The organism is Mesorhizobium sp. B2-4-3 (assembly GCF_006442815.1).
Taxonomy (GTDB): domain Bacteria; phylum Pseudomonadota; class Alphaproteobacteria; order Rhizobiales; family Rhizobiaceae; genus Mesorhizobium.
Genome location: NZ_VFVL01000041.1, coordinates 1 through 44,149 on the forward strand (window position 1 = coordinate 1; position 44,149 = coordinate 44,149).

Genomic DNA, 44,149 nt, shown 5'->3' on the forward strand with positions numbered 1-44,149 from the left:
AGCGCCGTGCGGTCGTTCGTCGTCGAGGCCAGACCGTCGGCGTCCTGCCACTTGGTGCCCGAGATCGAGCCGAGCTGGAAATTTCCGAAGTCGTTGTTGTGGCTGGCCTGGCCTGCCGCCAACGTGATGGTGTACTCGCCCTGTTGGTTGTTTGGCGCGTCTTGCGACCATCCCGCTTGCTGCACCTCGCGGATCGTATACGTGCCGGGTGTGACGGTGAATTTATAATACCCGGTCGCGTCAGTGACCGCGAACGGCTCGCCCGCATCCAGCTGGTTGTTGTTGTTGGCATCGAGATAGATCGTCCAGCCGCTGAGAGCCGGCTCCCCGGCCTCCCAAACGTGGTCGGTGTTCAAGTCGTTGAACTTGTGGCCATCGATCACCTGGCCGATCTGGCGATTCCACTCCTCGAAGCCGGAATCGGCGGTCCAGGCGCTCTGTGCCGTTTCCGTCTGACCTTGATAGACGCCGTCCTGGTAGCCGAACGCGGAATAGAGATAGATGTAGGGCTTGCTCGGATCGAAGCTGCTGACGGGAACCAGGAACGACATATCAGTGGTATTGCCGCTGCCCGGCTGGAGCTCACCGTTCAACCCGACAAACGTGTCGCCGCCGTCGTCCATGTCGTAGATCTTCGTAGCGTTGTCGCCAGCCGGAAAGCCGCCGGTGCCTTGAGCAGGTGTTATTCCGGGTGCGTAATTACTCAAATTGCCGACACTGGCTTGCCAGATCTGGAGCGAATCCAGGGAAAGGTTCTGTTCAGAGGCGGTGTTGGACTCGTTGATGTCGAGATCAAATCGATAATAGCCGACACCATTTATGAATTGAATCGGAATATCGGCAATGTTCACTGAGTGAACATACTGACCACCACCCTTCGTGGTATCATCGAGCACGACAGTATTGGCGTCGGTGTTGTACCCTTGCTCCGACGTGTTGTTTCCTGTAGTCGAAATTCGAACGAAGGGGTCAAGCAGACCGGTTCCCGCACCGGTGATGACATCCGAGGAAGAAAAGATTGCGCCGTTGATCGTTACAGTGTGTGCAAAGGTCAGATCATAGGGTGGCGGGTTCAGCGGCGGCGGCGGCTTCGGCGCATCGGTGAAGTTCGCCGTTGCCGAGGCGCCGGTCGTCGCGTCAGATGCGGTGAGCACGAATGCCTGTCCCGCCGCGTCACTGTTGACGTACCAGGACGTCTGGATCGAGCCGTTGGCAGCGCCGTCAAGGTCGCCGGCACCGCCATCGGTGACGGTCCAGGGCGTGCCGGTGCCGGTAAGATCGTAGGTGAGCACATCGTCCGCGGTGCCGAGGACGCCGTCGGCGCCGGCGCTGAGGTGGGCAACCTGGAAGGTAAATGTGCCTCCGTCCGCGATGTTGGTGGTCGTGATCCCCACCGTCTCGCCGGGCGCGTAATCCGCATCCGCCTGGTCGAGCGAGAGTACAGGCGACGTAACGGGATCGGTGCTTCCGGTCGTGGTGGGATCGGATGTAGCGAGCGGATCACCTGTCAGATTGTCGGTAATGTCGGCCATGACGTTTCCCCTTGAATTTGACTGCGGTTGCGTTTCGTGTCTGCTGTTTCCCCCGCTCAGGGCGGGCTCATTGTCTGAAGGCGCGTGTGATCTGGTCCTGCAACGGCTTCACCAAGTAGGACATCACCGAACGGTCTTCGGTCTTGATGAAGGATTCCACCGGCATGCCGGGCACCAGCTTGACCTCGCCGAGACGCGCGACCTCGGCGGCGGTCGCCTTGATGCGCACGGTATAGTAGCTGGCGCCGGTGCGCTGATCGGTGGTGATGTCGGGCGAGGTTCGCTCGACCACGCCGTCGATCTGCGGCGTGGTGCGCGTGTTGAATGCCGAAAAGCGCAGCGAGGCCGACTGGCCGACCCACAGCTTGTCGATGTCGCTGGGCACGATCCTGGCTTCCACGGCAAGGCTGTCATTGTCCGGCACGACCTGCATGATCGTCTCGCCTGGTTTCACCACGCCGCCGATCGTATAGGCGATCGACTGCTGCAGGACGCCGTCCTGCGGCGCGCGGATGTCGACCCGCTTCAGTTGGTCCTCGGCGGCGACCTTGCGCTCCAGAAGCTCGCCCATCTGGCCGTCGACGTCGCGCAGGTCCTTGTTCACTTCGGTGCTCAGGTCGAGATCGATCTGGATGATCTGCAGCTTGATCTCGGCGATCTTCCCCTCGGCCTGCGCCTGGGCGGCAACGAGCTGGCCGCGTTCGCCGTCGAGGCGCGTGGCTTCGCGCTCGGTCTGGGTCAGCCGGTCAATGGAGATGAGCTTCTTGGCCCAAAGCGCGCGCACAGACGCGAGTTCCTTTTGCTCCAGCTCGATCTCCTTGCTGTTGGCCTCCGCCTGCGCGACGTCGCCGGCGATCTCCTTCTCGAGCTGGGCGATGCGTTCCCCGAGCTGGCTTTTCTGACCGGCGCGGGAGATGCGCCGGGTCTCGAAATGCTGCTTCTCGCCAGCCACCGCCTCGGCGACGTCGGGATCGGCGACGCGATCCAGAAGTCCATTCGGGAAGATGATGGCGTCGCTGCCGCGGCGCTCCGAATCCAGACGGGCCTTGCGCGCCGTGAGCTGGTCGAGAGCCTTGCTCACCACGCCAAGGTTGGCGGCCGGCACGGTGCGGTCGAGACGCAGCAAAAGGTCGCCGGCTTTCACCTTGTCGCCGTCGCGGGCATCGATCTCGGCAACGATGCCGCCGGTCGCATGCTGCACATTCTTGACGTGGGAATCGACGACGAGCGTGCCGGGGGCGATGACCGCGCCGGCAATCTCGGTAACCGAAGCCCAGCCGCCGACGCCTCCGCCAAGCAGCAGCACGGCTCCGAGCCCAAGCCTTGTGTAGAAGCGGATCGACGCATGGGAGGCGCCCGGAGCGACCATGTCAGTTCCCTCCCTCGGTTCCGTTGGCGAGAGCCGGGGCGCCGGATTCCGCGGCCACCCTCAGCTGTGGACTGGTTGCCGGGACCGGCCGCAGCGTCGGGAACATCTTGGCGAAAACCTCGTCCTTCGGCCCGAAGTCATGGATGCGCCCCTGGTTCATCGCCAGGACGAAATCGACGGCGGTCAGCACGTTCGGACGATGAGCGACGATGACAACCACGCCGCCGCGCTCGCGAACGCCGAGCATCGCGCGGATCAATGCCTGCTCGCCATCCATGTCGAGATTGGAATTCGGCTCGTCGAGCACCACGAGGAATGGATCGCGATAGAGCGCTCGGGCGAGCGCAATGCGCTGGCGCTGGCCGGCCGAAAGCGCCTCGCCATGCTCGCCGATCTCGGTCTCGTAGCCCTGGCGGAAACCCACGATCAGTTCGTGCGCGCCCGCGGCCTTGGCCGCGGCGATGATTGCGTCCGCGTCGGCGTCCGGCTCGAAGCGGGCGATGTTTTCGGCGACCGTGCCGGCAAACAGCTCCACATCCTGCGGCAGGTAGCCGATGTGGCGGCCATGCTCTTGTGACGACCACTGGTCGAGATCGGCGCCGTCAAGCTTGACGCGACCGCTTACGGGCTGCCAGGCCCCGACGAGAGCCCGCACCAGGGTCGACTTTCCCGAGCCGCTCGGGCCGATGATTCCCAACCCGTGACCGGCTTCCATGGCGAAGCTGGCATCCTGGACCAGCAGCCGTTGCAACCCTGGAGCCGCGATGGCGGCATTCTGCATCACGACATTGGCGCTGGGCGCCGGTAGCAGCATAGGCTCGGTCTCGGCAGGGATGGCCGCCAGCACCCTGGTCAACCGTTGCCAGCCCTGGCGCGCGCTCACGAAACCTTTCCAGTTGGCGATCGCGAGATCGACCGGCGCCAGCGCGCGGCCGCTGAGGATGGAAGCAGCGATGATGACGCCTGCCGTAGCCTCCTGTTCGATAACCAACCAGGCGCCGATGCCGAGCATGGACGATTGCAGCAGCATGCGCAGCACTTTCGATACCGCGCCGAAGCTGCCGGCAACGTCGCTCACCTTGCGCTGGTCGGCAATGAATTCGAGGTTGGCATCTTCCCAGCGCGACGCCAGCCCGCCAGCCATGCCCATGGCGGCAACGACTTCCGCATTGCGAGTGCCGGCAGCGATAAGACCGCCGCGCCGGTTCCCGCTCAAAGTGGCGGCTGATACCGGTTTTCGCGTCAACCGCTCGGCAAGCACGGTCAGCACGACCAGAACGATCGCCCCGAACAGCGCCGTTACGCCAAGCACCCAGTGAAACATGAAGATGATGATCAGATAGATCGGCATCCATGGCAGGTCGAACAGCGCCGTTGGACCCATGCCGGACAGGAAGCCGCGCACGCTGTCGAGATCGCGCATCGGCTGCAGGCTGTCGCCCTCGCGCCTGGCCTTCAGCGGCAATCTCAGCATCGATGTGTACACGCGGTGACCGAGAGCCTCGTCGAGGGCGCCGCCGATCCTGACCAGAACCCGCGCGCGCACGAAATCGAGAAAGCCCTGCCCGCAATAAAGGATGACGAGCAGTATCGAAATGCCGACGAGCGTTGGCAGGCTGCGGCTTGGCAGCACGCGATCATAGACCTCGAGCATGTAGAGCGAGCCCGCAAGCATCAGCACATTGAGCATGCCGCTGAACAGTCCGACCGCGAGGAAGGCCGACCGGCAACTGGCAAGCGCTGCGGAGAGCTCCGAGCGAACGGAGCCGGCCGGCCGCCGGCCAGTTGCTCTTGCCGACGACTTGCTACGTGTCACGGTGCGAGAGGGTGCGGCGTCGGCGGCACTTTGCGCCACGCCTTGCGCCACGTCGCCGCGGGCGCGGAACATGGCCAGGCAACCGAAACCGCCCATCGCCACCGCGATAAGCATCGGGCCTATCGACGCATGCCGGCCGGAGCCGAAGAGGAAAAACATCGCAACGCAAGCGACGAGGATCAGGCCGACAAGCCTCACCTTCGCCTGCACCGAACCAAAGGTTGTGCCCATCAACCTGAGCGACGCGTTACTGAACCCCACAGCCACGACACGCCTTTCAAATCCCCGAACGCGTCAGCCGCCGCGGCAGGCGTATCGGCCGCGCGAGGCGGCTACCCCATGCCGAAAGCGTTCGCGCCCAATTTCGCGGGAGCAGAAAGATCACAATGCCATGCAACCAGGCACGCCCCGAACAAGCCGGCCCATGAACAGCCGGCCCAATGGCGGCTCACGGACAGGCGGTGACGCGGTGGTGATGGCTAAGGCGACTGTAGAAGCCGCCCAACGTCCTCCCTACCCCAGTAGCGCTGTAACTCGTTGTTGCCGGTCGGGAGATTATTTGCGCTACCTTATATTAGGAGATTATTAACTCTACCGGCGCGTGCGTCAACGGGAAATTCAATGAAGAGTTAGTGACAAGCCGCAAACTTATGCAGGGCCGGGGCCGGTCAGCATAAAGAATACTTCGCGTTATTCTTAGGTCCAGCTTAACCAAAGACCTTTGCGCCGACCATTCAGACTTCGGTTGTCGGACCTTCGGTGGCCATCGCATGCGCCTGAAGCGATGCGGCTGAAGGAGGCTCTCAGACCACCTTCTTCTTGCCCCGCCTGCCGCCATGCGCTTCCACGGCCTTCTCGACGGCGCGCTTCAATTCGTCCTTGATCTCGACCGTCTCGGCCATCAGCGTCTCGATCTTGAGGAATTCGAGCACGCGGTATTTCGAGACATTCGGCCGGATCAGAATGTTCGGCGGGTGCTGCCTGAGCTTGTTGGCGATGATCGACTGCATCATCAGCTGGGTGGCGCCATACATCAGGTCGACGGTGGTCGGGTGCCTGCGCTCGGCCTCGCTCGGCGCGCCGACGACATCGACGGCGATGATGATGTCGGCGTCCTTCTCGATGAGGTCGAAAGGCACGGGGTTGTAGATACCGCCATCGATCAGCACGCGGCCCTCGCGCGTCACCGGGCGGAAGACCGCCGGGATGGCCGCCGATGCGGCAAGCGCCGAATGCAGGTCGCCTTCGGCGAACACCGCAAGGCTGTGGCCGAAATAGTCGGTCGCGGTAACCTTGAGCGGCACCTTCAGCGCCTCGAACGTCCGCGGGATCGCCTCGGGCAGGAAAGCCTTCAGAATGCGCTCGATGTTGAACTGGCTGACGCGGATGCCGCCCTGCATGGCCTCAGCGATCGTGCCCGGCCGCGAGCGCCACATGCGCGCCGCCACCTCGGCCCGGCTGCCGAGGATCGATCGGGCATAATCGTGAATCTCGGCACCCTTCATACCCGACGCCATGCCGGCGCCCATGATGGCGCCGATCGACGAGCCGGCAATCGCCACCGGCTTGATGCCAAGCTCGTCGAGGGCCTCGATGATATGGATATGCGCGAGACCGCGTGCACCGCCGCCGCCGAAGGCCACCCCGAAGGTCGGGCTCATCCCTTGCCGCCTCCCGCCACCTGAACCAGCGGCGGCCCGATGACCATCACCGCGGGGTCGGTCGACAGGAGCTTCTTCGCCGCCGCCTTCACGTCGGCCAGCGTCACCGCGTTGATAAGAGCCGCGCGCCGCTTGATATAATCGATGCCGAGATCATCGATCTGCAGCTCCACCAGCGTCGCGGCGATGGAGCTGGACGAATCCAGATTGCTGATGGCGTAGGCGCCGACCATGTATTTCTTGGTCGCCGCGAGCTCCTCCTCGGTGGGGCCGTTCTCGGCCATGTCCTTCACCACCTGGCGCACGATCGAAAGCGTTTCGGCGGCGCGATCGGAACGTGTCGCCGTCGTCACGAGCAGCGCGTTGGAATGCTCGTGATCGACGAGATCGGAGCTGACGCTATAGGCAAGGCCGCGTTTCTCGCGCACCTGCTCGTAAAGGCGCGACGTGAATGTCGAGCCGCCGAGAATCTCGTTCATCAGCACGGCGGCGTAGAAATCGGGATCGCTCCGCTTCACGCCAGGCCAGGCAAGCTGCAGGGAGGTCTGCGGCAAGTCGTAATTCACTTCGAGCTGCTGGCCGAGCTTGGGCGTGATGTCTGCAACCGGCGCCAGCGTCTGCTTGTCCGGCAGGTCGCCGAACACCTCGTCAAGCCTGCCGCTCAACGTGGCGGCGTCGATATCGCCCACCACCGCCACGTGCAGGCCGCCACGGGCGAAGTTCGCCTTGTGGAAGGCCCTGAGGTCGCCGGCGGTGATGGTGGCGAGGCTGTCTTTGTTGCCCTCGTCCGGCCTTGCGTAGGGATGCTGGCCATAAATCGCGCGCAGCCAGCGCTGCTGGGCGATCGTATTGGGGTCCCGCTCATTGGCGAGGATGCCGGAGAGTGTCTGGGCGCGGATGCGGTCGATCGGCGCCTGATCGAAGCGCGGGCTGTTCACCGCCAGCTTCAGCAGGCCAAAAGCCTCGTCCTTCTGGTCGGACAGCATGCGCATCGAGCCATAGGTACCATCGCGCGCCGCCTGAAAACTCATCTCGGCGCCGGCATCGTCGAGCTTCAACTGGAAGGCCTCGCTGTCGAGGTCGCCGGCGCCCTCGTCGAACAGGCCGGTCATCAGGTTGACCAGGCCTTCCTTGCCGGCGGGGTCCTGCGCCGTGCCGCCGTCGAAGACGAAACGGATCGCAACCAGCGGGATCGAATGGTCTTCCACCAGCCAGGCGGTGACGCCCTTCTTCGACTTCACCTCCTGGATGTTCATTTCGGCGCGCGCGGCAAGCACCGGCAAAAGCAGGAAGAACAGGGCGAAGCAAAGGGTGGCAACGGCGCGATAGACGCGCCCCCCTTCTCCCCTTGTGGGATCGGCGCGCAGCGCCGAGACGGTTGAGAGGTGCTGGAAGGATTGCCGTCCTTGCCAAGCTGGAACACCCCTCATCCGACCTCGCTCCGCGAGGCCCCCAACCGGGGGCGAGCCACGGGTCTCGCCCCGTCCTTCGGACCCCACAAGGGGAGAAGGGAAGCACGCACGACGCATGCGCATCAGACCAGAGTTCATCATCAATTCCCCGCCTGCTGCTGTGGCAAGAGGTAGCCGCTGGTTGAGCGATCGAGCACCAGGTAGCGGGCGGCGGCCGCCTTGACCTCATCGGCGGTCACCTTGCGGATGCGGTCCGGCCATTCCTGGACGTCCTTGACATTGCCGCCCGTGGCAAGCGTCGAGCCATACATGTTGGCCATGTCGTCCTGCTTGTCGCGCGCGAAGATCATGGAGCGCACATAGCGGGTCTTGGCCCGCTCCAGCTCATCGTCGCTCACGCCCTCCTTGACGATGCGGGCGATCTCGGCATCGACCGCCGCCTCGATATCGACAAGTTTGGCGTCGCCGCGCGGGGCGCCATAGACGGTGAAGTTGGTGGCGTCGAGCATGGTGCCCTGGAAATAGGCGCCGGCCTCGGAAGCAATACCCTGCTTGACGACGAGCTGCTGGTACAACCTGCTGCGGTTGTCGCCGCCGAGGATCTCGGCAAGCAGGTCGAGCGCCTCGGCTTCGCCGGGCTTGGCCGTGTGATAGGATGGCACCACCCATTGCGTCGAAAAGCTCGGCACCGAGACGCGCGCGTCGGTGAGCGTCACCGTACGCTTGGTGTTCTGCTCGGGTTCGACAGGACGGATGCGCGGCCGCAAGTCCGGGCCGCGCGCGACCTTGCCATAAGTCCTTTCGGCCATCGCCTTCACCGCGTTGGGATCGACGTCGCCCACCACCACCAGCACGGCGTTGTTCGGCCGATAGTAGGCGTCGTAGAAGGCTTTCGCGTCCGGACGGTTCAACTGCTCCATCTCCTGCATCCAGCCGATCACCGGAATGCGGTAGGGCTGGTTCTGCCAGAGCGTCGCGTCGACCTCCTCGTCGAGCACCGCCTGCGGATTGCTGTCGATGCGCGAACGGCGCTCCTCCAGGATCACGTCGCGCTCGGTCTTAATGACATCGTCGGTCAGGATGAGGTTGCGCATGCGATCGGCCTCGAAGCCCATCATCTGCTCGAGCGCCGAAGGCGGCACCGTCTCGTGGAAGGCGGTGTAGTCGTAGGAGGTGAAGGCATTGTTGGAGCCGCCGATCTCGGACACGGCGCGGTCGAACTCGCCGGCGGCGTGGTTGGCCGTGGCCTTGAACATCAGGTGCTCGAAGAAATGCGCGATGCCGGATTTGCCGGGAGGCTCGTCCGCGCTGCCGATCTTGTACCAGACCATGTGCGTGACGATCGGGGCGCGGTGGTCCGGGATGACGACCACTTCCATGCCGTTGTCGAGCAGGAAATCCTTGACCTCGCCGTCATCGGCCGCGCGGGCCGGAGCGGCCGCCGCAAGCGCCAGCGCGCTGGCCAGAAGCGCTGCGCGCAGCCCAAATCCTGTTCGTCTCATCAAGTTCTCCGGTCGCGGTTGCGCGACGATAGGCAAGGTTGTTGGCGAGGCAAAGTGAATTGTGAGTCATTTTCGAGGCGGCGCTAACCAACCTCGATGAAGCGAATGACCGTCTCGCCATAGCTCCGCTCGTCCACCACGGAAAAACCCGGGCCTGCCTCGAACGGCGCCGAGGCCGCCTCCTCGACCACGAACAACGCGCCGGGCAACAGCCAGCCGCCGGCCTTGGCCGAACGCAGCGCGCGCTCGCCGAGCCCTTTGCCATAGGGCGGATCGGCAAAGATCAGGCCGAAGGGCGAGAGGGTGCCAGCCTCACCCAAATGAGCGGCGTCGCGACGAAAAATCTTGGTGCGGCCGGTGAGCCCATAGGCCTCGACGTTCTCGCGGATCAGGCCTCGCCCCTCCGTCGATTCTTCTATGAAGACGCAGTAGGCGGCTCCGCGCGACAGGGCCTCAAGTCCGAGCGCCCCCGTGCCGGCGAAAAGATCGAGCACGCGGCCGCCTTCGAGCTTTTCGGCATAGCGATGCGCGAGCACGTTGAACACCGCCTCGCGGGTGCGGTCGGTGGTCGGGCGGATGGCATTGCTTTTCGGCGTCGCCAGCGGACGCCCGCGGAATTCACCGCCGACGATCCGCATTGCCGCCCCTCTTCGGACCGCGCGGCCTGTCGCCGCCATCGCCTTCAGGACGCTCGCCGCGGGGCTTGCCGAATGGCTTTGCGCCCGACTTGCCCTTGCCGCCCGGTTTGTAGGATGCCTTGCGTGCCTTCGCCTCGGCGGCCCTGGCGGCGTCGGCTTCCGCCCTGCCCTTGCCGATCGGCCGGGCGCCCGGCGCCATCCAGACATTGGCCTTGCGCTGGCCCGGCGGCTCGATCGGCCGCTGCTCGCGCTCGGATTTCTTACCGCCGAAACGGGGCTTGTCGCCGAACCCGCCCCGCGGCTTGTCGCCGAAACCGCGGTCGGATTTCGGGCCGCGCTCGCCGAACGCCCGGTCCGGCCCAAATGCCCTGTCCGGCTTTGTCGAGAGTTTGCTCAGCGCCTCGTCGCGGCTGCCTTCACGGCGCTTGCGCGCCTTGATCAGCCCGCCCTCGCCGATCGGCCGGTGGTCGCCGTCGCGCGTGAATTTCGGCCGGTCGACCTCTTCACGGCGAGGCCCGCCGCCGCGCACCGGCTTGTTGGAAAACGGCTTTTGGATATCGGCATCGAAATTGGCGCCGGATTCCTCGATCAGCCGTTCGCCGAGCTGTTCGCGCAGCACGCGACCCTTGATCTCCAGCACATGGCCCTCGGGAAGATCCTCGAGTTGGAACGGCCCATAGGAGATGCGGATCAGCCGCGTCACGTCGAGGCCAAGCGCGCCGAGGATGTTCTTCACCTCGCGGTTCTTGCCTTCGCGCAGGCCCAGGGTCAGCCACGCATTCGTGCCCTGCTCGCGATCGAGCGAAGCTTCGATCGAGCCATAGAAGGCGCCGTCGACAGCGATGCCTTCGCGCAGGCCGGCGAGCGCGCTCTCCTCGACCTTGCCGTGGACGCGCGCACGATAGCGCCGCAGCCAGCCGGTGGCGGGCAATTCGAGCACGCGCGACAGCCCGCCGTCATTGGTCAAAAGCAGCAGGCCCTCGGTGTTGATGTCGAGCCGGCCGATCGTCATCAGCCGCGGCAGGTCGGACGGCAACACATCGAAGACGGTCTTGCGGCCTTCCGGATCGCGGTTGGTCGTGACGACGCCCGCCGGCTTGTGGAACAGAAAGAGGCGCGTGCGCTCGATCGGCGGGATCTCGGTGCCGTCGAGATGGATGACGTCGTTGGCGCCGACATTGAAGGCTGGCGAGTCCAGCACCTTGCCGTTGACCTTGACGCGGCCGGCCGCGATCAGTTCCTCAGCGTCGCGGCGCGAAGCGATGCCGGCGCGCGCCAGCCGCTTGGCGATGCGCTCGCCGCTTTCCGGCACGGCTTCCGAGGGACGCGGCCGTGGCTTGAAGCCGCCTTCCGGTTTTCTTGCGGTGCTGTCGCGCTGCGGACGATCGCTGAAGTCTCGCTTCGGCCGGTCGGCGAAATCGCGTTTGGGACGGTCGTCGAACACGCGCTTGGGGCGGTCGAAACGTCGTTCGCCCCGATCGCCTTCGGCAGCCGCCGGCCGGTCGCCACGCGGTGCGTAAGGCTTGCGGCCCTCACGCTTCTCGAAGGGCTTGCCGTCGCGCGGCGGACCTTTGCGGAACGGCCTGTCGCCACGCTCCGCGCCTTCACCCATTTCGCGCGGCTTGTAGCTGCGCTTGAAATCGCGCGCAGGCCGCTCACCCTCCGCGGCCATCGGCCGGTCGCCGCGCGGTGTGTAAGGCTTGCGGCCATCGCGCTTCTCGAAGGGCTTGCCATCGCGCGGCGGACCTTTGCGGAACGGCTTTTCGGCGCGCCCAGCGCCGTCGCCCGTCTCGCGTGGCTTATAGCTGCGCTTGAAGTCGCGGCGTCCGCCGTCGACATCGCGGCGCTCGCCTTCGGCAGCCATCGGTCGCTCGCGCTTGGCGAACGGCTTCTTGGCGCCGTGGGCCGGTTTTCCGTCACGCTCGCCCGCCGGTCTGGAGTGGCCCTTGCGCGGCCCGCGTGGAGATTTCTTGTCGTCGTCCATTACATTGCTCGTCTTCACCTGCTACAGCGCCGCGCGCCCTTGCGGACGCCCAACGCAGGCAGTGTCATCTTGATTATGCGCATCCAGCGGCGCGGCAAAAACCGATTCCGGTTTTCAGGGTCTCGCGCTAAATAACAGGATCACTCTCGGGTGGCGAGAAGTAATCGGAATGGAAACCGCTTGAAACGACCGGATTTCATGGCCCTGGCGCTTGAAGAGGCCGAAGCGGCCGCCGGCCGCGGCGAAGTGCCGGTCGGCGCTGTTATCGCCAATGGCGGCACGGTGGTCTCGAAAGCCGGCAACCGCACGCGCGAGCTCTCGGACCCGACCGCGCATGCCGAGATGCTGGCGATCCGCGAAGCCTGCAGGAAGCTCGCCAGCGAACGTCTCACCGGCCATGATCTCTATGTGACGCTGGAGCCCTGCGCGATGTGCGCCGGCGCGATCTCCTTCGCCCGGCTGCGGCGGCTCTATTTCGGCGCCGCCGACGAGAAAGGCGGCGCGGTGGTCAACGGCGTGCGCTTCTTCGCCTCACCCACCTGCCACCACACGCCGGACGTCTATCCGGGGATCGGCGAGAGCGACGCCGCCCTCATCCTCAAGGACTTTTTTCGCGAGAGACGGGATGGCGGGTGAAGTGAGTAGTGGTTAGTGAGTAGCGAGTAGCGAGTAGCGAGTAGGTACTGACTACTTACAGCCCCAGCCAGTCGAACCAGCCGCCCTTCTTGCCTTCGGCCTGCGCCTTGAGGCGGCGCTCCTTCTTGTATTCGTCCTCGCCGAGCTCGTTCTGCGGCGCGGTGCCGGCAGCTTGGCGATAGGCGAGCGGCGGCTCGCTCAGATATTTGCGAACGGTCGGATCGCCCTGCTTCTGTTCGGCAAGGCTGCGCTGAATCTGCGCACGGCGGGCGGCCGAGTTGTCATCCGGCGACCAGCGCGGCGGATGGCTGGAGCCCGATTCGGCCAATGCCTTCTTCACCGCCTCGGGATCGGTCTGGATATCCTCGACGGCTTCCGGCTGGTAATTCGGATCGTTCTGGTGCGCGGTGGCATCGGCGCGGATGCGGGCACGGCGCGCCTCCGGCGATTCGGGCCAGTCGGCGCTCGCCGTCTCGATGCTCTGCTGCGGCGGCGGCAGGCTTTCCTTCTGACCGGGAGCGGGCTTCACCAGTTCCGGACGCGGCTTGTAGTCGATCGGATCCTTGCGCTTCGGCGTGATCGAAGCAGCCGCGGAGACATCGTCGAAGAGCTGCGCGGCTGCTGTCTTGTCGGTTCCGTAGGTCGGCGAACCCACGCAGCCCGACAGGGCGATGGCCGATACCACAAGCGGCGCCATCAGCGCGGCGCGCGCGAACGTTCTGTCGGTCATGCCAAAAAGTCCCACTCTAACAGCCTTTCAGTCGCCACCGGCCAAGGGCACGGTCCCCTTCTTCCCCGCATTTGCGATGGAAATCCGGCGACAATTTGTCTGCCGGAGTGTCGCGTGTTTACCTCAACCACTTCTTAAGGGCAACGCGCGGGCGGTTTCAGGCCGCCCGGCGTGGCATTTGTGCACCGGCTTATGGACAGGACTACAGCCGCCCAAGGGCCTTCAGCTCATGCAACACGGCGGCATCGCGGGCCGAGACATCCGGAAATTCCGGATCCTGCCCGACATCGGCGGTGTAGCGCCAGGAGCGCGCGCATTTGACTAGGCCGCGATCCTCGGCTTTCTCCACCACCACGGCAACGCCTTTGACGTCGTCGAGCGTGAAGGCGCCTTCCGGGGCCTTGCCCTGCTTGACGACAAGATCGCTGGTGATCGCCATCTCGGCCATATCGACATCGGCGATCGCGGCCTCCAGCACCGCGTCGTCGAGCGTCACCACCGGCACCGCCTCGAGCGAAGAGCCAATCAGCTTCTCGGCGCGCGCGATCTCCAGCGCGCCGGTGACGACACGGCGCACCTGCCTCACCTTGCGCCATTTCTCGGCCAGCGCCTCGTTGCGCCAGTCCTGCGGGATCGCGGGGAATTGGCCGAGATGCACCGACACGGCTTGCGGATGGCGGTCGAGCCACGCTTCTTCCGTGGTGAAGGGCAGCATCGGCGCCAGCCACTTCACCAGACATTCGAAGAGGTGGCGCACCACCTGCACGGCCGCCCTGCGGCGCAGGCTCGACGGCCCGTCGCAGTAAAGCGCGTCCTTGCGGATGTCGAAATAGAAGGCCGAAAGCTCCACCACCATGAAGTCAAGCAGCGTGCGGGTGATGCGCTTGAACTCGAAGGCGTCGTAGCCCTGGCGCACCATTTCGTCCAACTCGGACAACCGGTGCAGCATCAGCCGCTCCAGTTCCGGCATCGTCTCGACCGGCACGTGCTGGCCGTCGTCATGGGCGAGCGTGCCCAGCATCCAGCGGATGGTGTTCCTGAGCTTGCGGTAGGCGTCGATATTGGTCTGCAGCACGTTCTTGCCGAGCCGCTGGTCTTCCCAATAATCGGTCGTGACCACCCAGAGCCGCAGGATATCGGCGCCGGACTGCTTGATGACGTCCTGCGGCACGACGGTGTTGCCGAGCGACTTCGACATCTTGCGGCCTTCCTCGTCCATGGTGAAGCCATGGGTGATGACCGTGTCGTAAGGCGCCCTGCCCCTGGTGCCGCAGCTTTCGAGCAGCGAGGAATGGAACCAGCCGCGATGCTGGTCCGAGCCTTCGAGATAGACGTCGGCCGGCCATTTGAGGTCCGGACGGTCTTCCAGCGTGAAGACATGCGTCGAACCGGAATCGAACCAGACGTCGAGGATGTCCATCACCTGGTGCCATTTCGAGGCGTCGTGATTGCCGAGGAAGCGCGTCTTGGCGCCCTCGGCGAACCAAGCGTCGGCGCCTTCCTTCTCGAAAGCGTCCATGATGCGCTGGTTGACGGCCTCGTCCTTCAGCACATTGCCGTCCTCGTCGGCGAAGACCGCGATCGGCACGCCCCAGGCGCGCTGGCGCGACAGCACCCAGTCGGGGCGCTCCTCGATCATGGCGCGAATGCGGTTCTGGCCCGCCGCCGGAACGAAACGGGTGTCGTCGATCGCCTTCAGCGCGCGGCTGCGCAACGTCGTGCCATCGCCGAGGTCCTTGTCCATATAGACGAACCATTGCGGCGTGTTGCGGAAGATGACCGGCTTCTTGGAGCGCCAGGAGTGCGGATAGCTATGCTTCAGCCGGCCGCGCGCGAAGAGCGCGTTGCGCTTGATCAGCTCGTCGATGACGGCCTGATTGGCGTTGCCCTTCTTGCCGTTGTCGTCGATGACGCGTGCCGCACCGCCCTCGCGCCCCGGGCCGAAGCCCGGCGCATCCTTGGTGAAGAAGCCGGCATCGTCGACCGTGAAGGGGATCGTGGTATCGACGCCGCGCCCCCGCAGCTCGCTCGCGGCCTCCATCCAGGCGTCGAAGTCCTCGCGGCCATGGCCGGGCGCGGTGTGCACGAAGCCGGTGCCGGCATCGTCGGTGACATGCTCGCCGGCAACCATCGGTACTGGGAATTCATAGCCGCCGCCGAGCCCCTTGAAAGGATGCGAAAGCGTAAGCTTCCCAAGCTGTTCGGCCGAGACGCTGTGAAGCCGGTTCAGTGCGACCTTGGCCTTGGCGGCACAGTCCTCGGCCAGCGCGTCGGCAAAGATCAGCTTCTCGCCGGGCTGCGGGCCGAAGGCGTTCTCGGCCGCCGTGACCTCATAGAGGCCATAGGCGATGCGCGGCGAATAGCTCACGGCGCGGTTGCCGGGGATGGTCCAGGGCGTGGTCGTCCAGATGACGACATGCGCCTCGACCAGATCGAGCGCTGCCTCGTCCAGCGCAGGCGCAGCGCCGGCGACCGGCTGGGCGAGGCTCGCGACCGGAAACTTCACCCAGATCGTGTCGCTCTCATAGTCCTGATACTCGACCTCGGCCTCGGCGAGCGCGGTACGCTCGACCACGCTCCACATCACCGGCTTCGAGCCGCGGTAGAGCTGGCCGGACAAGGCGAATTTCAACAGTTCGCCGGCGATGCGCGACTCGGCATGGTACGCCATGGTCGTATAGGGATTGTCGAAATCGCCGATGACGCCGAGGCGCTGAAACTCGTCGCCCTGCACCTTGATCCAATGCTGGGCGAAATCGCGGCATTCCCTGCGGAACTCGTTGACCGGCACCTCGTCCTTGTTCTTGCCCTTGGCGCGGTACTGCTCCTCGATCTTCCATTCGATCGGCAGGCCGTGGCAGTCCCAACCCGGCACGTAGTTGGCGTCATAGCCGCGCATCTGGAAGGAGCGGTTGATGACGTCCTTGAGGATCTTGTTCAGCGCATGGCCGATATGGATGTTGCCGTTGGCGTAAGGCGGCCCGTCATGCAGCACGAATTTCTCGCGGCCGGCGGCCTCCTCGCGCAGCTTCCTGTAAAGGTCCATGTCCTGCCAGCGCTTGACCAGGCTAGGTTCCTTCTCGGGCAGGCCGGCACGCATCGGGAAGTCCGTCTGCGGCAAATAGAGCGTTTTGGAATAGTCGATCGTTTCAGCAGCGTCGGTCATTGGGGTGTCGGTCATTGATCTGCCATCTGCGTTGCCCGGCGGCGGAAAGCCCGGGCGTTGAACTAGCATTTTCTTGAAAAAGCGCGAGGGGCGCGCGCGAAAACTCCCGGCGGCTCCAGCGGCGCTCAGGCCGCCCGGAACACCGGGCTCGTAATTCGTATCGTGATCGCGAAAAGGCGCGAAAAGCTCGTCATGGCGTGGCTTTTAGACGAGGCGCGGCGGCTTGAAAAGCCTGAACTCCACGGCATTTCCCCGCTAGCAGCCTTCTGGCGTCAGTTTTCTGTCACCAGTTTTCTTGCGGCGTGGGCCATTTGCGCCTATATTCATGGGCAAATGACAACGGGACCAAAATCATGTCCAGCTCGCATATCAGCGCTCAGACAAAGGCCGCCGCGACGTTGTCCGCAGCGGTAACAGACCGGTTTCTCGTCTCAGTGGCCAGGGTCGAAGGCCTTCGTCAGCGAGGCTTCAGTAATGACGAAATCTACAGGATAGTTAGTCCGCGACGCACGTTGGCCCGCCGCAAAGAGCGAAACGAAGCACTGACAGTTGCCGAATCCGATCGGGTTGTGCGGCTAGAGCGGATCTCTGCGATGGCAGATCGGGTATTCGGTAGCCACGAAAAAGCCCAACGTTGGCTCCGCAAGCACAGCAAGGTGCTCGGCGAGACACCTATCAGCCTGCTCCAGTCCGAGACAGGCGCCGTACTGGTGGAGGAAGAACTTCATCGCATTGACTATGGCATTTTTGCCTGAGAATGCGGCTCTGGCGTATCTCCAACTATGCCGACCTGTCTGGCATCGGCGGCACGCTGGGCGCTGGCCGCTGGCATTCCTTGGGAACACCCATCGTCTATTGCGCTGATCATCCGGCGACGGCGCTTCTTGAGATACTGGTGCATCTCGACGCGGAAGACCTGCCTCAGACCTATCAGCTTCTGGAAATCGAAGTGCCGGACGGCGTGGCGATTGCGTCCGCCAACCTGCCAGCAGATTGGAAGAACAATCTGGCTATGACGCAGCAGCTCGGAACGAACTTTGTCACCGCCGCCACGCATGCGGTCATGGAGGTTCCCAGTGTCATCGTCCCGTTCACCAAGAACTTTCTTCTCAGCCCCAGCCTCCTGGCTCGCGACGGCATCCACATCGCCAGCGTCACCCAGCACCCGGTCGACACACGATTGCTGGGGTAAGACCTACATCGTGAAATTGAAGCGGTAAGTGGTCGACACGCCGAACATCCACTGGTTGCGGTCGCCACGCTCCTTGACCAGGCTGGAATCGGCTGCCGGCCCCATCAAGCGCGAATACTCGGTGAAGACGCTCGCCGTCATCGGCTCGGTCACTTTCCAGGTGATCGCGCCACCGAGGCCTGTCGACTTCACACCGCCGCCTGGATGATATTCGCTGAGCCCCGATGCCACCGCCTCGGTGGCGTTGACGCCGTAATAGGCATCAAAATAGTTGGACGAGGCGAAGGACACGCGCGGCCCGCCCGAGATGCGCACCGTCGGCGTGATGTCGTAAAAAGCGTCTGCCGCGATGTCTGCGACGAAGCCGTTGTGGGAGCGGATGCCATGCCGCAACTCGGCGCGAGCGCGCAGCCAGTCCAGCGGATAGAACTCGAAGAAGCCGCCCACCTCACCGCCGAAGCGCACCGGGTCGAGGCCTTGAAGTTCGTCCTTGCTGGTGCGATGGAACAGGAACTTGCCGGTCAGACCGGCGCGCACGGAGCCGTCGTCGATCAGCGCCAGCGAGATGTTGTCGTTGCGCGAGGTGAAGCGCGCCTCTGGGCCGACCTTGCCCAGCGAGATGATCGGCTGGGCGCTGAACATATATTTCTTGCCGCCCTCGAAATTCGGCGCGACCAGGCCGGTGGCGCCGAGCGTCAGGTACCAATCGCCGGATATCCAGCTGCCCTCACCCGCGTGGGCGGCGGACAGGGTGAAAAGGCCTATGGCGACGGCCAGCGGAATCTTCCTGACAATACGCATCGTCACCCCTTACGCGAAACGCGCCGGCGGCACCACCTGCCAGCGCTCAAGCCATGCCGTGCATTCGGTAAAATTTGATTTAAAATCGGCAACATCGGAACCGACAGGCGAACTAAAGCGCGTCGCGCCGAAGCGGATTCAGGCGACGCGCTTTAGGCCTTGTTTTCATGCATGTCGTTATCCGCAAAACCGCTGCACACTTTTGCGCGACATGCATTAGCCGACACGCCGGTTGCGGCGCAACGTCTCTATCAGGTCGCAGGCTGCTTCCAATCCGCCGGTAAGCGGATTGGACGCACCGTAGGCAAGAGCCGCCTCGCGCCATTGGTCCCGGACCACCGGGTCGCCGGCTTTCAGGATTGCCTGTCGCCAGATTTCGGGGTCGTCGCGATTGGCCACAACCAGTCCCGCCCCGCTGGCTCCGACATATTTTGCATATCCGCAGGCGTCCGATACGATGACCGGCAGGCCGTTTGCGAGCGCCTCGAGAATAACCGTGCCCGTATTTTCCAGGCGAGCCGGGTGCAGCATGAAGTCGCTCGCGACCACGATCGCCGGGATGTCCTCCTGGATGCCCAGCAGAGTGACCCTTTTCGATATGCCGGCTTTGGCAATCAGGCCGAGAAGCCGCTTTTCCTCCTCGCTGTTCTTTCGAAGGCCGGCGACTAGCCAATGGATCTCCGGGAACGGCTGAAGCGCTTTTATCGCCCGGTCGAGACCCTTCACCTTCAACCTGTTGGCGATGGTCAAGGCGATGACCGTTTCGCGCGGAAGCCCAAAACGATCGCGGATCTCATTGCGGTCGACAGTCAGCAGCTCCGGCCTGCGGCGCTTCGGATCGAGCGTCGGGCCGACGACGTGAATGCGGGATTCCTCCGACCGCCAGAAGTCGCGGTAAAGCGTTGCCTGGTGTTCGCTGAGCGCAATGATCTGCACGGCGTGGCCAGGGGCAAAGATCATCGATTCGAGCTTCTGCTGGCGCATGAAACGGGGCGAAAACGGCCGCCACCACCCGAGCTTCGACGCAAAATAGGGCGGGTCGCCGGCATAGTAGATATCCAGGCCCGCCATCTTGTTGAAACCGACCACGCAGTCGAAGTCCCGCCTGGCCGTCAGCACGGTCCTGCCCAGCGCATATTCGGTGCCAGGGTTCGAGAGAACCCGTGCCGGCTGGATTTTTATCGCAGCCGAACTCTCGACATGACCGACCTGGCGGGTCGTCAGGATCGTCACGCTATGGCCCCGCCGGACCAGTCGGTCGCTGATGTTGAGACAATCCCTTTGCAGCCCCCCATTCATGAAGAGGGCAGAGATTGCGCAGCAGATTCTCATCTCATTTTCCGGAGCGCCGCCCCACCCCCAAGTCAGATCGGAGAGAGACCCCGGGTGCGCCCCAGACTTCCCCATTCAAACAAACACGGCCGGGCGCTCAAATGTTGGCCGTGTTGAAACCACGCATATGCTGTATATAGCCGGTTATCAAGAGACTTGGATGCTGTTGCATTCGAGCTTTTTAAAAAAACTCAACTGGAGCGCGCTCATGAAAATTCCACGGGGCGATCGTGGCTGCCAAGCCGGGCTCGACTGAAAGTCGCGACAGCCGTGCCAAAGTCCCTGCGCGAATATGACTTGCGGCAATGGCTGAGGCTTCAGCCGCTGCTGCATGCCGTCAAGACTGCCCGTTACCGGAAAATCGACCGGAGGTTTCTGCGTCAGCCGCTCAAGGATGGCGACATCCAGGGCATCCGTGCCGCCGCCCGGGGTCGCCATGTCCTGCTTACCGTTGCTTTCGGCGATGCTCAGTGCCTGGATCTGCAGTTGCGGCTGACGAGACGACTTGTTCGCCATGATCTCCACATCGTTGCCGACAACAGCATCGGCGAAGCGTCCGCGGGCAAGAACAGGCAGGTATGCGCGGTTCACGGCGCCGCCTATGTCAGGCTACCGGCCAATCCGTGGACCGTAAGGAACCCGAGCCGGTCCCACGGCGCGGCGCTCAATTGGATGTGGCACAATATCCTGAAGCCTGGCGCGCCGGCCGCGTTCGGATTCCTCGACCAGGATCTTTTCCCGACGAAGCCATGCGACCCCTTCGAACCTCTTGAAGACGCGCCATTTCACGGCGATCTCCGCTGGGCAGGCTCGCGATGGTATTTGTGGGCGGGCTATTGTTTTTTTCGATTCGACGCCGTCAGCCGCCAGCCTCTCGATTTCGGACTCGACTGGTTCGCCGGCCTCGACACCGGCGGAGCCAACTGGGAGGCGCTCTATCGGGATGTGGATCCGAACACTGTGCCGCAAAGGCCGATAACCGCATTCGCGGCCTTGCCTGGGGTTGAGCTCAGACAGGCCTATTGCGAATGGCGGGGAAGCTGGCTTCATGAAGTCGGCCTCGATGGCGACCTTTCTTTGAAGGCTGGAAAGCGCGAGGCGGTCCTGCGACTGCTCGCTCCCGCGCTTGAGATCGCGCTCGGATCGGCCGGACAAAGAGATTGACAGTCGACAGACCGACGAAACTTTGGAATTGGAATTTTGAAACCAGGCCGCCGACATTCGACAATTCAGCGGCCATTCGGTCACGACCGATTATAGCAAGGAAAGTTCCATTGCCGACAGTGAGCGTGATCATTCCGGTGCGAGACGGCGCGCAATATGTCGGCGAGGCCCTGCAAAGCATCCTGGACCAGGATCTGGCGGATATCGAAGTCATCGTCGTCGACGATGGATCTCGCGACGACAGCGCCGCGATCGCGACGTCGATCAGTGACCGCGACAGCCGCGTCAGGCTTGTCGCCAACCGCGGCAAGGGGATCGTCGATGCGCTGAACATGGGGCTTTCGCTCGCGCAGGCCCCTCTTGTGGCGCGCATGGATTGTGACGATGTCTCGCTGCCCGGCAGGTTGCGCCTGCAGGTGGCGTGTTTCGACGCGGATGCCGATCTGCAGCTGCTCGGTACGGCGGGATTGCAGATCGACCGGGACGGAAACCCGTTAAGGCCGCTCGACGTTCCCGCCGGCGGCGACCCGTTGCGCGACGCGCTTGCCAGGTACAATCCCATGCTTCATCCGACAGTGATGTTCCGGACCGAGGCCGTCCGGCGCGCGGGAGGCTACCGCCGCGCGTTCACCTATGCGGAAGACTACGATCTATGGCTGCGGCTTTCCGAAACGGGAAAACTGGCCAACATGGAAGTGCCACTCGTGAAGCTGAGATCGCATCCGGGACAGGTATCGCGCATGAAGGAAGATCAGCAAAAGGCAGCCGCTGCATTGGCCAGGCAGTCGGCGCTGCTGCGTCGCCATCGCGCCGAGCCGTTCGACGCGAACGGCCAACCCGCGCAGGCCGTCGCAAGCTTTCTGGCGTCGCGCGCCGCCACGGGGGTTGGCATCTCCAGCCCGGAAAGACGCGACATCGAGTTGCTGCTGCGAACAGCGGACATACCCCTGGCCCTCACGCTAAAGCTGCTGCTCCTCGCGGCTGTCGGCGCGCCCTCCTTCAGGACGCTCGCGCTGGGACCTCGACTGGCCTGGCGCAGGATGATTGCGCGCACGCCAAGAATGCGGCTCAACTGATGCGGCCCGAATGATGCGTCTCGTCGTCGATCTCTCGAGCATGGTGCGTTGGCTCGGCCCTCCGGTCGGCATGGTCCGCGTGCAACGCCACTACGCGGCCGCGGCGGCGGCATTCAAGGCTTCCGATGTGGCGTTCACCGTGTTCGACCCGATCGAGCGGGTGCTTAGACAGGTTTCGCCTGGTATGGCGGCGGAAATCATCGCCGGCGACATTTCGTGCGACATGAGCTTTTACCCGGACCCAGCACGCATCAAGATTAGGTTTTACGATCGCTGGCCGAAATGGGCGCGGCGATTGCTGATGACGATCATAAGACCGCGCCGGATGCTGATAACGGAAATCGGCGCGTTCGGCCGGCGCCATCCCGACAGCCCTTTTCTTCGTTTCCTCGAGCGGATCGAAAGCCGGCTGATGAAGGAAAACGAGCGGCGGCAGGTCGCTCGCGAGGGTGGTTCACGCGCTCGTATCGTGCCGCTCAGGACCGTGGCCGGCGACAAACACGATCTTTCGCCCGGCGACCATCTGCTGTTGATGAACAGCGACTGGGCGCATACCGATATCGAGGTCATTTCGCGCGAGGCGCGCTCCGCCGGCGCAAAGCTCATCGTGCTCTTGAACGACATCATTCCGATCCAATTTCCCGAATGGTACAAGCCGCATGACGTCAGGAGATTCACGGACTATGTGAATTTGGCGATGAGGCTGGCAGACCGCTTCATCCTGACGTCGAGGCGCGTCACCACCGATGTCGAGGACTATGCCGCCAAGCTCGGCATCCACCTGCCGCAGCTGAAGCAGGTTCCTCTCGGCTGCGACAGCGCCCGCAAACCGAAGGCGGACGGCCGCCTGCCGGACGGGATCGAGACCGATCGCTATATCCTGTTCGTTTCCACCATCGAACCGCGCAAGAACCATTCGCTGCTCATGGATGTCTGGAGGCGCATCGTCCTAGACGGAACGGTCGCGCGCAGCGGCATGAAGCTGGTTTTCGTCGGCCGCAGCGGCTGGATGGTCGACGGGGTCCTGGCGAGCCTTCACAGCCATCCCGACTACGGCAAGAGCCTTGTCCATCTCGACAACGTCGACGACGCGACGTTGTCCCGCCTTTACCGCAACAGTGCGTTCTGCGTGTACCCATCGTTCTACGAAGGATATGGGCTGCCGCCCGTGGAGGCGCTGGCCTATGGGAAGGCGCTGATCGCCTCCACGGGCGGAGCCATCGCCGAAGTGGTCGGCTCGTCGGGACTCTGCCTTGATCCGCTCGACGTCGAAGGTTGGGAAAACGCCATGCGGGAGTGGATCACCTCGCCCGCGGCCCGTGCTCCATACGAAGCGAAGGCCGCAGAATTCGTGGCGCGAGGCTGGGAGCAGGCCGGCCGGGAGACACTGGAGGCGACGCTTGCGCCGTTCCCGGACGAAGTCCGGCCGGCGCGACAATAGCCGCCTTTATGGTTGCCGGGATACGCGGCTTGCCTTCGGGGTATTCCGGAACCGGCTCAGGGTTTCGTCGACGATGTAGCGACCGATCTCACCCCGGCGCTTGAAGGAAAGCGCATACCCGCCCGGTGGCTAACAAATCGTCGCGATTCATGAGCGCGGTGGAAGGTCATGGACAGCCGGCCGCCCGCGGGTTCGGCCCGTGTTGCTGGACGGACAATGCCATTGGGTTTAGCTTCCTTTCGCCGCACGACCGGTGGTGAATTTCGAGGGAGATGAAACCATGACTTTGCCAAGCGACGCCCTGAAGGACACGATCGGCCAGACGCGGGACAAATGGGGATGGTTCGTGGCGCTCGGCGTGCTGCTGCTGGTCTTCGGCGGCATCGCCTTCGGCAATCTGTTCATCGCCACCGTCGCCTCGGTCTATGTCGTCGGCTGGCTGATGCTGATGGCAGGTGTCATCGAGATCATCCACGCCTTCGGGGTCAAGACCTGGGGACGTTTCTTCTACTGGCTGCTGAGCGGCCTGCTCTATGCCGTCGCCGGGTTCTTCGCCTTCGACAATCCGCTGCTCGCCTCGGCGGTGCTGACGCTGCTGTTGGCCATCGCGCTGGTCGCTTCGGGGCTTCTGCGGTCCTGGGTGGCCTTCAATCACCGGCCGCAGCAAGGCTGGGGATGGCTGCTCGCGGCCGGCATCATCACCATTCTGCTCGGCCTGATGATCGCCATGGGCTGGCCGGTGAACAGCCTTTGGGTGCTGGGCATATTCCTGGCGATCGACCTGGTGTTCCAGGGCTGGAGCTTCATCGCCATCGGGCTGGCGCTGAAGCGATAGGCCTCCGTCAGTCGACGTTGAGAAGCGCGACCGCGACGAGTGCCAGCGCAATGCCCAGATATTGCGCTCTGGAAACTTCTTCCTTGAAGACGAGCGCGCCGACCAGGACCGCGCCGGCCACCACGATCGTATTGACCAGCGCACCGGTGACGGCAAGATTCAGCCGCGTGTTGATGAAAGCAAACGCGAAATAGCCGACCGGCGACAGAAGCACGACGATGGCCAGGCTACGGCCGCTGCCGGTCTTGCCCCAATGCGCGCTAAGTCCATCGCACAGAATGAACAGCGCCGCGCAGAGCAGGACAACGGCCCACACCATCAGATCTATCTTCATTAGCGCTTTCTGCACAATCAAGCGCCCGCATTCGGTGAAATGCTTCACCATGCGGGTCGGCCTTTTGATTGAGCGGCAGACCGAAGACGATCTAAAGCGCGTCACGCTGAAGCGGATTCAGGCGACGCGCTTTAGGCCGTTGTTTTCATGCATGTCGTTATCGCAAAACCGCTGCACACTTTTGCGCGACATGCATTAGAACGCGATCTCGGCGTCCAGTGGCGAGAGCGGGCGCACGCCCCTGAGCAGCGCCCTCGCCTCGGCCTCGTCCTTTTTCATCTGCGCCACCAGCGCGTCGAGGCCGTCGAATTTGAGCTCCGGCCGCAGGAAGCCGAAGAACGACACCTGGCAGGTCTGGCCATAGAGATCGCCGGAAAAATCGAAGACATAGGTTTCGAGCAGCGGCGCGCCATTGTCGTCGACGGTGGGACGCCGGCCGAAGCTGGCGACGCCATCATGGAGCGTGCCGTCGGCGCGACGGAAGCGGACGGCATAAATCCCTTCCTTCAAGGCCGCTTCCGGCGAAAGCCGCATGTTGGCGGTCGGGAAGCCGAGGGTGCGGCCAAGCTGCTGGCCGCCGATCACCTCGGCTTCGACGGTGAAACGGTAGCCGAGCAGGCCGGCGGCCTCCTCCACCTTACCCTCGGCGAGCAGTCCCCGGATGCGACTCGATGAAACCACCTCCGCGCCCTCATCGCGGAAGGCATCGACCAGCGTCACGCCGAAGCCATGCCGTTCTCCGGCAGCCATCAGAAAGGCCGGGCCACCCTGGCGGTCCTTGCCGAAATGAAAGTCGAAACCGGTGATGGCGTGGCGGATGCCGAGGTTCTTCTCCAGCACATCGGTCACGAAAGCCTCGGGCGACAGCGAGGCGAAATCGCGCGTGAACGGCTGCTCGACCAAAGCGGCAAAGCCAAGCCCGGCAAGCAGCCGTGCCTTCATCGGTGGCGGCGTCAGCACGAAGAGCGGCACCTGTGGCCGGAAGACCTTGCGCGGATGCGGCTCGAAAGTGAGCACCAAAGCGGGCACGCCGTTGCGGCGGGCTTCGGTCATCGCGCGCTCCAGGACGGATTGGTGGCCGCGATGGACACCGTCGAAATTACCGATCGCCACGACGCCGCCGCGCAGATGCGCGGGCAGTGGCGCGACCGCGGAAAGACGTTCGAAGGCTTGCTTCATATCGAGGTGTCCGTCATGGCCAGACCACCAACCTATTGCAGACGCGCAATGACGGCGACCGGCCGGTAGCCGTGCTTTTCAAGGAAGCCAGCCAACCTTTCAGGGTCGGGGCGGAGCGGATCGCCATAGTCGCGAGCGTGGATGCCGCCCGAGACGTAGAGCACGTCGAAGCCGTTGTCGGCCGCGCCCTTGACATCCGTCATCATGCCGTCGCCGATGGCGAGAACCTCTGAGCGCTCGACGGCGCGGCCAAGAAGGCCGGCGACCTCCTTCATGGCCACATCGTAGATCGGCGCGAAGGGCTTGCCGGCAATCAGCGTGCGCCCGCCCAATTGCGCGTAATCCCGCGCGAGCGCGCCGGCACACCAGATGGTGCGCTCGCCGCGCTCCACCAGGATATCCGGATTGGCGCAGATGAACGGCAGATTGCGGGCGCGCAGCCGCTGCAGCATTTGCGTATAGTCGGCGGGCTTCTCGACCTCGTCGTCATAGAGCCCGGTGCAGACGATGCCAGAGGCCTCGAATTCCTCGACGATGTCGATATCAAGTCCGTCATAGAGTGTGAAATCGCGCTCGGGTCCGATATGGAAGATCTTCCTCGGGCCATCGGCGATCAGGTCGCGGGTCACGTCGCCTGATGTGACGACCCGGTCAAAGGCGTCGGCCGGCACGCCGATGACCTTCATCTGGGCGACGACGTCGGCGCTGCGGCGCGGCGAATTGGTGATGAGCACGACAGGCACATTGGCCGCGCGCGCCCTTGCAAGCGCCGCCGCGGCGTCCGGAAAGTGCCATTCGCCATTATGCACGACGCCCCATACGTCGCACAGTATGGCGGCGTAACGCCCCGCTAGATCGTCGAGCGAAGCGATGATGCCAGGCGAATCCGCCATGCCGTGTCCCTGATCTCGATCCCTGACAAGACCGCGACAGCCACTCTTCAGTTCAGAGGACGCCACGGCCGGTCCCGCATAACCGAAGCGCTTCATCCTGTCACCAGCTTTCCGGCACCGGCCTTCGACGGCGCGTCGGCGCACAGGGTTAATACCCTGTCAAATGACCGTGCGACCTTGACGCTTTCGAGAGAGCTAAAATTTAACGATTCATGATCATGCTAAACGAGAAACTATTGGATCCTGGCGGGGGCTAAGGGCATTGATCCGCAAATTCCTACACGACAGACGGGGCAACTATGCCTTGATGACGGCCATCACCATGATACCGCTGATGGGCGGCGTGGCGCTGGCGGTCGACTATACCGAGCTCATAAGGGAGCGGCAGGAGACGCTGAACGCGCTGGATGCCGCCGGCATCGCGACGGCACAGCAGATCGTGGCCGGCGCCACCGACGCCGAAGCCAAAGCCTATGCCCAGACATTCTTCGAGGCCAATCTCAGGCACGTTCTTCCGGCGAACACGACGCTGACGGTCACCTTGCCCAACAACAATGCCGGCGGCGGCACGCTGGTTCTCGAGGCGGCCTTGAAGTACCAACCCTATTTCCTGCCGGCTGCGGTCGCATTGCTTGGCGGAACGCCGGGCCAGACGAACATCAGCTTCTCGGCCAAATCCGAAATCCGCCTCAAGAACACGCTGGAAGTGTCGCTGGTGCTCGACAATTCGGGCTCGATGAACGATATCAGCGTCTCGAACAAGGTGCGGTTCGATCTGCTCAAGAGTGCCGCCAAGCAGCTCGTCGACCAGTTGGCCGGCCAGGCGCAGTTGATGAAGCAGGTTTCCAAGCCAGTCCAGTTCAGCCTGGTGCCCTTCGCCGCCTCGGTCAATGTCGGCCCCACCTACCAGGGTGCGGCATGGCTTGATCCGTTTGGTATTTCACCCATCCAGCATGAGAATTTCAACTGGGCGACCATGACCAAGGCGCTCAACGCCAACAGGTGGGCGGAGCAGGTTGGCGGCGTTTGGTATGCGCGCGGTTCGCAATGGGGAACACAGCAGGATCAGGCGCTGACGCGCTTTTCAGTCTTTGATCAGATGACGCGGGTGACCGCATGCAGTTTAAAGGATTTGAGCGGCAACTGCCTGCCTAACGCGACATTCACCTACGGCAAAGTCGCGAGCTGGGGAGGATGTGTCGAGGCGCGACCTTATCCCTACAATATCAACGATGCCCCCGCCACGTCGGCAACACCGGCCACGATGTTCGTGCCGATGTTCGCACCGGATGAGCCTGGCAACCAGTGGACGCTTTCAAACGGTTACGTCAAAACCTTCGGCATGATCAACAGCTGGTGGGATGACAAGGATGCGACCACCTCCACCGGCCAAGCCGCACAATTGGCCAGGCAGAAGAACATGACGAAGTACTTCGCCCCGGCCCCGCTCAACAAAGCTCCCTTGCCTGCGCCAATCGACGGCGGACCGAACTATAGCTGCACCACAAAGGCGATCACCCCGCTCACGGACGTATCGAACGCCACCGGCTCGACCACTGTCAAAAACGCCATCGACGCCATGGTCGCAGTCGGCGCTACCAATGTACCCGAAGGCATGGCCTGGGGTTGGAGAACCCTGTCCAGCACGGCTCCCTTTACCGGAGGCCGACCCGAAACGGAAAAAGGCAACGACAAGGTCGTGATCGTGCTCACCGACGGGGCCAACACCTATTACACACCCAGTTATTTCCGCGCCAACGACTATCCGCTGAACAGGTCGAGCTATTCCGCTTATGGCTACACGGGCGTCGGCTACAGCGGCACCAGCACTACCCGCCTGTATATGAACGCCGATGCAAACTTCGATAGGACGACATACACGGAAACGAACTACACCAAGGCCATGAGCGAGCATCTGGCAACGCTGTGCGACAACGCCAAGGTGGCCAACATCATCGTCATGACCATCGCGCTCGACCTCGATTCAAGGAACACGGCCGAGGCGGCGCAGATGGCAGCCTTGAAAACCTGTTCGTCGGACTCGCGCTTCGCTAAGGATCCAGCCGACCCGACTGGCAAGACGCCGAAGAAACTGTTCTGGAACTCGACCGGTGCCACGCTGTCGGACGACTTCAAGGCGATCGGCAACGAATTGTCGAACCTGCGCATCGTCGGTTGATCGGCACGACAAACGATCGATGACGCCCGTCGTAAGGCGGGCGTTTCTCGTCGTACGCGATGCCGCCGCAATTGGTTTGGTTAGCGCCTGGTGAAACCGTCGTTAAGCAATCGAGCGGTTTGGCAAACCGGTCCTTCAGCGTTTTGTGGAAGTGTGGCCCGACAGAGAATCCGCCGGCGGGGGGCCGCTCAAGAAAAATGCGCAAATTCTGGCATCAATTCTGCCGTGACCGCCGCGGCAACTATGCGCTTATGACAGCTATCGCCATGGTGCCATTGATGGGCGCAGTAGCCATGGGTGTCGATTTCGGTGAGCTCAACCGCGAAAAGCAGATGGTGCTGAACGCGCTCGACGCTGCCAATTTCGCCGCCGCGGTGCGGCTTTCGCAAGGGGCGACCGACGACCAGATCAGGACCTACGCGGCCGGCTTCTTCAATTCCAACCTCAATGGTATCGAGCCCGGCAACCTTTCGCTCGATGTCACGCTGCCGAGCAGCCAGACCGGCGGCGGCCTGATGAAGCTTTGCGCGACGCTCACCTATCATCCCTATTTCTACCCAGCCGCCGCGCTGCTCGATGGCGCATCGGATGGCGATGCGCATAAGCCGATCCAGCTCGAGATGTGCTCCCAGGTGCGGCTGAAGAACACGCTGGAAGTGGCGATGGTGCTCGACAATTCGGGCTCCATGACAACGCCCGGCACAGGCACGGGACAGAAGCGCATCGACCTGCTCAAGCAGGCCGCCAAGCAGCTCGTCGACACGCTGGCCCAGCAGGCGTCGCAGATCAAGCAGATCGACAAGCCGGTCCAGTTCAGCCTCGTGCCGTTCGCGGCATCGGTCAATGTGGGGCCCGACAACGACAACGCCCCCTGGATGGACACCTACGGGCTGTCGCCGATAGCGAATGAGAATTTCGACTGGTCGACGCTGAACGCGCCCGACAAATACGCCCAGAAGATCAACGGCATCTGGTACAAGAAAGGCGCCGGCTGGGGCAACGAGGAGGACCAGGTCCTCAGCCGCTTCGAACTCTACCAGGACATGAAGGTGGTGACCAGCCACGAGCGCGTCGTCGGCAGCGCGCGGACCGTCTGCGACACATATCGTTGGAACCACACCTGTTCGCACAGCCATACGGAATATGACTACAACGACACCTACGGGCCATTCGCCAGTTGGCAGGGCTGTGTCGAGGTCCGCCCCTACCCTTACAATGTCGAGGATACGCCGGCCTCGGGCGGCCCCAACAACACCGGTATCGGCGTCGGCGATCCCGCGACCATGTTCGTGCCGATGTTCGCGCCGGACGAGCCAGGCAATCATTGGAAGGTGACCCAGAACCCGCTTGAACCGGACCCGACGACCTATGGCGCGGCGAACAGCTGGTGGAACGACGATCCGTTGAGCACCACCGGTAAGACCAGGCAGTCCAACATGGCCAAATATTTTCAGCCGCGGCCGATCGATGCTCCGACCCTCAGTTCGGGCGTCGGCCCGAATTACAGTTGCACGACGACGCCGATCACGCCGCTCACCGACGTCACCCAAACGGATGGGCTCGCGGCCATCAAGGCGGCGATCGACCTGATGAAGCCCAACGGCAACACCAATGTGCCCGAAGGCATGGCCTGGGGCTGGCGCACCGTGTCGAGCGCCGAACCCTTCACGGGAGGCCGTCCGGAATCCGAGCGCGGCAACGACAAGGTCGTCATCGTGCTCACCGACGGCGAGAACACCTATTCGACGGTCAGTCCCGACCCGGCCGGCAACAAGTCGACCTATGCCGCCTATGGCTATACCGGCGTCGGCTATAACGGCACCTCGGTCACCCGCCTGTTCGGCGGCACGTCGAGCGCCATCGGCCAGTTCAACTATTCGTCGAGCAACTACACCGCGGCGATGAACGAGCAGATGGCAAAGCTGTGCGACAACGCCAAGGCGGCCAACATCATGGTGATGACGGTCGCGCTCGACATGTCGTCGACCAGCTCGAGCGACCAGAAGGCGATGGCCGCGCTGAAGGCCTGCTCTTCCGATTCCCGCTTCCGCAAGGATCCGACCGATCCCAGCAAACCGGCCAAGCTGTTCTGGAACGCCACCGGCGCAACGCTCTCCGACAACTTCAAGGAGATTGCCAACGAGTTGTCGAATTTGCGCGTGGTCGGGTAGGCGCACTTAGCGTCGGTGGAAGAGCGCCGGCGCGAAAGCTTCTAATCTCCCCCGCAAGGGGGGAGATCAGCAGCTCAGCTGCTTTCGCCAGTTTTCGAGTACTGGCGCAAAAGCTCCCGCGATCATGCCCTTGCGGCCGGCGAGCGGCCGTGATGACTGTTTGCGCTCTTGGAGACTCCGATGCCCGACGCCGCCAACCATCTCACCTTCGCGCTGATCTGCCTCGGCATGGTGCTCACGCCAGGCCCGAACATGATCTACCTGATCTCGCGCTCGCTGTCGCAAGGGCCGAAAGCCGGGCTGATCTCGCTCGGCGGCGTGGCGCTGGGCTTCCTGTTCTACGTGGTGTCGGCGGCCTTAGGCATCACCGCGCTCATCTTCGCCGTGCCTTACGCCTACGACGCGCTTCGCTTCGCCGGCGCGCTCTATCTGTTGTGGCTCGCCTGGCAGGCGCTGAAGCCCGGCGGGCGCTCGCCCTTTCAGGTCCGCGAGTTGCCGAGGGACAGGCCGCGCAAGCTCTTCGTCATGGGGCTGATGACCAACCTGCTCAATCCGAAGGTGGCCGTGCTCTACCTGTCGTTGCTGCCGCAGTTCATCAATCCGGCCAAGGGCCATGTCCTGTCGCAGCTTCTGGTGCTCGGCGTGACGCAGATCTCGATCAGCCTCACCGTCAACGCCATCATCGCGGTGACGGCCGGCTCGATCGCGAATTTCCTCGCCGGACGGCCGTTCTGGCTGGTCGTGCAGCGCTGGATGATGGGCACGGTGCTGACGGCGCTGGCCTTGAGAATGGCGACCGAGGCGCAAAGATAGCCGTCAGCCCGAGAACGCGCGGCCGTCCTACATCGGCCGGCGTGCAGGCCGGATCTGCTCCGGCTCGACCACCTTGCGGTAGAGATGCCAGGTCGCGTGGCCGAGGATCGGCATGACGACGGCAAGCCCGGCAAACAGCGGTATCGAGCCGACCACCAGCAACACGGCGACGGTCAGGCCCCAAAGCGCCATCGTTAGCGGGTTTGCCATCACCGCCCGGGCCGAGGTTTCGATCGCCGAGACGGCGCCGACATCGCGGTCGAGCAGCAGCGGAAAGGCAATGACCGTGGTGGCCAAAACGACGACGGCGAAAACGAAGCCGACGGCGTTGCCGACGAGGATCAGCGTCCAGCCCTTGCCGGTCGTCAGCACGTCGCGCACGAAAGCACCGACCGAGGCGGGCGGCGCGGCGCCGAACAGGCTGGTGTACAGCGACTGCGCGGTGAACAGCCACAAGAGGAACAGCGCGAAGAGCAGGATGCCGATGACCGCGATCGACGGCAGCGCCGGCGAATGGCGGACATCGAGCGCATGCCGCCAGTGGGTGTCCATGCCGAGCTCGCGCCGGCGGCTGATCTCATAAAGGCCGATGGCCGCGAACGGGCCGATCAGGGCGAAACCCGACATCAGCGGATAGACGAGCTGGATGGCGTTCGAGCCCGAGGTCCATCGCGTCAGGATCAGCCCGACGATCGGATAGACCAGGCATAGGAATACATAATGCGAGGGCTTGGCCCAGAAATCCTCGGCGCCGAGCTTCAGCGCATCCCAGAGGTCCGAGGTGGAGATGTGGCGCACCGTAGGCTGCGCATGCATCCCGTACGCGTCCGCCATGACATGAAAACCGGCCATAACCGTCCTCCGTTTGTCAGTGCATGAGCCCGAAAACCAGGAGGTTCTCGCCAAGCAATCATGCGCCAGATCAACGCGGGTCGGTCACCGCCTGCGGTGGCCGCCCGTGGCTGCCACTTCAAGAACGACCGCATCATAATCGATCTTCCGGGAAAAGTCGCCGCTTCACGCGATTTTCATCGGATAATAGGGCCTTCAGCCCGTTTACGGGAAGAAGGTGCCTGAAGGGGCGGATGAGGGGCAGCGCCGACCTTTGAAATTGTGGGTGTCAATCGCCGTGGTTCGGCGCTACCCCCTCCTCGCGACGCGTCTAGCGCCGAGTGTAAGAGTCCGGGAAGGCAGCAACGGCTTGGTCAAGAGTCATGGGCTTGCACGTCTGATAAAGCAGGCGCTCGGGCCTGATCGGGATGTTCAATCGAGCCTCTAGCTGCTTAGGTCGCAGATCATAGCCCTGCGGCGGAGCGCAAATGGTCATAAATTTCAGAACCTCAGCCCGCATTGGAACCTTCACAGTCGCTGGCGCATCAGACTTGCCCATCGGCAGACGCGCTACCGTTAGATCGCTTCCCGTGAAGCTAAGAATGCCGGTGCTTACCGCCACCGTTTCCATTGGGGGCTGATCTGCCCAATAGTAGAAGTCGCGCAACTGCAATGGGGAACAATTGCCGATGCCTGGTAATTCGCTTCCACTAATATTCACTCCCACCATGGTAAAGCTTGCGCAAACGTCTCCACCAACGAAGCTGCCGGTAATGTCGGACCATCGGATGATCGTACCTCTCGTGCCGGCTATAACCGATCGAAAGATCACCGAGTTGATTATCGTGGTTTGATCAAGAACCGCGTCCAGATTCACATCCTGCATGGCAAAACGGAGCAAAAGATTGCCAGAAAAATCGACCTTTCCAACTTGCTCCATACCCACGGTGCCCGCGCGATGGGTCATGGCGATGTCGGCGAAGATCGCGCGCATGTAACAGTGGTCGCTCCTCGTCTCCCCAACGCCGTCGCACGAGAGGTCGAACTCGGAGAACGATTGTCCATGCTGGAAGAGAAGGTTGAAATCTTCACCCTTTCCGGTTTCACCAGATCTGGCCAGTTTCAGTTCTGCAAGACGCGCTTTGGTGGGATCCGGAGGATCGTAAACGGTGGCAACTATCCCGACAGGAACAACAAGCGATATCGCGAAGCTGATAATCCTACCCGCTGCGCGGAAGCGTGGATTGTCATCGTTCACAAAGCTAATAGTAGCTGCATCCGCAAAGAACAGGACGTAGCCTGCTACAGCAGCGCCAGAGAGTAAAATCGAAATCGCGACAAGCCACCAAGTGCCAGTCATGGCACATCAAGCCCCGTTGCCCTGTCTCAATATGATCGTTCCGTCGCACCGATTCAATATGCCATCCGTGCTTAAGTAAGATTTCATTAACCAGCCCACGTACCGTAGCCATCCGGCGGCAGCATAAATCGCAATTGGACACGGTGCGGAAAAATGAGGCTCCATCGGCGGGCAAGGTTGTCGAATCGCCGGCCTGGCGATTTTCACCGCCCTGCCCGGCAAAAGCCATGATCGCCGGTATCAGAGGCCGGATGAGCATCGCCATCACAGCCCTCCCCGACCTGAACCGCCGTTTTCTGCTCAAGGCCGCCGGCCTTGCAGCGCTTACCGGCATCGCGGCCTGCAGCACCGTCACGGTGCCGACAGGCGAAGGCGCCGGCGTCTCTTCGTCCGCCACGGCGACGCTGGCCAGTATCCGCAGCACCGCTGGGCTGCCGGCGCTGGCCCCTGACACGCAGCTCGAGCAGGCGGCATTGCAGCAGGCCGGCTACATGGCGTCGCGCGAGCGCATGAGCCACACCACCGGCTGGGGCAAGGATTTCGCCTCGCGCATGAAGGACAATGGCGTGCGTGGCGCCGCGGCCGAGAACATCGCCGAGGGCCGTTTCGACCTTGAGAAGCTGTTCGACATCTGGATGCATTCGGCCGGCCACCGCCGCAACATGCTCGATACGGACTTCAGCCGCTTCGGGCTGGCTTACGTGCGCGACGGCCGAGATCCGGCGCTGCGCTATTGGGCACTGGTACTGGGCCGTTGAAAACGGCGGCCGGCTGAGATCAGCGACCTTATCAATCCATATGGGCTGCGGGCGCTCCACCCGCCGGCGCCGCTTTTGGCTTGCGCAGCAGGATGACGAACGGGATCGCGACCAGCGTCATCACCATCAGGATCTTGAAGTCGTTGATGTAGGAAATCATCATCGCCTGGGCATTCACCGCACGGTCGACCTGCGAAAGCGCCGCGGGGTCGCCGCCGGCCGCCGCCGGCGAGGCCGCCCACAGGTTCGGGTTGTAGGGGTTGATGAAGGCCGACAGCTCGGTGTGGTTGATCTGGGTGTTGCGCACCATCAGCGCCGCGACCACCGATACGCCGATGGACGAGCCCAGATTGCGCACCAGGCTGAACAGCGAGGTGGCGTCGGTGCGGTAGCGCGCGTCGAGCGTTGCGAAGGCGACCGTCGACAGCGGCACGAACACCATGCCCATGCCGAGACCCTGGACGACGCCCGAAGAGATGATCAGCCAATTGTCCATCTGCGGCGTGAAGCTCGCCATCGTATAGAGCGACTGCGCAGTGAGCAGGAAGCCGATGGCGACGAGGATCCTGGCATCGATCCTGTGCATGATGCGGCCGACGACCAGCATCGAAATCATCGTGCCGATGCCGCGCGGACCCAGCACGACGCCGATGGTCACGGTCGGATAGCCGAAGATGTTGGCCAGCATCGGCGGCAGCAGTGACATCGAGGCCAGGATCAGCACGCCCATGACGAAGATGAAGCCCAGCCCGGTCACGAAATTGCGGTCGAGGAAGATTTTCGGATCGATGAAGGGATGCTCCGATGTCACCGTGTGGATGATGAACACCCAGAAGCCGGTGAGCGACAGAGCGAGCTCGATCCAGATCTCGACCGAGTTGAACCAGTCGACCTCGCCGCCGCGGTCGAGCAGAAGCTGCAGCGCGCCGACGCCGAGCGAGAGCATGGCGAAGCCGAAGAAGTCGAAGCCGCGCACGCGCTTGGCGATGACGGGCAGATAGGCGGCCATGCCGAGGAAGGCCAGGATGCCGACCGGCAGGTTGATGAAGAACACCCAGCGCCAGTTGAAGTTTTCTGTCAGCCAGCCGCCCAGCGTCGGCCCCAGGATCGGCCCGAGCATGATGCCGGCACCCCATATCGCCATCGCCTGGCCATGCCGCTCCTTCGGGTTGATGTCGAGCAGGAAGGTCTGCGACAGCGGCACGATGGCCGCGCCGAACACGCCCTGCAGCAAGCGGAAGAGCACTATGGTCTCGAGGCTCCAGGCAAGGCCGCAGAGCATGGAGAAGATGGTGAAGCCGACGACGGAGGCGAGGAACAGCTCCTTGCGGCCTAGCCGGTCGGCAAGCCAGCCGGTGACCGGCGTCATGATCGCCGCGGCCACGATATAGGAGGTCAGCACCCAGTTGATGTTGTCGGGCGACGCGCCGAGGTCGCCGGTCATGGTCGGCAGCGCGACATTGGCGATCGTGGTGTCGAGCGCCTGCATGATCGTCGCCAGCATCAGCGCGACGGTGATCAGTCCGCGGTGCGGCACTTCCTTGAACGGTTCGGGCGTGCTCATGGTGCTGAACTTCCAGCAGCTAACAAAAATGCGTATATTGGGTTCCCGGGCGGCAAAGCCTTCGTTGAGAGATCTTCATCGCGGTGGGACGCGACTATCGATGTGGGGGTTACATCGACCGAAAGTCTCTGTTGGAGCGGATGCCTGCCGCCCGGAAACCTGAGGACCGACGGGTCCGTGCCAGCCTCAGCTTTCGAACGAGCCGCCATGCGGCTTGCCTATCTGATCCTGCCACGTCTCCACCAGACCAATCCCCTCAATGCCCGCCGGATCGCGACGGGCTTCGCTGTCTTTACTGCGCCTGCTCCCCTGCGGTGGCGTGACCGAAGACCGACGGCAGGCCGCGCGCCACGCCGGTGTCAACGGTGACGGTGGCGCTCATGCCGGTGCGCAACGCCATCTTGGCATCGGGATCGGTCAACTCCAGACGTACGGGAATGCGCTGCGTGACCTTGACCCAATTGCCGGTGGCGTTTTGCGCGGGCAGCAGCGAGAACTCCGCGCCCGTGCCGGCGCCGATCGCCTTGACGGTCGCCTCGAAGGTGCGGCCCGGATAGGTGTCGACGACGATCTCGGCCTTCTGGCCCGGCTTCATATGGGTGAGCTGGGTCTCCTTGAAATTGGCGTCGATCCAGGTGTCGCCGGTCTCGACCAGCGCGAAAAGCGGCGTGCCGACGGACACATACTGGCCGACCTTGAAGGACGCGGCCTGGTAGATGACGCCGTCCGCCGGCGCCTTCACCGTCGTCTGCGCCAGATCGTAGGCGGCCTTGTCGCGCGCGGCCAAGGCCGCCATCACGGCCGGATGCTTGTCGGTCTCGATGTCCGGATTGCCGCCGAGCGCCGCCTTGGCGCTGACGATGCCCTGCTCCGCGACGGCCAGCTGCTGCTTGGCCTTGTCGAGGTCGTTGCGGGCCTGGTCGAGCGACGACTTGGCGTTGATGCCCTTCTGCGCGAGATCGGCGGCGCGGCCATATTGCGACTGCGCATAGTCGACCTCGCTGGAGGCGGACTTTTCCTGCGCCATCGCCTGGCTGTAAGCGGCGCGCAGCTGCTCGACATTGAGGCGCGCCGCGGCGACCGCCGCGTCGGCCTGGGCCAGCGCGATCCTGTAAGGCTCGGGATCGATGACGAAGAGAAGGTCGCCCTGCTTGACCAGCTGGTTGTCGGCGATGCCGACCTGGACGATACGGCCGGCCGTGTCGGAGGCGACCGAAATCCTGGCCTGCTGCAGATTGGCGTTTTCGGTTTCCTGATAGCGCCCGCCCGTCACCCAGACATACGCGCCGCCGGCAAGCAGGGCCAACGGCAGGGCGACCATCAGGAGGAAACGGCCGAGGCGCCGTTTCTTCTTCGGCGCGGCTGGTGCCGGCTGCGGCGCAGGCGCCACCGCGACCGGAGCGGCAGCTGGCTGCGCCGGGGCTTCAGCAACCGGCTGCGCCGGCGCATTGGCGACCGGCTGGGCCGACGCATTAGCGACCGGCTGCGCCGGCGCAAGCTTGGTGACGTTGTCGTCTTCTAGCTTCGCTGCCGCGCTCATGCTGCTGCGCCTTCCGCACTCTTCATCTTTTCCAGGGACGACGTCTCGGCGTCCGTCAAATTCTGCACGATGGTGTCCAGCACGCGGATCAGGACGCGGCGTTCTTCCGCCGACACGCCGGTCAGCGATTCCTCATAGACCTCGCCGGCCAGGCTCTTGACGTCGGCATAGGCCGCGTTCGCCTTCTCGGTCGGGAAGATCATGCGCACGCGCCGGTCGGTCGCGTCCTGGCGGCGCTCGATCCAGCCGCCCTCCTCCATGCGATCGACCAGGCGTGATACGCTGATCGGCTCGATCTCGAGGAGCTCGGCAAGCCGCGCCTGCGCGACGCCGGCCTCCTTGGCGACGCGCACGAGCAGCCGCCATTGCGCCGAGGAAAGACCCAACCCACTGGCGCGCGCCTCGAAACGCTTGCGCATCAGGCGCTGCACGTCGTGGATCAAAAACCCCAATCTGTCGATACCATCTGAAACCATGAGCGAGATATATAATAAGCGTGCTTACTATTCAAGTGGATGCTTTGTGCCAGAAGCCGGCAAATCGACATGGCAGCAAGGCAAGGTCGCTTACGGTTAGCGATCGATGAACGTGCAGGGGTCGGTGCCGGCAGGCCCCGCCCCAAGGCCAGGAGATCATGGCCGGTGGCGCACCAGCATGGTGACGACGAAGAAGGCGCCGAGCGAGCTCGTGATGATGCCGATCGGCAGTTCCTGCGGCGGCAAAAGCGTGCGGGCGAGCAGATCGCTGGCCAAAAGCAGGATCGAGCCGAACAGCGCGCAGATCGCTATCATGGGCCGGTGCAGCGACCCGGCCAGCGGCCGGCCGAGATGCGGGATCATCAGGCCGACGAAGCCGATCACGCCGGCCACGGCAACGAGAATGGCAGTCGCCAGAGCGGCGACGAGGAATGTCGTGCGGCGCATCCTCGCCACCGGCACGCCGAGGCTCTCCGCGGCGCTTTCACCGGCGAGGAAGGCATCGAAGCGGCGGTGGTTCCACAGGCCGTAGGCGAGGATGACGCCGGCGCCCAGCGCCGCCAGGCCGATATTGTCCCAGCGAGCAAGACCAAGCCCGCCCATGGTCCAGAACAGCACCGAATGCGCGGCGCGCTGGTCGCCGGCGAAGACGAGGTAGTTGGTCAGCGCGGTGAACATGAAGGAGACGGCGAGGCCGGCAAGGATCAGCCGCTCGGGTCCCTGCCCCCTCACCCGCGACACCAGCAGAAGCACGATCGCCGCCGCCAGCACGCCCCCGGTGAAGGCGGCAAGCGGCAGCGTCCAGATGCCGAAACTGTCGCCGAAGACGGTGATGACGGAGACCGCGCCGGCGGCCGCGCCCGAGGAGAGGCCGAACAGGAACGGGTCGGCGAGGTCGTTGCGGGTGACGGTCTGCAGCAGCGCGCCGACGACGCCGAGGCCGGCGCCGACGGCAATCGCCAGCAGCGTGCGCGGCAGCCTCAGGTCGACGACGATGCTGCCGACCGGACCCGATGGAGTCCGGCTGTCCAGCCCGGCCGCATGCGCCAGCGCGCCGACGACCTCGCGCAAGGATATCAGCGTCGAGCCATAGGCGATCGAAAGCAGCGCAAGCGCGGCGAGCAGGATCGCGCCCAGCACCATTGCCAGGACAAAGGAACGATATCGCACGTTCACGTCGTGAGACCTGTCATCGCCCCGCCGGTGTTCGAGAGTTGCGGAAGCCTCACCGAGGTCGTCATTCCAGGGCGAAGCAGGAGCGAAGCTCCGTCGCGGAGACCCTGGAATCCATGCCGTGACCTCGCGCGCGACGTGCCACGGCGCAGAATTCTGCAGCGTTGCGACACTCGAAGGTCACGGAATGGATCCTCGGGTCTGCGCCGCGTCGCTTCGCTCCTTGCTCCGCCCGTGGATGACGAACTCGCGGATGTTTCTGCCAATCTCACAGGCGGATGATCCATCGACGGAAAGGCTCCTACCACAAGACCTAAAACGCTTCCGGATGCATGGCCCTGGCGATCTTGCCGATCGCCTCGATGTTGGCGGGTCCGGGCGTCAGCTCGGCGTAGCGCAGCGCCACGAAGCGCTCGTTCCTGACAGCGTCCGTCTGCTTCATGGCCGGATGGACTTTAAGAAAATCGAGCAGTTTCCTGTAGCCGCCGCCATCCTGGTAATCGAGCAGGATGAGGAACTGCGGATTGCGCGAGGCGACCGTCTCCCAGTCGGTGTCGCCCCAGCTCGTCGCCATGTCGGCCATGATGTTTTCCCCACCCGCGGCGGCGATCATGGCGTTGGGGATGGCGAACTTGCCGGCGGTGAAGGGCCTGTCCTCGCCGGAATCGTAGAGGAACACGCGCGTGCCCTTGGCGTTGCCGACCTTGGCGGTGATATCGGCAAGCTCGGCCTTCCAGCCGGCGACCAGCTTTTCGGCCTCCGTCTGCTTGCCGAAGATCTTGCCGAGCTTCTCGACGTCGCCATAAAGCAGGTCCATCGAGGCGGCGGGCCGGTTCTTGTCGAGATGGACGCAGCTCTCGGTCAGCACCAGCGTCTTGATGCCGTGCGGGGCGAGCGTGTCGGGCGTGACCTCGCCGCCCGGTTTCATGCCGTAATACCAGCCGGCGAAGAAGAAATCCGGCTGCGCGGCGACGAGGTTTTCCAGCGTCGGATATTTTGGCGCCAGCTCCGGGATGGCGCCCTGCTCGGCTTTGAACTCGGGGCCGACCTTGTACCAGCCGGTGATGCCGGTGAGCCCGACGATGGACGGCTGCAGCTTCAGCGCGAAAGCCATCTCGGCCATGTTGAGATCCTGGATGACGGCGCGCTTCGGCGGCGCGTCGAAGGTGAGCGGCTTGCCGCAACTGTCGACCGTGACCGGGAAAGCGAAGGCGGCCGAGGCGACGAGCGACAGGGCCAGCGACAAGGCGAGGCGTTTCACGAGATGATGCTCCTTGTTGGGATTGTTCGGGTCGGGCAGGTTCAGGATGGCGAGGAAGCGCGCGTAGGCAGCTCGAAGACGGTGAGCTCGCGGTCCTCGGTCGGGTGCCGCAGGCGCAGCACGTCGATGCCGAACACCTCGCGGATAAGCGGCTGCGCCAGCGCCTCGCGCGGCGGCGCCAGCGCGTGCAGCCGGGCGTTGCTCATCACCGCGACGCTGGTGGCGAAAGGCGCCACAAGCGCGAGATCGTGCAGCACGGCGACCACGGTCATGCTGAGTTCGGCCACCAGCTCGAGCAGTTCTGCGCGGGCGCGCGGGTCAAGATGGTTGGTCGGCTCGTCGAGGAACAGTATCTTCGGCTCTTGCGCGATGGCGCGCGCGAGCTGCGCGCGCTGGCGCTCGCCGCCGGAGAGCGAGCCGATGGCGCGCGCGAGCAACGGCAAGAGCCCGGCCCGGCGCAGCGCTTCGACGACGATGTCGCGGTCGTCGTGCCGGCGCCTCAGGGCGGCATGCGGGACGCGACCAAGCTCGACATAGTCGATCAGCGCCAGCCGTGGATCCGGCTGGTCCGTCTGGCCGACGACGGCGATGCTGAGCGCCCGCTCGGCGGCGGTGATCCTGTCCAGCCGGCGTCCGGCCAGGCGAACCTCGCCGCGGCTCGGCGACAACGCGCCGCACAACATGCGCAGCAGCGTCGTCTTGCCGGCGCCGTTCGGGCCGATGATGGCGAGGCGCTCACCAGCCGCCAGCGACAGGCTGACATCCTCGACCAGCGTCCGGCCGTTTGCCGTGGCGCGCAGATCGCGGGCTTCAAGCAGGAGCGCGCTCACCGGACTTGCTCCCTGGCCTTCCCCACGGCGGGGATGCGCGCCAGTATCTTGCCGGCCAGCCTTGCCGGGCGCTGGCCGGAATTGCACCAGCCGTCGGGCAGCGAGGCATAGAGCCTGGCAAATTCGGCCAGCGCGCCGGCATCGGTGCCCCTGTCGATGGAACCGAAGAGATAGCTGGCTTTGCCTTCCGCCTTGAAGGCCACAGTCAGCGGCCGCGAGCAGCCAGCCATGCAATCGATGGTCTCGATGGCAAAGGAAGGTGCCGGATGCAAGGAAAGCCTGGAGCGCAGGTCGGCGCACAAATCGCCGCCGGACCTACGCCCGGTCACGGTATCGCGGCACAGCGAACAGACGATGATGCGATGGCTTGAGCGTTTCACCGTTTCACGGAAACGGCGAACCGCTCTATCTCTTTGTTTTGACGCAATTCCAGACGGAAAACCGCTACACACTTTTCCTGGAATTGCTCTTGAAGCGTCCAACATTTCCGTCACTTCCCAAAAATGGCGACGGAAGGATGCTGGACGAGCCGGCCGACAAGACCGGTGCCCGCGTCTCCTCCCGGCACACCCCGTCCGGTCAACTCGTGTCGATGGCAGGTCTCCTGGCTCGCGGGTCGTTACGCCATCCGCCTTCCCAGCCTTGCCGGCCAGTGGCGTTTCGGATGGAGCTCGCCGCTCACAGTTGCGGGGGCAGCCACGGCCTCGACCCAGAGGAGCCTCACCGTGTTCCCTTTTCACCCCTCGCCTTGCGGCTCGGGGACCATGACGCAGCTATCGTAGGTTGTCCGCGCGCGAGTCGCAACGGGCTTCCGTCTGCCCCTCGCGCCAAAGACATGGCGGGATTGTCGTGTCGTTGCCGCAAGTCGTTCATTTCCTTTTGATATGTAATAACATTACTAGTTAGGGCATACTGCCTTGGCTTGTCAACGTCGTTCGACTTCGCTCGAAGCGCAATTTCGATCAAACTGGCCGCCGGCGCGGGGACTAGTGTCGCCCGGCCAAATGCGAGGAACCATGAACCCGACCGAGAAAGCGCTGTGGTTTGTCGAAAGCCATCTCCCGGACGCGATCAGTCTCGACGAAATAGCAGCAAGCAGCGGCGTGTCGCGCTTCCATGTGACGCGCGCCTTCGGCGCCGCCACGGGACGGTCGGTCATGGGTTATATGCGGGCGCGCCGCTTGAGCGAAGCGGCGCGCAAGCTGGCCGGCGGCGCGCCCGATATTCTTTCGGTCGCGCTCGATGCCGGCTACGGCTTTCACGCGGGCCTTTCGCGATGCGTTCGGCACCACGGCAATGGCGGGTTGGGATCTGGCCGCCGATTAAGGGTTGAGCGCCTTCCTTCCCCTTGTGGGAGAAGGAAGAGCGCTAAAGCTCCAAATCCCAGGTCTGGCCAACCAGATCCTTGCCGAAGGAATGGTGGCGCTCTTCCTCGACCAGCTTGAAGCCGGCAGCCTGGTAGATGCGGCGGGCCGCGCCCAGTATGTCGTTGGTCCATAGGGTCAGCGTCTTGTAGCCCTTGGCGTGCGCGAAGGCGATGCATTCGTCGACCAGGCGCGCGCCGATGCCGAGGCCGCGCGCCGATGGCTCGACATAGAGCAGCCTGAGCTTCGCCACCTCCGGCGACTTGCGCACGACGAAGACGGAACCGACAACCTCGCCCGCGCGCTCGGCGATCCAGGCGCGCTCCCACTTCGGATCGAATTTCTTGACGAATTCGCCAAGGATCTCGGCGACCAGCGCCTCGAAGGTCCCGTCCCAACCATACTCCTGCGTGTATAGCATGCCCTGGCGGCGCGTGATCCAACCGATGTCGCCGACCTGCAGCGGCCGCAGGATGTAGGCTTCCTTCGGTTCGGGTTTGTCGCCGAGCAGCTCCTGTACGGTGCGCATGGCCTTGACCAGCCGCTCCTGGTCGACGGGCGCCAGGCGATCGAGCAGCGCCCGCACCTGGTCGTGCGAATCCTGGTTGAGCGGCGCGAAGGCCTGCCTGCCCGCAGGCGTCAGCGCGATCGAGGCGCGGCGCGCATCCGCCTCGCTTGCTTCGCGCTCGACCAGACCGCGCTCCTCGAATTTCTTGAGAAGACGGCTGACATAGCCGGGGTCGAGGCCAAGCTCGCGCACCAGGTCGCTGGCGACCAGCCCGTCGCGGTTGGCAAGCTCATAAAGCACCCGCGCCTCGGTCAGCGAGAACGGGCTCTTCAGCAGGCCTTCGTCGAGAAGACCGATCTGGCGTGTGTAGAAGCGGTTGAAGGACCGGACCGTGTCAATGCGCTCCTTGCCGGGGTGGTCGTGGATCGTCATCGGGATTTCCTCCTGTCACGGACAGGATCGATCATTTAGTTGACTTAGTCAATGAATACAGCGAGCGGGACCCAACACAACTTCGTCATTCTAGGGCGGAGCAAGGAGCGCAGCGACGCAGCGCAGACCCTCTTATGACCGTGGTCAAGAGTGATGGATGAACTTTTCCGCCCCATGTCGTTTGTCACAGGTTTGT

General features: G+C 63.7%; 36 protein-coding genes, 1 pseudogene and 1 riboswitch. Of the genes and pseudogenes, 12 read left to right on the forward strand and 25 right to left on the reverse strand.

Going from position 1 to position 44,149, the window contains the following annotated elements; translation table 11 throughout:
- The 8 genes from FJ956_RS27355 to FJ956_RS27395 form a co-directional block, all read right to left on the reverse strand.
- Positions 1-1,532: SdrD B-like domain-containing protein (locus tag FJ956_RS27355; protein ID WP_140782003.1), on the reverse strand; the 1,532-nt coding region annotated here is incomplete at its 3' end.
- Between the two features lie 67 nt (positions 1,533-1,599).
- Entirely contained in the window at positions 1,600-2,901 is a 1,302-nt protein-coding gene (locus tag FJ956_RS27360) for an HlyD family type I secretion periplasmic adaptor subunit (RefSeq protein WP_140683306.1), read from the reverse strand.
- 1 nt (position 2,902) lies between these two features.
- Positions 2,903-4,948 carry a type I secretion system permease/ATPase gene (locus FJ956_RS27365; RefSeq protein WP_246672210.1) on the reverse strand — a complete coding sequence of 682 codons (2,046 nt, stop codon included), beginning with the start codon at positions 4,946-4,948 and terminating at the stop codon, positions 2,903-2,905.
- A gap of 572 nt (positions 4,949-5,520) precedes the next feature.
- Positions 5,521-6,378 carry a patatin-like phospholipase family protein gene (locus tag FJ956_RS27370; protein WP_140683303.1) on the reverse strand — a complete coding sequence of 286 codons (858 nt, stop codon included), beginning with the start codon at positions 6,376-6,378 and terminating at the stop codon, positions 5,521-5,523.
- Positions 6,375-7,808 (reverse strand): pitrilysin family protein, encoded by a 1,434-nt coding sequence (locus FJ956_RS27375; protein WP_140683300.1) that lies wholly within the window; start codon positions 7,806-7,808, stop codon positions 6,375-6,377. The genes FJ956_RS27370 and FJ956_RS27375 overlap by 4 nt, the downstream gene beginning before the upstream one ends.
- Positions 7,809-7,930: 122 nt before the next feature.
- Positions 7,931-9,295 carry a pitrilysin family protein gene (locus FJ956_RS27385; RefSeq protein WP_140683294.1) on the reverse strand — a complete coding sequence of 455 codons (1,365 nt, stop codon included), beginning with the start codon at positions 9,293-9,295 and terminating at the stop codon, positions 7,931-7,933.
- 80 nt (positions 9,296-9,375) lie between these two features.
- A complete protein-coding gene (gene rsmD / locus FJ956_RS27390; protein WP_140683291.1) occupies positions 9,376-9,930 on the reverse strand; it encodes a 16S rRNA (guanine(966)-N(2))-methyltransferase RsmD in 555 nt (184 codons plus the stop codon).
- Entirely contained in the window at positions 9,911-11,914 is a 2,004-nt protein-coding gene (locus tag FJ956_RS27395) for a pseudouridine synthase (RefSeq protein ID WP_140683288.1), read from the reverse strand. The genes rsmD and FJ956_RS27395 overlap by 20 nt, the downstream gene beginning before the upstream one ends.
- A gap of 180 nt (positions 11,915-12,094) precedes the next feature.
- Here FJ956_RS27395 and FJ956_RS27400 point away from each other — a divergent pair, with 180 nt between their 5' ends.
- The gene (locus FJ956_RS27400; protein WP_140683285.1) at positions 12,095-12,550 is read left to right on the forward strand and encodes a nucleoside deaminase; all 456 of its coding nucleotides are present in this window, start codon (positions 12,095-12,097) and stop codon (positions 12,548-12,550) included.
- A gap of 55 nt (positions 12,551-12,605) precedes the next feature.
- Here the strand turns inward: FJ956_RS27400 and FJ956_RS27405 are convergent, their stop codons facing one another.
- Both FJ956_RS27405 and ileS read right to left on the reverse strand, forming a co-directional pair.
- Positions 12,606-13,280 (reverse strand): hypothetical protein, encoded by a 675-nt coding sequence (locus tag FJ956_RS27405; protein WP_140683282.1) that lies wholly within the window; start codon positions 13,278-13,280, stop codon positions 12,606-12,608.
- A gap of 202 nt (positions 13,281-13,482) precedes the next feature.
- A complete protein-coding gene (gene ileS, locus FJ956_RS27410) occupies positions 13,483-16,446 on the reverse strand; it encodes an isoleucine--tRNA ligase (RefSeq protein WP_140683311.1) in 2,964 nt (987 codons plus the stop codon).
- Positions 16,447-16,799: 353 nt separating this feature from the next.
- Between ileS and FJ956_RS27415 the strand changes: the two genes are divergently transcribed.
- Together FJ956_RS27415 and FJ956_RS27420 are read left to right on the forward strand one after the other, a co-directional pair.
- The gene (locus FJ956_RS27415; RefSeq protein ID WP_140683279.1) at positions 16,800-17,201 is read left to right on the forward strand and encodes an antitoxin Xre/MbcA/ParS toxin-binding domain-containing protein; all 402 of its coding nucleotides are present in this window, start codon (positions 16,800-16,802) and stop codon (positions 17,199-17,201) included.
- Between the two features lie 2 nt (positions 17,202-17,203).
- A complete protein-coding gene (locus FJ956_RS27420; RefSeq protein ID WP_140683276.1) occupies positions 17,204-17,638 on the forward strand; it encodes an RES family NAD+ phosphorylase in 435 nt (144 codons plus the stop codon).
- 3 nt (positions 17,639-17,641) lie between these two features.
- On the opposite strand, the gene FJ956_RS27425 is transcribed toward FJ956_RS27420, so the two are convergent.
- Both FJ956_RS27425 and FJ956_RS27430 read right to left on the reverse strand, forming a co-directional pair.
- Entirely contained in the window at positions 17,642-18,439 is a 798-nt protein-coding gene (locus FJ956_RS27425; protein ID WP_140683273.1) for a MipA/OmpV family protein, read from the reverse strand.
- Between the two features lie 216 nt (positions 18,440-18,655).
- Complete coding sequence (locus tag FJ956_RS27430) at positions 18,656-19,846, reverse strand: glycosyltransferase family 4 protein (RefSeq protein WP_140683270.1); 1,191 nt, start codon at positions 19,844-19,846, stop codon at positions 18,656-18,658.
- A gap of 81 nt (positions 19,847-19,927) precedes the next feature.
- On the opposite strand from FJ956_RS27430, the gene FJ956_RS27435 reads away from it, so the two are divergent.
- The 4 genes from FJ956_RS27435 (at position 19,928) to FJ956_RS27450 (ending at position 24,287) form a co-directional block, all read left to right on the forward strand.
- Positions 19,928-20,935, forward strand: a complete 1,008-nt coding sequence (locus FJ956_RS27435) for a hypothetical protein (protein ID WP_140683267.1) — start codon at positions 19,928-19,930, stop codon at positions 20,933-20,935.
- Positions 20,936-21,054: 119 nt separating this feature from the next.
- Positions 21,055-22,011, forward strand: a complete 957-nt coding sequence (locus FJ956_RS27440) for a glycosyltransferase (RefSeq protein WP_246672211.1) — start codon at positions 21,055-21,057, stop codon at positions 22,009-22,011.
- A gap of 10 nt (positions 22,012-22,021) precedes the next feature.
- Entirely contained in the window at positions 22,022-23,452 is a 1,431-nt protein-coding gene (locus FJ956_RS27445; RefSeq protein WP_140683261.1) for a glycosyltransferase family 1 protein, read from the forward strand.
- Between the two features lie 280 nt (positions 23,453-23,732).
- Positions 23,733-24,287 carry an HdeD family acid-resistance protein gene (locus FJ956_RS27450; RefSeq protein ID WP_140683258.1) on the forward strand — a complete coding sequence of 185 codons (555 nt, stop codon included), beginning with the start codon at positions 23,733-23,735 and terminating at the stop codon, positions 24,285-24,287.
- A 7-nt stretch (positions 24,288-24,294) separates the two neighbouring features.
- Here FJ956_RS27450 and FJ956_RS27455 read toward each other — a convergent pair whose 3' ends face one another.
- From FJ956_RS27455 to FJ956_RS27465, 3 genes are all read right to left on the reverse strand, one after another.
- Positions 24,295-24,621 (reverse strand): hypothetical protein, encoded by a 327-nt coding sequence (locus FJ956_RS27455; RefSeq protein ID WP_140683255.1) that lies wholly within the window; start codon positions 24,619-24,621, stop codon positions 24,295-24,297.
- Between the two features lie 195 nt (positions 24,622-24,816).
- Positions 24,817-25,800: a bifunctional riboflavin kinase/FAD synthetase gene (locus FJ956_RS27460; protein WP_140683252.1), complete on the reverse strand. Its 984-nt coding sequence runs from the start codon at positions 25,798-25,800 to the stop codon at positions 24,817-24,819.
- 32 nt (positions 25,801-25,832) lie between these two features.
- Positions 25,833-26,693, reverse strand: a complete 861-nt coding sequence (locus FJ956_RS27465) for a TIGR01459 family HAD-type hydrolase (protein WP_140683249.1) — start codon at positions 26,691-26,693, stop codon at positions 25,833-25,835.
- A gap of 262 nt (positions 26,694-26,955) precedes the next feature.
- Here FJ956_RS27465 and FJ956_RS27470 point away from each other — a divergent pair, with 262 nt between their 5' ends.
- From FJ956_RS27470 to FJ956_RS27480, 3 genes are all read left to right on the forward strand, one after another.
- Positions 26,956-28,872 (forward strand): TadE/TadG family type IV pilus assembly protein, encoded by a 1,917-nt coding sequence (locus FJ956_RS27470; RefSeq protein WP_281405635.1) that lies wholly within the window; start codon positions 26,956-26,958, stop codon positions 28,870-28,872.
- Positions 28,873-29,069: 197 nt separating this feature from the next.
- Positions 29,070-31,043: a pilus assembly protein gene (locus FJ956_RS27475; RefSeq protein WP_140683243.1), complete on the forward strand. Its 1,974-nt coding sequence runs from the start codon at positions 29,070-29,072 to the stop codon at positions 31,041-31,043.
- A 180-nt stretch (positions 31,044-31,223) separates the two neighbouring features.
- Positions 31,224-31,856: a LysE family translocator gene (locus tag FJ956_RS27480; protein ID WP_140683240.1), complete on the forward strand. Its 633-nt coding sequence runs from the start codon at positions 31,224-31,226 to the stop codon at positions 31,854-31,856.
- A 27-nt stretch (positions 31,857-31,883) separates the two neighbouring features.
- Here FJ956_RS27480 and FJ956_RS27485 read toward each other — a convergent pair whose 3' ends face one another.
- A complete protein-coding gene (locus FJ956_RS27485; RefSeq protein WP_140683237.1) occupies positions 31,884-32,708 on the reverse strand; it encodes a DUF2189 domain-containing protein in 825 nt (274 codons plus the stop codon).
- A 310-nt stretch (positions 32,709-33,018) separates the two neighbouring features.
- Positions 33,019-34,047, reverse strand: a complete 1,029-nt coding sequence (locus FJ956_RS27490; RefSeq protein WP_140683234.1) for a hypothetical protein — start codon at positions 34,045-34,047, stop codon at positions 33,019-33,021.
- A 251-nt stretch (positions 34,048-34,298) separates the two neighbouring features.
- On the opposite strand from FJ956_RS27490, the gene FJ956_RS27495 reads away from it, so the two are divergent.
- Positions 34,299-34,805, forward strand: a complete 507-nt coding sequence (locus tag FJ956_RS27495; protein WP_140683231.1) for a CAP domain-containing protein — start codon at positions 34,299-34,301, stop codon at positions 34,803-34,805.
- Between the two features lie 31 nt (positions 34,806-34,836).
- On the opposite strand, the gene FJ956_RS27500 is transcribed toward FJ956_RS27495, so the two are convergent.
- The 7 genes from FJ956_RS27500 to FJ956_RS27530 all read right to left on the reverse strand — a co-directional run bounded on the left by FJ956_RS27500 (position 34,837) and on the right by FJ956_RS27530 (position 42,029).
- Positions 34,837-36,369 carry a DHA2 family efflux MFS transporter permease subunit gene (locus FJ956_RS27500; protein WP_140683228.1) on the reverse strand — a complete coding sequence of 511 codons (1,533 nt, stop codon included), beginning with the start codon at positions 36,367-36,369 and terminating at the stop codon, positions 34,837-34,839.
- Positions 36,370-36,661: 292 nt separating this feature from the next.
- A complete protein-coding gene (locus FJ956_RS27505) occupies positions 36,662-37,909 on the reverse strand; it encodes an HlyD family secretion protein (protein WP_140683225.1) in 1,248 nt (415 codons plus the stop codon).
- Complete coding sequence (locus FJ956_RS27510; RefSeq protein ID WP_140683222.1) at positions 37,906-38,385, reverse strand: MarR family transcriptional regulator; 480 nt, start codon at positions 38,383-38,385, stop codon at positions 37,906-37,908. The genes FJ956_RS27505 and FJ956_RS27510 overlap by 4 nt, the downstream gene beginning before the upstream one ends.
- Before the next feature lie 156 nt (positions 38,386-38,541).
- Positions 38,542-39,528, reverse strand: coding sequence for an iron ABC transporter permease (locus tag FJ956_RS27515; protein ID WP_140683308.1), 987 nt, complete (start codon positions 39,526-39,528; stop codon positions 38,542-38,544).
- 343 nt (positions 39,529-39,871) lie between these two features.
- Entirely contained in the window at positions 39,872-40,819 is a 948-nt protein-coding gene (locus FJ956_RS27520) for an ABC transporter substrate-binding protein (RefSeq protein ID WP_140683219.1), read from the reverse strand.
- 41 nt (positions 40,820-40,860) lie between these two features.
- Entirely contained in the window at positions 40,861-41,649 is a 789-nt protein-coding gene (locus FJ956_RS27525) for an ABC transporter ATP-binding protein (protein ID WP_140683216.1), read from the reverse strand.
- Complete coding sequence (locus FJ956_RS27530; RefSeq protein WP_181170358.1) at positions 41,646-42,029, reverse strand: DUF1636 family protein; 384 nt, start codon at positions 42,027-42,029, stop codon at positions 41,646-41,648. The genes FJ956_RS27525 and FJ956_RS27530 overlap by 4 nt, the downstream gene beginning before the upstream one ends.
- Positions 42,030-42,225: 196 nt before the next feature.
- Positions 42,226-42,431, reverse strand: a riboswitch (cobalamin riboswitch).
- 234 nt (positions 42,432-42,665) lie between these two features.
- Between FJ956_RS27530 and FJ956_RS30940 the strand changes: the two are divergent.
- Positions 42,666-42,942: pseudogene (locus tag FJ956_RS30940) on the forward strand (AraC family transcriptional regulator); the annotation flags it as partial.
- A gap of 75 nt (positions 42,943-43,017) precedes the next feature.
- Here the strand turns inward: FJ956_RS30940 and FJ956_RS27540 are convergent.
- Positions 43,018-43,953, reverse strand: coding sequence for a bifunctional helix-turn-helix transcriptional regulator/GNAT family N-acetyltransferase (locus FJ956_RS27540; protein ID WP_140683207.1), 936 nt, complete (start codon positions 43,951-43,953; stop codon positions 43,018-43,020).
- Positions 43,954-44,149: the final 196 nt, after the last annotated feature.

Coding starts and splice junctions, on each gene's coding strand:
- FJ956_RS27430 (WP_140683270.1), bottom strand. CDS start 19,846: ATGGGGAAGTCTGGGGCGCACCCGGGGTCTCTCTCCGATCTGACTTGG.
- FJ956_RS27510 (WP_140683222.1), bottom strand. CDS start 38,385: ATGGTTTCAGATGGTATCGACAGATTGGGGTTTTTGATCCACGACGTG.
- FJ956_RS27505 (WP_140683225.1), bottom strand. CDS start 37,909: ATGAGCGCGGCAGCGAAGCTAGAAGACGACAACGTCACCAAGCTTGCG.
- FJ956_RS27540 (WP_140683207.1), bottom strand. CDS start 43,953: ATGACGATCCACGACCACCCCGGCAAGGAGCGCATTGACACGGTCCGG.
- FJ956_RS27475 (WP_140683243.1), top strand. CDS start 29,070: ATGCGCAAATTCTGGCATCAATTCTGCCGTGACCGCCGCGGCAACTAT.
- FJ956_RS27405 (WP_140683282.1), bottom strand. CDS start 13,280: ATGACCGACAGAACGTTCGCGCGCGCCGCGCTGATGGCGCCGCTTGTG.
- FJ956_RS27425 (WP_140683273.1), bottom strand. CDS start 18,439: ATGCGTATTGTCAGGAAGATTCCGCTGGCCGTCGCCATAGGCCTTTTC.
- FJ956_RS27375 (WP_140683300.1), bottom strand. CDS start 7,808: ATGAGGGGTGTTCCAGCTTGGCAAGGACGGCAATCCTTCCAGCACCTC.
- FJ956_RS27500 (WP_140683228.1), bottom strand. CDS start 36,369: ATGAGCACGCCCGAACCGTTCAAGGAAGTGCCGCACCGCGGACTGATC.
- FJ956_RS27365 (WP_246672210.1), bottom strand. CDS start 4,948: ATGGGCACAACCTTTGGTTCGGTGCAGGCGAAGGTGAGGCTTGTCGGC.
- FJ956_RS27395 (WP_140683288.1), bottom strand. CDS start 11,914: ATGGACGACGACAAGAAATCTCCACGCGGGCCGCGCAAGGGCCACTCC.
- FJ956_RS27460 (WP_140683252.1), bottom strand. CDS start 25,800: ATGAAGCAAGCCTTCGAACGTCTTTCCGCGGTCGCGCCACTGCCCGCG.
- FJ956_RS27360 (WP_140683306.1), bottom strand. CDS start 2,901: ATGGTCGCTCCGGGCGCCTCCCATGCGTCGATCCGCTTCTACACAAGG.
- FJ956_RS27480 (WP_140683240.1), top strand. CDS start 31,224: ATGCCCGACGCCGCCAACCATCTCACCTTCGCGCTGATCTGCCTCGGC.
- FJ956_RS27485 (WP_140683237.1), bottom strand. CDS start 32,708: ATGGCCGGTTTTCATGTCATGGCGGACGCGTACGGGATGCATGCGCAG.
- rsmD (WP_140683291.1), bottom strand. CDS start 9,930: ATGCGGATCGTCGGCGGTGAATTCCGCGGGCGTCCGCTGGCGACGCCG.
- FJ956_RS27515 (WP_140683308.1), bottom strand. CDS start 39,528: ATGGTGCTGGGCGCGATCCTGCTCGCCGCGCTTGCGCTGCTTTCGATC.
- FJ956_RS27490 (WP_140683234.1), bottom strand. CDS start 34,047: ATGACTGGCACTTGGTGGCTTGTCGCGATTTCGATTTTACTCTCTGGC.
- FJ956_RS27415 (WP_140683279.1), top strand. CDS start 16,800: ATGTCCAGCTCGCATATCAGCGCTCAGACAAAGGCCGCCGCGACGTTG.
- FJ956_RS27495 (WP_140683231.1), top strand. CDS start 34,299: ATGAGCATCGCCATCACAGCCCTCCCCGACCTGAACCGCCGTTTTCTG.
- ileS (WP_140683311.1), bottom strand. CDS start 16,446: ATGACCGACGCTGCTGAAACGATCGACTATTCCAAAACGCTCTATTTG.
- FJ956_RS27455 (WP_140683255.1), bottom strand. CDS start 24,621: ATGAAGATAGATCTGATGGTGTGGGCCGTTGTCCTGCTCTGCGCGGCG.
- FJ956_RS27465 (WP_140683249.1), bottom strand. CDS start 26,693: ATGGCGGATTCGCCTGGCATCATCGCTTCGCTCGACGATCTAGCGGGG.
- FJ956_RS27420 (WP_140683276.1), top strand. CDS start 17,204: ATGCGGCTCTGGCGTATCTCCAACTATGCCGACCTGTCTGGCATCGGC.
- FJ956_RS27450 (WP_140683258.1), top strand. CDS start 23,733: ATGACTTTGCCAAGCGACGCCCTGAAGGACACGATCGGCCAGACGCGG.
- FJ956_RS27370 (WP_140683303.1), bottom strand. CDS start 6,378: ATGAGCCCGACCTTCGGGGTGGCCTTCGGCGGCGGCGGTGCACGCGGT.
- FJ956_RS27445 (WP_140683261.1), top strand. CDS start 22,022: ATGATGCGTCTCGTCGTCGATCTCTCGAGCATGGTGCGTTGGCTCGGC.